At 55.7% G+C, this 57,671-nt stretch carries 51 protein-coding genes (2 of these 51 running past the window's edge); 22 read left to right on the top strand and 29 right to left on the bottom strand.

Annotated elements, in window-relative coordinates; translation table 11 throughout:
- Positions 1 to 1,265, top strand: the 3' portion of a protein-coding gene (locus tag AC2FAK_RS12745) for an MFS transporter (RefSeq protein ID WP_095455262.1). 223 nt of this gene lie to the left of the window's left edge; the window shows 1,265 of its 1,488 coding nt (coding positions 224-1,488); its start codon lies beyond the left edge, outside the window; the stop codon is at positions 1,263 to 1,265.
- 62 nt (positions 1,266 to 1,327) lie between these two features.
- Here the strand turns inward: AC2FAK_RS12745 and AC2FAK_RS12740 are convergent, their stop codons facing one another.
- From AC2FAK_RS12740 to yddG, 3 genes are all read right to left on the bottom strand, one after another.
- Positions 1,328 to 1,864, bottom strand: coding sequence for a dihydrofolate reductase family protein (locus tag AC2FAK_RS12740; RefSeq protein WP_095455261.1), 537 nt, complete (start codon positions 1,862 to 1,864; stop codon positions 1,328 to 1,330).
- A gap of 141 nt (positions 1,865 to 2,005) precedes the next feature.
- Complete coding sequence (gene ompC, locus AC2FAK_RS12735) at positions 2,006 to 3,079, bottom strand: porin OmpC (RefSeq protein WP_095455260.1); 1,074 nt, start codon at positions 3,077 to 3,079, stop codon at positions 2,006 to 2,008.
- Between the two features lie 625 nt (positions 3,080 to 3,704).
- Positions 3,705 to 4,583 (bottom strand): aromatic amino acid DMT transporter YddG, encoded by an 879-nt coding sequence (yddG, locus tag AC2FAK_RS12730; protein ID WP_095455259.1) that lies wholly within the window; start codon positions 4,581 to 4,583, stop codon positions 3,705 to 3,707.
- Between the two features lie 368 nt (positions 4,584 to 4,951).
- Here yddG and fdnG point away from each other — a divergent pair, with 368 nt between their 5' ends.
- From fdnG to fdnI, 3 genes are read left to right on the top strand one after another with little or no spacing between them, the layout of a single operon-like run.
- The gene (gene fdnG, locus AC2FAK_RS12725) at positions 4,952 to 7,999 is read left to right on the top strand and encodes a formate dehydrogenase-N subunit alpha (RefSeq protein ID WP_095455258.1); all 3,048 of its coding nucleotides are present in this window, start codon (positions 4,952 to 4,954) and stop codon (positions 7,997 to 7,999) included.
- An 11-nt stretch (positions 8,000 to 8,010) separates the two neighbouring features.
- Entirely contained in the window at positions 8,011 to 8,895 is an 885-nt protein-coding gene (gene fdxH, locus AC2FAK_RS12720; protein WP_320736873.1) for a formate dehydrogenase subunit beta, read from the top strand.
- Complete coding sequence (gene fdnI / locus AC2FAK_RS12715; RefSeq protein ID WP_013096526.1) at positions 8,888 to 9,544, top strand: formate dehydrogenase-N subunit gamma; 657 nt, start codon at positions 8,888 to 8,890, stop codon at positions 9,542 to 9,544. The genes fdxH and fdnI overlap by 8 nt, the downstream gene beginning before the upstream one ends.
- A gap of 54 nt (positions 9,545 to 9,598) precedes the next feature.
- Here fdnI and AC2FAK_RS12710 read toward each other — a convergent pair whose 3' ends face one another.
- From AC2FAK_RS12710 to ppk2, 3 genes are all read right to left on the bottom strand, one after another.
- Positions 9,599 to 9,922: a CcdB family protein gene (locus tag AC2FAK_RS12710; protein WP_095455257.1), complete on the bottom strand. Its 324-nt coding sequence runs from the start codon at positions 9,920 to 9,922 to the stop codon at positions 9,599 to 9,601.
- On the bottom strand, positions 9,922 to 10,110 hold the full coding sequence (locus AC2FAK_RS12705; RefSeq protein WP_095455256.1) for a type II toxin-antitoxin system CcdA family antitoxin: 189 nt from the start codon (positions 10,108 to 10,110) through the stop codon (positions 9,922 to 9,924). Before AC2FAK_RS12705 ends, AC2FAK_RS12710 begins: the two co-directional genes overlap by 1 nt.
- Before the next feature lie 103 nt (positions 10,111 to 10,213).
- Positions 10,214 to 11,032 carry a polyphosphate kinase 2 gene (gene ppk2, locus AC2FAK_RS12700; protein ID WP_013096528.1) on the bottom strand — a complete coding sequence of 273 codons (819 nt, stop codon included), beginning with the start codon at positions 11,030 to 11,032 and terminating at the stop codon, positions 10,214 to 10,216.
- 167 nt (positions 11,033 to 11,199) lie between these two features.
- Between ppk2 and araJ the strand changes: the two genes are divergently transcribed.
- Positions 11,200 to 12,375 (top strand): MFS transporter AraJ, encoded by a 1,176-nt coding sequence (gene araJ / locus AC2FAK_RS12695; protein ID WP_095455255.1) that lies wholly within the window; start codon positions 11,200 to 11,202, stop codon positions 12,373 to 12,375.
- A gap of 61 nt (positions 12,376 to 12,436) precedes the next feature.
- Here araJ and adhP read toward each other — a convergent pair whose 3' ends face one another.
- The 6 genes from adhP to AC2FAK_RS12665 all read right to left on the bottom strand — a co-directional run bounded on the left by adhP (position 12,437) and on the right by AC2FAK_RS12665 (position 19,085).
- A complete protein-coding gene (gene adhP, locus AC2FAK_RS12690) occupies positions 12,437 to 13,447 on the bottom strand; it encodes an alcohol dehydrogenase AdhP (RefSeq protein WP_013096530.1) in 1,011 nt (336 codons plus the stop codon).
- A gap of 195 nt (positions 13,448 to 13,642) precedes the next feature.
- Positions 13,643 to 15,352 (bottom strand): ABC-F family ATP-binding cassette domain-containing protein, encoded by a 1,710-nt coding sequence (locus AC2FAK_RS12685; protein WP_095455254.1) that lies wholly within the window; start codon positions 15,350 to 15,352, stop codon positions 13,643 to 13,645.
- A 326-nt stretch (positions 15,353 to 15,678) separates the two neighbouring features.
- Positions 15,679 to 17,376 (bottom strand): NAD-dependent malic enzyme, encoded by a 1,698-nt coding sequence (locus AC2FAK_RS12680; protein WP_013096532.1) that lies wholly within the window; start codon positions 17,374 to 17,376, stop codon positions 15,679 to 15,681.
- Positions 17,377 to 17,552: 176 nt separating this feature from the next.
- Positions 17,553 to 17,690 (bottom strand): stationary-phase-induced ribosome-associated protein, encoded by a 138-nt coding sequence (sra, locus tag AC2FAK_RS12675; RefSeq protein ID WP_013096533.1) that lies wholly within the window; start codon positions 17,688 to 17,690, stop codon positions 17,553 to 17,555.
- A 95-nt stretch (positions 17,691 to 17,785) separates the two neighbouring features.
- Positions 17,786 to 18,001 carry a biofilm-dependent modulation protein gene (gene bdm / locus AC2FAK_RS12670; RefSeq protein ID WP_008501713.1) on the bottom strand — a complete coding sequence of 72 codons (216 nt, stop codon included), beginning with the start codon at positions 17,999 to 18,001 and terminating at the stop codon, positions 17,786 to 17,788.
- 232 nt (positions 18,002 to 18,233) lie between these two features.
- Entirely contained in the window at positions 18,234 to 19,085 is an 852-nt protein-coding gene (locus tag AC2FAK_RS12665; RefSeq protein WP_095455253.1) for a Vmh family MBL fold metallo-hydrolase, read from the bottom strand.
- 111 nt (positions 19,086 to 19,196) lie between these two features.
- Between AC2FAK_RS12665 and AC2FAK_RS12660 the strand changes: the two genes are divergently transcribed.
- Positions 19,197 to 20,090, top strand: a complete 894-nt coding sequence (locus AC2FAK_RS12660; protein ID WP_170942752.1) for a LysR family transcriptional regulator — start codon at positions 19,197 to 19,199, stop codon at positions 20,088 to 20,090.
- 81 nt (positions 20,091 to 20,171) lie between these two features.
- Complete coding sequence (locus AC2FAK_RS12655) at positions 20,172 to 20,600, top strand: OsmC family protein (protein WP_020690322.1); 429 nt, start codon at positions 20,172 to 20,174, stop codon at positions 20,598 to 20,600.
- A gap of 23 nt (positions 20,601 to 20,623) precedes the next feature.
- Here the strand turns inward: AC2FAK_RS12655 and AC2FAK_RS12650 are convergent, their stop codons facing one another.
- Positions 20,624 to 21,529: a LysR family transcriptional regulator gene (locus AC2FAK_RS12650; protein ID WP_095455251.1), complete on the bottom strand. Its 906-nt coding sequence runs from the start codon at positions 21,527 to 21,529 to the stop codon at positions 20,624 to 20,626.
- 134 nt (positions 21,530 to 21,663) lie between these two features.
- Here AC2FAK_RS12650 and AC2FAK_RS12645 point away from each other — a divergent pair, with 134 nt between their 5' ends.
- Positions 21,664 to 22,413 (top strand): SDR family NAD(P)-dependent oxidoreductase, encoded by a 750-nt coding sequence (locus AC2FAK_RS12645; protein WP_029883329.1) that lies wholly within the window; start codon positions 21,664 to 21,666, stop codon positions 22,411 to 22,413.
- Here AC2FAK_RS12645 and AC2FAK_RS12640 read toward each other — a convergent pair.
- Genes AC2FAK_RS12640 through AC2FAK_RS12610 form a run of 7 tightly spaced genes read right to left on the bottom strand, consistent with a single transcriptional unit; the run spans position 22,410 to position 29,243 of the window.
- Positions 22,410 to 23,339, bottom strand: a complete 930-nt coding sequence (locus tag AC2FAK_RS12640; RefSeq protein WP_029883328.1) for an ABC transporter ATP-binding protein — start codon at positions 23,337 to 23,339, stop codon at positions 22,410 to 22,412. The two genes, AC2FAK_RS12645 and AC2FAK_RS12640, sit on opposite strands and share 4 nt — an antisense overlap.
- Complete coding sequence (locus AC2FAK_RS12635) at positions 23,332 to 24,318, bottom strand: ABC transporter ATP-binding protein (RefSeq protein ID WP_095455250.1); 987 nt, start codon at positions 24,316 to 24,318, stop codon at positions 23,332 to 23,334. The genes AC2FAK_RS12640 and AC2FAK_RS12635 overlap by 8 nt, the downstream gene beginning before the upstream one ends.
- Complete coding sequence (gene ddpC, locus AC2FAK_RS12630; protein ID WP_095455249.1) at positions 24,315 to 25,211, bottom strand: D,D-dipeptide ABC transporter permease; 897 nt, start codon at positions 25,209 to 25,211, stop codon at positions 24,315 to 24,317. The genes AC2FAK_RS12635 and ddpC overlap by 4 nt, the downstream gene beginning before the upstream one ends.
- Complete coding sequence (locus AC2FAK_RS12625) at positions 25,208 to 26,230, bottom strand: ABC transporter permease (RefSeq protein ID WP_013096543.1); 1,023 nt, start codon at positions 26,228 to 26,230, stop codon at positions 25,208 to 25,210. The genes ddpC and AC2FAK_RS12625 overlap by 4 nt, the downstream gene beginning before the upstream one ends.
- Positions 26,231 to 26,252: 22 nt before the next feature.
- Positions 26,253 to 27,785, bottom strand: a complete 1,533-nt coding sequence (locus AC2FAK_RS12620) for an ABC transporter substrate-binding protein (protein ID WP_023619646.1) — start codon at positions 27,783 to 27,785, stop codon at positions 26,253 to 26,255.
- Between the two features lie 15 nt (positions 27,786 to 27,800).
- Positions 27,801 to 28,376, bottom strand: coding sequence for a D-alanyl-D-alanine dipeptidase (gene ddpX / locus AC2FAK_RS12615; protein WP_095455248.1), 576 nt, complete (start codon positions 28,374 to 28,376; stop codon positions 27,801 to 27,803).
- A gap of 12 nt (positions 28,377 to 28,388) precedes the next feature.
- Positions 28,389 to 29,243, bottom strand: a complete 855-nt coding sequence (locus AC2FAK_RS12610) for a MurR/RpiR family transcriptional regulator (protein WP_013096546.1) — start codon at positions 29,241 to 29,243, stop codon at positions 28,389 to 28,391.
- Between the two features lie 267 nt (positions 29,244 to 29,510).
- Here AC2FAK_RS12610 and AC2FAK_RS12605 point away from each other — a divergent pair, with 267 nt between their 5' ends.
- The 14 genes from AC2FAK_RS12605 (at position 29,511) to dsbG (ending at position 46,217) form a co-directional block, all read left to right on the top strand.
- Complete coding sequence (locus AC2FAK_RS12605) at positions 29,511 to 30,995, top strand: alpha/beta hydrolase (RefSeq protein WP_095455247.1); 1,485 nt, start codon at positions 29,511 to 29,513, stop codon at positions 30,993 to 30,995.
- 91 nt (positions 30,996 to 31,086) lie between these two features.
- The gene (locus AC2FAK_RS12600; RefSeq protein WP_170942753.1) at positions 31,087 to 32,298 is read left to right on the top strand and encodes a diguanylate phosphodiesterase; all 1,212 of its coding nucleotides are present in this window, start codon (positions 31,087 to 31,089) and stop codon (positions 32,296 to 32,298) included.
- 88 nt (positions 32,299 to 32,386) lie between these two features.
- Complete coding sequence (locus AC2FAK_RS12595) at positions 32,387 to 33,280, top strand: aminoimidazole riboside kinase (RefSeq protein ID WP_058650749.1); 894 nt, start codon at positions 32,387 to 32,389, stop codon at positions 33,278 to 33,280.
- 169 nt (positions 33,281 to 33,449) lie between these two features.
- Positions 33,450 to 34,967 (top strand): carbohydrate porin, encoded by a 1,518-nt coding sequence (locus AC2FAK_RS12590; protein WP_095455245.1) that lies wholly within the window; start codon positions 33,450 to 33,452, stop codon positions 34,965 to 34,967.
- A gap of 67 nt (positions 34,968 to 35,034) precedes the next feature.
- Entirely contained in the window at positions 35,035 to 36,405 is a 1,371-nt protein-coding gene (locus AC2FAK_RS12585) for a sucrose-specific PTS transporter subunit IIBC (protein ID WP_029883319.1), read from the top strand.
- Positions 36,405 to 37,811: a sucrose-6-phosphate hydrolase gene (locus AC2FAK_RS12580; protein WP_095455244.1), complete on the top strand. Its 1,407-nt coding sequence runs from the start codon at positions 36,405 to 36,407 to the stop codon at positions 37,809 to 37,811. The genes AC2FAK_RS12585 and AC2FAK_RS12580 overlap by 1 nt, the downstream gene beginning before the upstream one ends.
- A 28-nt stretch (positions 37,812 to 37,839) precedes the next feature.
- Positions 37,840 to 38,856, top strand: a complete 1,017-nt coding sequence (locus AC2FAK_RS12575) for a LacI family DNA-binding transcriptional regulator (protein ID WP_020688679.1) — start codon at positions 37,840 to 37,842, stop codon at positions 38,854 to 38,856.
- A 97-nt stretch (positions 38,857 to 38,953) separates the two neighbouring features.
- Positions 38,954 to 40,504 (top strand): methyl-accepting chemotaxis protein, encoded by a 1,551-nt coding sequence (locus AC2FAK_RS12570; RefSeq protein ID WP_023619630.1) that lies wholly within the window; start codon positions 38,954 to 38,956, stop codon positions 40,502 to 40,504.
- Positions 40,505 to 41,265: 761 nt separating this feature from the next.
- Positions 41,266 to 41,685 carry a hypothetical protein gene (locus AC2FAK_RS12565; protein ID WP_013096556.1) on the top strand — a complete coding sequence of 140 codons (420 nt, stop codon included), beginning with the start codon at positions 41,266 to 41,268 and terminating at the stop codon, positions 41,683 to 41,685.
- A 5-nt stretch (positions 41,686 to 41,690) separates the two neighbouring features.
- Entirely contained in the window at positions 41,691 to 42,257 is a 567-nt protein-coding gene (locus tag AC2FAK_RS12560; protein WP_095455275.1) for an RNA polymerase sigma factor, read from the top strand.
- A 90-nt stretch (positions 42,258 to 42,347) separates the two neighbouring features.
- Positions 42,348 to 42,719 (top strand): hypothetical protein, encoded by a 372-nt coding sequence (locus AC2FAK_RS12555; protein WP_013096558.1) that lies wholly within the window; start codon positions 42,348 to 42,350, stop codon positions 42,717 to 42,719.
- A gap of 47 nt (positions 42,720 to 42,766) precedes the next feature.
- Positions 42,767 to 44,797, top strand: coding sequence for a protein-disulfide reductase DsbD family protein (locus AC2FAK_RS12550; RefSeq protein WP_095455243.1), 2,031 nt, complete (start codon positions 42,767 to 42,769; stop codon positions 44,795 to 44,797).
- 7 nt (positions 44,798 to 44,804) lie between these two features.
- A complete protein-coding gene (locus AC2FAK_RS12545) occupies positions 44,805 to 45,416 on the top strand; it encodes a DsbA family protein (protein WP_023619625.1) in 612 nt (203 codons plus the stop codon).
- Between the two features lie 42 nt (positions 45,417 to 45,458).
- On the top strand, positions 45,459 to 46,217 hold the full coding sequence (gene dsbG / locus AC2FAK_RS12540; RefSeq protein WP_020688674.1) for a thiol:disulfide interchange protein DsbG: 759 nt from the start codon (positions 45,459 to 45,461) through the stop codon (positions 46,215 to 46,217).
- A 39-nt stretch (positions 46,218 to 46,256) separates the two neighbouring features.
- On the opposite strand, the gene AC2FAK_RS12535 is transcribed toward dsbG, so the two are convergent.
- From AC2FAK_RS12535 to AC2FAK_RS12495, 9 genes are all read right to left on the bottom strand, one after another.
- Complete coding sequence (locus AC2FAK_RS12535; RefSeq protein ID WP_095455242.1) at positions 46,257 to 47,549, bottom strand: glycoside hydrolase family 10-like protein; 1,293 nt, start codon at positions 47,547 to 47,549, stop codon at positions 46,257 to 46,259.
- A 7-nt stretch (positions 47,550 to 47,556) separates the two neighbouring features.
- On the bottom strand, positions 47,557 to 47,844 hold the full coding sequence (locus AC2FAK_RS12530) for a VF530 family protein (protein ID WP_094084638.1): 288 nt from the start codon (positions 47,842 to 47,844) through the stop codon (positions 47,557 to 47,559).
- A 93-nt stretch (positions 47,845 to 47,937) separates the two neighbouring features.
- On the bottom strand, positions 47,938 to 50,109 hold the full coding sequence (locus tag AC2FAK_RS12525; RefSeq protein WP_095455241.1) for a glycoside hydrolase family 2 protein: 2,172 nt from the start codon (positions 50,107 to 50,109) through the stop codon (positions 47,938 to 47,940).
- On the bottom strand, positions 50,099 to 52,774 hold the full coding sequence (locus AC2FAK_RS12520) for a response regulator (RefSeq protein WP_095455240.1): 2,676 nt from the start codon (positions 52,772 to 52,774) through the stop codon (positions 50,099 to 50,101). Before AC2FAK_RS12520 ends, AC2FAK_RS12525 begins: the two co-directional genes overlap by 11 nt.
- An 11-nt stretch (positions 52,775 to 52,785) precedes the next feature.
- Positions 52,786 to 53,211, bottom strand: coding sequence for a globin family protein (locus AC2FAK_RS12515; protein WP_045294136.1), 426 nt, complete (start codon positions 53,209 to 53,211; stop codon positions 52,786 to 52,788).
- A complete protein-coding gene (locus tag AC2FAK_RS12510) occupies positions 53,208 to 54,602 on the bottom strand; it encodes a DUF3131 domain-containing protein (protein WP_095455239.1) in 1,395 nt (464 codons plus the stop codon). Before AC2FAK_RS12510 ends, AC2FAK_RS12515 begins: the two co-directional genes overlap by 4 nt.
- Positions 54,587 to 56,089, bottom strand: a complete 1,503-nt coding sequence (locus tag AC2FAK_RS12505) for a DUF3131 domain-containing protein (RefSeq protein WP_058679094.1) — start codon at positions 56,087 to 56,089, stop codon at positions 54,587 to 54,589. Before AC2FAK_RS12505 ends, AC2FAK_RS12510 begins: the two co-directional genes overlap by 16 nt.
- Before the next feature lie 41 nt (positions 56,090 to 56,130).
- Positions 56,131 to 57,462, bottom strand: coding sequence for a DUF3131 domain-containing protein (locus AC2FAK_RS12500; RefSeq protein ID WP_045294132.1), 1,332 nt, complete (start codon positions 57,460 to 57,462; stop codon positions 56,131 to 56,133).
- Positions 57,459 to 57,671 carry the end of a glycosyltransferase family 2 protein gene (locus AC2FAK_RS12495; RefSeq protein WP_095455238.1) on the bottom strand. The gene runs 1,605 nt beyond the window's last position, so 213 of the gene's 1,818 nt are visible here — the last part of the coding sequence; its start codon lies off the right edge, out of view — the gene reads right to left on this strand; it ends in the stop codon at positions 57,459 to 57,461. Before AC2FAK_RS12495 ends, AC2FAK_RS12500 begins: the two co-directional genes overlap by 4 nt.

The raw sequence follows: 57,671 nt of genomic DNA, 5'->3' as shown, positions 1-57,671 counted from the left end.
TGCTTGGCAGCACGCTGTTTGGTCTGTCATCGCTGGCGGCGGCCTTTGCCCCCTCTGCGGGCTGGCTGATTGCCGCGCGCGCCTCGCTGGCAATTGGCGCGGCAATGATCATACCGGCAACCCTTGCGGGTATACGCACCTTGTTTATTAACGCGCGAGATCGCAACATCGCGCTTGGCGTCTGGGCCGCGGTCGGGTCCGGCGGGGCGGCGTTTGGCCCGTTGATTGGCGGTATGCTGCTGGAGCATTTTTACTGGGGATCGGTCTTTTTGATCAACGTGCCGATTGTGCTGGTGGTGGTGTCGCTGGCCGCGGTCTATGTTCCGCGTCAGCAAGGGCGCCCAGAGCAGCCGCTGAATATTAGCCATGCCGTCATGCTGATTGTGGCAATTTTGCTGCTGGTCTATAGCGCCAAAACCGCGCTGAAAGGCGGGCTTTCTCCATGGCTGGTGGCCTGTACACTGCTCACCGGCGCGGTATTGCTGTTTATCTTCGTGCGTATTCAGCTTCGCGCCCGCGTGCCGATGATCGACATGCGCCTGTTTTGCCATCGCATCATTTTAAGCGGGGTGGTGATGGCGATGACCGCCATGATCGCCCTGGTGGGGTATGAATTGTTGATGGCCCAGGAGCTGCAGTTTGTGCATGGCTTTACCCCGTTTGAAGCGGGCATGTTCATGCTGCCGCTGATGGTCGCCAGTGGGTTCAGCGGCCCGATTGCCGGGATACTGGTTGGTCGTCTGGGGCTGCGCATGGTAGCGACAGGCGGAATGGGGCTGAGCGCCGTCAGCTTTATAGGCCTGTCGATGCTCGACTTCAGCACGCAGCAGTGGCAGGCGTGGTGCCTGATGGTGCTGCTTGGCTTCAGCGCCGCGAGTGCGCTGCTGGCCTCCACCTCGGCAATCATGGCGGCGGCACCGAAAGAGAAAGCCGCCGCTGCCGGGGCGATTGAAACCATGTCCTACGAACTGGGCGCAGGGCTGGGGATCGCGATATTTGGTCTGTTGCTGACCCGCAGCTTCTCGGCGTCGATTGAACTACCGCAGGGCTTACCTTCAACGCTGGCTGATAAAGCCTCGTCATCCATTGGCGAAGCGATGAAGGTCGCGCAGGATCTCAGTCCGGCGCTCGGTGAAACCGTCATTGAGGCGGCAAAAACGGCGTTTATCACGTCGCACAGCGTGGCGTTAGGCAGCGCCGGTGGGATGTTATTGCTGCTGGCGATTGGGATTTGGTTTAGCCTGGCGAACGCGCCGCAACAGTAAATGCAAGCCCGAAGGCGCTGCACCTTCGGGCTATTCACTCCTGCTGCAGCGGCGCGGTGTCGTTATCGCGTCAGCCGATAGTGCGATTGCACCAGACCCGACGGGAAGCTGCGGGTGGATAAAAGCGTCAAATCGATATCCCGGGGCAGCGAGCCGAACAGTGGCTTGCCTGAGCCGATCAGGACAGGAACAGTGGTGATAACCATATCGGCCACCAGTCCTTCGCGCAGAAACGACTGGATCACCTGTCCGCCATCTAAATAGACGCGGTGTGCGTTCTGCGCCGCCAGCTCAGCAAGCGCTTCCTTTGGGGTACAGCGGGAGAACTGCACTTTACCTTTCAGCGCCTCGGGCACCTCGGTGTCAGCCAGCTGACTGGAGAGCACCAGCACGGGTCGGTTATAGGGCCATTGGTCAAAGGTCAGCACTTTCTCATAGCTTCCCCGGCCCATCACAATCCAGTCTTTGTCGGCAATGAACGCATCATAGCCATGATCTTCCGTTGGATCATCGCGCTGGAGTAGCCAGCCGATATCGCCATCCTGGCGGGCAATGTAGCCATCAAGACTGACGGCGATAAAAACGTGGGTGGTAATCATCGAAGGCTCCCTGTTCAGGCTGTGACGTTAGGACAGTGACGACAGAGCAGTATACCGGAACCAGGGGATGACGATCAGGAGAGCGAGCAGAGGGGCAAAAAAAAGCCAGCCGCAGGGGCTGGCTTTCTGGTGTGACAAATCTTAGAACTGGTAGGTCAGACCTACAGCAACGATATTGTCGGTAGCGATCTTAGCGTCTTTAGTGAACGCATTGTCGTCCAGCAGGTTGATTTTGTAATCAACATAGGTGGACATGTTTTTGTTGAAGTAGTAGCTCGCGCCAACGTCAATGTATTCCACCAGATCCTGGTCGCCGTAAGAACCGATGTCTTTACCTTTGGATTTCAGGTAAGCGATGGACGGACGCAGACCGAAGTCGAACTGGTACTGAGCCACAACTTCGAAGTTCTGTGCTTTGTTTGCAACGTGACCGTCACCGAAAGCTGTCATGTTACGGGTTTCAGAGTAGGTGGTTGCCAGGTAGATGTTGTTCGCATCGTACTTCAGACCGGCTGCCCACACTTCTGCGTTCTCGCCACCTGCGTTCAGGTCGCTTGCTGCACGAACCTGACGGTCAGTACGGTCAGATTTCGCGTAGGTTGCACCCGCTGCGAAGCCGTCGAATTCATAGGTAGAAGAGAGACCCCAGCCGTCACCGTTAGATTCGGTGATGTCGTTACGGTCGTTTTTACCCTGGTACTGAGCGGCAACGTTCAGACCGTCAACCAGACCGAAGAAGTCGGTGTTACGGTAAGTCGCTACGCCAGTTGTACGGCCAGTCATAAAGCCATCAGTCTGGGTCCAGGTATCGCCACCGAATTCTGGCAGAACGTCAGTCCATGCGCCGATGTCGTACGCCACGCCGTAGTTACGGCCGTAGTCGAAGGAACCGAATTCGTTGAATTTCAGACCTGCGAACGCCAGACGCGTTTTGTTACCGTCAGCACCCTGGGATTCAGAGCGGTTGCCCTTGAACTCATATTCCCACTGACCATAACCGGTCATCTGGTCATTGATCTGAGTTTCGCCTTTGAAGCCCAGACGAACGTAGGTTTTGTCGCCGTCGTTGTCAGTATCATCAGAAAAATAGTGCAGACCTGTGACTTTACCGTACAGATCCAGCTTGTTACCGTCTTTGTTAAAAACTTCAGCCGCGTTTACAACGCCTGCTGCCAACATGGAAGTGACCGCCACTGCAACTAATTTAAGTTTCATCTTAAATATTCCTTATAATTTTCTTGGGTATTTCCTGAACCACTTCGAACGATTTCCAAACGAGGCTGTTCGTCAATGGCAAGCTATTTTTAAAAATCTTGTAGCCTGCTTTCAATAATAAGTTTCAAAATATTAAAGATAATTTCAATTAGTGTGATCGTGATCGGGTAAATTTCAGCTTTAACGAATAAATCGCCTGAAAATTATGCATTTTGTGCGCGTTTTACCGCCATTTTCGTTGCGGGGAATATAATTATTACCATTTTTATTTCATGGTGTTAATTATCGTTTTTTCCGTGCTTTTGCAATCGTTGATGAAATTTGCATGCATAAAAATCAGTGGCTTATAAGATTAACCGCACGCTGATTTCGATGTATGAAGTGAAAGTTTTGCAGTGAATTATATTATTTTATGCTTTTACTGACGTGACTGTTTGCTATGCAGTTATTACGTCGCGGTGTCAGTTTATGTCAATTTTCGCGCCATATCTTTACGAACGAGAGTTAATATAAACAGAAACTAAACCGCTTTCTATTATTTTGCTAAAGAGTGTATGGGCGATCACATTTTAAATTTATGTTAATTATGTGGCCGGGTTGTAATTAACCCGGCATCAGGAAAAGATTATTTTCGTGTGGCGTACCAGCACAGCAAAGAACCCACACAGACCATGATGGCGCCTTGCCAGAAGGAGAAGGAAAGTGGGGCGCTCAACAACAGCGCCGCCAGCGCAGCGGATAAGACCGGGGTAAAATAGGACACGGCTGCCAGCACCGTGACGTTACCGTGAAGGATCCCAATATTCCACGACGCATAGCCCAGCCCCAGTGCGACGCCGCACATGAGTAATTTCACCACCACCGGAACGCTGAACACCATTTCCGGTTGATCGCTTAGGGCATATTTCACCCACAAACTCAGCGCGGTAAGCAACACAAAGAGCGTGATCCCGTTTTGTCCTTTGGCATATTTACTGGTTACCGTGCAGTACGCCGCCCAGATAAACGCGCCGGCAAATGCAAGGGCGTAGCTGAGGGGGCTGGAGACAACATTGCGGATAATCTCATTCACCTGCAACCCCTGTTCGCCGCCCAATACCCAGCACACACCGAGTAAAGAGAGGGCTAATCCGGGGATCACCCACAGGGACGATTTCTGCCCGTTAAACAAAATGGCAAACACAATGGTCAGACTTGGCCAGAGATAATTCACCATGCCGACTTCAATCGCCTGTGAACGCGTAGCCGCATACCCTAACGACAGCGCCAGACAAATTTCGTAGCTCACAAACAGGACGCTACCGGCAATAAGATAGCCGGGAGTGAAGCGCCGGATTTGAGGAAATCCTACCGTCACCAGACAGAGTAAGCCGCTGACGGTATAGATCATGGCGGCGCCCCCCACAGGCCCAAGCCCTTCACTCACGCTGCGAATGAGCCCCACCATGGTGCTCCATAACAAGATTGCTGCCAGCCCAATCAGCGTTGCTCTTTTTCTGTCCATACCCTTGCCATTACTCTCAAAACCAAAGGCAAAACTTATAGCACCGATCGCGCCCCGGTCGCGAATTATTCTCTTAAGCCGTTAATCAAAAAGAGGTATTTAAATGCGAGATGGCTGACTATTAAGGGGGCGAACACCGGCGACCTTGATTTGACGCAAAAAAAACAGGGGCTTTAATGTTAGTTTGCGGCGCGAAGTCTTAGCGCCTATCCCATTAGGCTATTTTATTCGCCATTTTGGTGCCGGGCAGTGCTCGAAATCCTCACGTACTACGTGTACGCTCCGGTTTCTGCGCGCTGTCCGACACCAAACTGGCTTCAACAATTACGCCTACTGGGATAGGCTCTTATCCGTAAATGAGGACAACAATGGACGTCAGCCGCAGACAATTTTTTAAAATCTGCGCGGGCGGTATGGCCGGAACAACAGCCGCGATGCTGGGATTCGCTCCCAAAATGGCGCTGGCTCAGGCGCGCAACTATAAACTGCTGCGTGCCAAAGAGATCCGTAACACCTGCACATACTGCTCCGTGGGTTGTGGGCTTTTAATGTATAGCCTGGGCGATGGCGCGAAGAACGCCAGAGAGGCCATTTATCATATTGAAGGGGATCCGGACCATCCGGTGAGCCGTGGGGCACTCTGCCCGAAAGGGGCGGGACTGCTGGACTACGTTCACAGCGATAGCCGTCTGCGCTATCCGGAATACCGCGCGCCGGGTTCCGACAAATGGCAGCGTATTTCCTGGGATGAAGCCTTCTCCCGGATTGCCAGACTGATGAAAGCCGACCGCGACGCCAACTTCATTGAGAAGAACGCGCAGGGCGTGACGGTGAACCGTTGGCTCTCTACCGGCATGCTGTGCGCCTCGGCGGCCAGCAATGAAACCGGCATGCTAACGCAAAAATTTGTTCGCTCCCTCGGGATGCTGGCGGTTGATAACCAGGCGCGCGTCTGACACGGACCAACGGTAGCAAGTCTTGCTCCAACATTTGGTCGCGGTGCGATGACCAACCACTGGGTTGATATCAAAAACGCCAACGTCGTGATGGTGATGGGTGGCAACGCCGCTGAGGCCCATCCGGTGGGTTTCCGCTGGGCGATGGAAGCGAAAAACAATAACGATGCGACGCTTATCGTCGTCGATCCGCGCTTTACGCGTACGGCATCGGTGGCCGATATTTATGCACCGATCCGCTCCGGTACGGACATTACGTTCCTCTCGGGCGTGCTGCTGTATCTGATTGAAAACAATAAAATCAACGCGGAGTACGTAAAACATTACACCAACGCCAGCCTGCTGGTTCGGGATGATTTTGCCTTCGATGAGGGGCTGTTCAGCGGCTATGACGCGGACAAACGTCAGTACGATAAATCGTCCTGGAACTACCAGTTCGATGAAAACGGCTATGCCAGACGCGATGAAACCCTGAGTCATCCACGCTGCGTGTGGAACTTGCTGAAACAGCACGTTTCCCGCTATACGCCGGACGTAGTAGAAAACATCTGCGGTACGCCAAAAGCCGACTTCCTGAAAGTGTGTGAGGTGCTGGCCTCTACCAGTGCCGCCGACAGAACCACCACGTTCCTGTACGCGCTGGGCTGGACGCAGCACACCGTTGGTGCGCAGAACATCCGTACCATGGCGATGATTCAGCTGCTGCTCGGCAATATGGGCATGGCGGGAGGCGGGGTAAATGCCTTGCGCGGTCACTCCAACATCCAGGGCTTAACCGATCTGGGTTTACTCTCGACCAGCCTGCCGGGTTACCTGACGCTGCCGTCGGAAAAACAGGCCGATCTGCAAACCTATCTCACGGCCAATACGCCAAAAGCGACGCGTGCGGAGCAAGTGAACTACTGGAGCAACTATCCGAAGTTCTACGTCAGCCTGATGAAATCGTTTTATGGCGATGCGGCGCAGAAAGAGAACGACTGGGGCTTTGAGTGGCTGCCGAAATGGGACCAGGCCTACGACGTCATCAAGTATTTCAACATGATGGATAAGGGCAACGTCACGGGCTATATTTGCCAGGGCTTTAACCCGGTAGCGTCCTTCCCGGACAAAAACAAAGTGGTTCGCAGCCTGAGCAAGCTGAAGTACATGGTCGTTATCGATCCGCTGGTGACGGAAACGTCTAACTTCTGGCAGAACCACGGCGAGATGAACGATGTGGATCCCGCATCAATTCAGACCGAGGTCTTCCGCTTGCCGTCTACCTGTTTTGCCGAGGAAGACGGGTCGATCGCCAACTCCGGTCGCTGGTTACAGTGGCACTGGAAGGGGCAGGATGCGCCGGGTGAAGCGCGTAATGACGGTGAAATTCTGGCCGGGATTTACCATCGCCTGCGTGAGATGTACCGCACCGAAGGTGGCAAAGGCGCTGAACCGTTGCTGAAGATGAGCTGGAACTATAAGCAACCGGATCATCCTGAATCCGAAGAGGTGGCCAAAGAGAACAACGGCGTGGCGCTGGCCGATCTCTATGACGCCAACGGCAATCTGGTGGCGAAGAAAGGCCAACTGCTGAACAGCTTTGCGCTCCTGCGCGATGATGGTTCCACCGCGTCGTCCTGCTGGATCTACACCGGCAGCTGGACCGAGCAGGGCAACCAGATGGCCAATCGCGATAACGCTGACCCGTCCGGGTTGGGCAATACGTTGGGCTGGGCCTGGGCGTGGCCGCTAAACCGTCGGGTGCTGTACAACCGTGCGTCGGCGGATATCAACGGTAAACCGTGGGATCCGAAACGGATGCTGATCGCGTGGAACGGCGCGAAATGGGCGGGGAATGATATTCCTGACTTCAACACCGCGCCACCGGGCAGTGAGACCGGGCCGTTTATTATGCAGCCGGAGGGGCTGGGACGCCTGTTTGCCCTCGACAAGCTGGCAGAGGGGCCATTCCCGGAACACTACGAGCCAATGGAAACGCCGCTCGGCACGAACCCGCTACACCCAAATGTTATCTCCAGTCCGGTCGTGCGTATCTACGCTGACGACGTGTTGCGTTTAGGCAAAAAGGACAAATTCCCATATGTGGGAACCACCTATCGCCTGACGGAGCATTTCCACACCTGGACCAAGCACGCGCGGCTTAACGCCATCGCGCAGCCGGAACAGTTTGTGGAGATAAGCGAAACGCTGGCGAAAGCGAAAGGGATTGCCAATGGCGATCGCGTGACGGTGAGCAGCAAACGTGGCTTTATCCGTGCGGTTGCGGTGGTCACCCGTCGTCTGCAGACATTAAACGTGAATGGTCAGCAGGTGGAAACCGTGGGTATCCCGCTGCACTGGGGCTTTGAAGGTGTGACGCAGAAAGGCTATCTCGCCAATACCCTGACGCCAAACGTTGGCGATTCCAACTCGCAAACGCCGGAGTACAAGGCGTTTCTGGTCAACATCGAGAAAGCGTAAGGAGCGAGTAAATGGCGATGGAAACACAAGACATTATTAAACGCTCCGCGACCAACCCGATAACGCCCGCGCCGCGCGCGCGGGATTATAAGGCCGAAGTCGCCAAGCTTATCGATGTCTCTTCCTGCGTGGGCTGCAAAGCCTGCCAGGTGGCTTGTTCGGAGTGGAATGATATCCGCGATGAGGTAGGGCACTGCGTTGGCGTTTACGACAACCCGGCCGATCTGAGCGCCAAATCCTGGACGGTGATGCGTTTTAGCGAAACTGACCAGAACGGCAAGCTGGAGTGGCTGATTCGAAAAGACGGCTGTATGCACTGTGAAGATCCGGGCTGCCTCAAGGCCTGCCCGTCTGCAGGCGCCATCATCCAGTATGCGAACGGAATCGTCGACTTCCAGCAGGATAACTGTATCGGCTGCGGGTATTGCATTGCGGGTTGTCCGTTTAACATCCCGCGCCTCAATAAAGAGGATAACCGGGTATACAAATGCACCCTGTGTGTAGACCGCGTCAGCGTCGGGCAAGAGCCTGCCTGCATCAAGACCTGTCCAACCGGGGCCATTCACTTCGGCACCAAGAAAGAGATGCTGGAGGTGGCGCAGCAGCGCGTGGACAAACTGAAAGCGCGCGGCTACGACAAGGCGGGCATTTACAACCCGCAGGGGGTGGGCGGTACGCACGTGATGTATGTTCTGCATCACAATGATCAGCCGGAGCTGTACCACAATCTGCCGAAAGATCCGGCGATCGATACCTCCATCAACCTGTGGAAAGGGGCGCTAAAACCGCTCTCGGCGGCGGGCTTTATCGCCACCTTTGCCGGGCTGATTTATCACTACATCGGTATCGGGCCGAATAAAGAGGTGGATGACGACGAGGAGGAGCATCATGAGTAAGTCGAAAATGATAGTGCGCACAAAGTTTGTCGATCGCGCCTGTCACTGGACGGTGGTGATCTGCTTCTTCCTGGTGGCCGTATCCGGAATTTCGTTCTTCTTCCCGACGCTGCAATGGCTGACGGAAACGTTCGGCACGCCGCAGATGGGGCGTATTCTGCACCCGTTTTTTGGCGTACTGATTTTTGTGGTGCTGATGTTTATGTTTGTGCGTTTCGTCCACCACAATATCCCGGACAAGCAGGATATTCCCTGGCTGAAGGGCATTATTGAGGTCCTGAAGGGGAACGAACATAAAGTCGCGAAGGTCGGTAAATACAATGCCGGACAGAAGATGATGTTCTGGAGCATCATGAGCATGATTTTCGTCCTGCTGGTGACCGGTGTGATCATCTGGCGTCCTTATTTTGCGCAGTACTTCCCGATGCAGGTCATCCGCTACGCGCTGCTGATCCACGCAACCTCAGCCATCATTCTGATCCATGCCATTTTGATCCATATGTATATGGCATTCTGGGTTAAAGGGTCGATTAAAGGCATGATTGAAGGGAAGGTGAGCCGCCGCTGGGCGCAGAAACACCACCCACGCTGGTACCGGGAAGTGGAGCGACAGGAAGCGAAACAGGAGAGTACGGAAGGGATGAAGTAAAACGTCCTGCGCCGTCGGCTTTGCCCGGCGGCGCTTCGCTTGCGCGGGCCTACGTTATGTGTTCGTCACTAACGCATCTATCGCCGCAATGACGGTACTTCTTGCGCTGCGAAGATTACATACAAAATTTTTATTATTTAATTTCTTTTTCTCCACGTGTGTTATGCCAGCGGTGTTGAGAAAATATCTCTCAAATTCAATGTTTATTAATGGTGTGGCGGCGTTGTAATGCCCATGTAAGTTATTATGATGGCTTAAAGGAACAATCAGTCTTGTTGATAAATCATCATAATAGTCATGTTGTATTATCATAAAATAAGGCTGATATTCGCGCGTTTTGTCTGAGGGGTTACGATAAACATCGAACTGAAAGCACATTAAAGCCCTCCAAAATAAGGGTCATCTGATAATAATCCCGCTTTAGCAGTAAATTCATTCATGGCTTTTATGAATTCCTGATCCTGATAGTGTTGGCGTTTGCGTTCCTCTGGAGTCAAGGCCTGACGCGGTATTCTCTCTGTCCGGGGTGGTCTGCCACTACCGTTTTCTGTTCGGTTTGGTTTCATTTTTTAGCCTCCTTTGTTGGTGCGGTCATTATCAACCGCAGCCAACAAAAAACAATACCGTTTCCCCTGGTAATCTTCATTATGCGAGCCGTCTTCCAGCTTATCAGAATTTCTCCGCAATATATCGGAAAGGATATTTTGTCGGTTTGACTTTGCCAATTTTGCGCTTCGGCAAATCCACTTTTTCAACGTGAAGTTCTTTATACGGGATCTGCGAAAGCAGATGGGAAATAATATTCAACCGCACGCGTTTTTTATCTTCCGAGCGCGCCACAAACCACGGTGCCCAGGCAGTGTCCGTGGAGGCAAACATGGCATCCCGCGCTACGGTGTATTCATCCCATAAATTGAACGATTTAATATCCATAGGCGATAATTTCCAGATCTTGCGGCCATCGTTAATGCGATCGCGTAGCCTGCGTTCCTGTTCTTTCGGCGTCACTTCAAGCCAGTATTTCAGCAAAATGATCCCGGCATCGACCATCGCTTTTTCCATCACCGGTGCGCCATCAAGAAACTTTTCAACCTGTTCCGGCGTGCAGAACCCCATCACCCGTTCAACGCCTGCGCGGTTGTACCAGCTGCGGTCAAAAATAACGATTTCACCGGCAGCGGGCAGGTGCGGAACATAACGCTGGAAATAGAGCTGCGTTTTCTCTTTCTCTGTAGGCGCAGGCAGCGCGACAACCCGGAATACGCGCGGGCTGACGCGTTCGGTTATCGCTTTTATGGTCCCGCCTTTACCGGCCCCGTCGCGTCCCTCAAACACGATGCAGACTTTCAATCCTTTGGCGACAACCCATTGCTGGAGTTTGACCAGTTCAACGTGAAGGCGACGAAGCTCTTTTTCATACTCTTTTGTTTTCAGAGGGGCATTTTTAACGACATCAACAGCGACGCTGGTTTTCTTGTTACTTGCCATGATTGTCATCCTCAGGTTGTCCGGTCGCGGGGAAGAAGCGAGGCCGCATTAAGAAGTGTAATTCACCTGAATTAATGGATTAACGTGTCAGTCTGCTGATTTGAACTGGCTCACCATACAAGATTATTCAATAATGCCCGCTGCGAATTTTCACTCGTGGTTGTGGTATGAAAAAGACAATTTTCTCGTTAGCCCTTAGCACGTTTGGCCTGGGCATGGCTGAATTTGGCATTATGGGTGTCCTGACGGAACTGGCGCATGATACCGGTATTTCCATTCCCTCCGCCGGAAATATGATTTCGTTTTACGCCTTTGGCGTGGTGATTGGCGCGCCGATTGTGGCGCTGTTTTCCAGTAAGTTCTCGTTAAAAACCACGCTGCTGTTTCTGGTTGCCCTGTGTGCGGTGGGCAACGCGATGTTTACCTTTTCCACATCCTATTTTTGGCTGGCGGCAGGGCGCTTAATCTCGGGGTTCCCGCACGGCGCAATTTTCGGCGTGGGGGCGATTATCCTCTCGAAAATAGCGCCACCGGGTAAGGTGACGGTGGCCGTGGCGGGGATGATCGCCGGGATGACCGTGGCGAATCTGGTGGGGGTTCCGTTTGGAACCTGGCTGGGGCATACATTCAACTGGCGTTATACCTTTTTCCTGATTGCCCTGTTTGACGCACTGGTGATCCTCTCGGTGCTGGTGTGGGTACCAAACCTTCATGACGCATCAGAAATAAAACTCACCAAGCAGTTTCACTTCCTGAAAAAACCGGAGCCGTGGCTGATTTTCGCTGCCACCATGTTTGGCAACGCTGGCGTTTTTGCGTGGTTCAGTTTTGTGAAGCCGTTTATGGTCAATGTCTCTGGCTTCTCCGAGGGGTTGATGACGATCATCATGATGTTAATGGGCCTCGGCATGGTGCTGGGTAACCTGCTGAGCGGGAAACTATCGGGTCGTTTCAGCCCGCTGCGTATTGCTGCCACCACCGATATGGTGATTGTCGCCTCACTGTTAGTGCTTTTCGCCTTTGGCGAACAGAAAACCGCGTCGCTGGTGATGGGGTTCATCTGCTGTGCCGGGCTGTTCGCACTCTCTGCACCACTGCAAATTCTGCTGCTGCAAAATGCGAAAGGAGGGGAAATGCTTGGTGCCGCAGGCGGACAGATGGCCTTTAACCTGGGCAGTGCGATTGGCGCGTATTTTGGCGGAATGATGATTACGCTCGGTTTTAGCTGGAGCTATGTCACGCTACCGGCGGCGATATTATCCTTCCTGGCGATGAGCGCGCTGCTGGCGTATGGCTATTTGCGCGCCCGGCGGGCTCAGTCTGGTACTCGTGCGCTGGCCTGAATGCCGGAATGTGGTCATAAAAAACCGCTCCATAAACGGAGCGGTTAGCGGAAACGGACCGTTACGAGCGTAAATCAATCACCATACGGCCGCGGATCTGGCCCTGTTCCATCTCTTTGAAGATGGCGTTGATATCTTCCAATGGGCGCATCGTCACTTTTGGCACCACTTTGCCTTCGGCAGCAAACTGGAACGCTTCCTGCAGATCCTGACGGGTACCAACCAGCGAGCCGACCACCTGGATACCGTCCAGCACCAGACGGGGGATATCAAGGCTCATGGCTTCCGGCGGCAGGCCAACGGCCACCACGCGGCCACCGGCACGCACCGCGTCCACCGCCGAGTTAAACGCTGCTTTCGCGACCGCGGTTACCACAGCCGCATGCGCGCCGCCGGTTTTTTCCTGCACGATTTTAGCGGCATCTTCGCTGCGGGAGTTGATGGTTAAGTCTGCCCCCATGCTCGCTGCCAGCTTCAACTGTTCGTCGTTAACGTCAAGGGCGATGACTTTGGCGTTGAAGACGTTTTTCGCATACTGCAGCGCGAGGTTACCCAGTCCGCCCAGGCCGTAGATCGCAATCCACTGGCCCGGCTTGATATGGGAGACTTTTACCGCTTTGTAAGTGGTGACGCCGGCACAGGTTATGCTGCTGGCCGCAGCCGAATCCAGCCCGTCAGGCACTTTTACCGCGTAATCCGCGGTGACAATGCACTCTTCAGCCATGCCGCCATCAACGGAATAACCGGCGTTTTTCACATCGCGGCACAGGGTTTCGTTGCCGGTATTACAGTATTCACAGTGGCCGCAGCCCTCAAAGAACCACGCGACGCTTGCGCGGTCGCCGACTTTCAATGACGTCACGCCAGGCCCAACTTCTTTCACGATCCCAATCCCTTCGTGGCCCAGGATCACACCGGTTTTATCACCGAAATCGCCATTTTTGACGTGGAGGTCAGTATGGCAAACGCCACAGCACTCCATTTTGAGCAGGGCTTCGCCGTGCTTCAGTGGGCGTAAGGTTTTTTCGGTAACATTGACCTGATGATCCTGTGTAACAACAGCAGCCTTCATAGGTTTCTCCTTGTTTTTGATGGGTATGTGTATCGCAGGGGAATACTACTTAAGGATTAATAGTTTAGAGGAGTTATGCAAGGCGGCGGCAACATAATGTCACCAATTGATGCGATTTCAGATTAAGAATACAGCGATCCTCTAATAATTAGGGGGGAATTCACTGGCCCGGCGAGAAGCTCGCCGGGCACAGATCTACAGTTTTGCTTCTATCACCTCAATCTCTTTGCGCCATTGCGCCTGCAGATGTGGTTTCTGATGCTTAGGCTTACGCGCCAGGTCTTCTGCCAGTAGCGTTTCCAGCGCGATCAGCCTTTCAAGCAGATCGTCCGAGGCTTGCGCTTTAACATCCGCGACTGCGGGTGACGCCGACGACGCCATCAGGCCTGTGCGTTCACGCAGCCGTTCGAATACCGCTTCGGCGTCATGCCATTCGCTAAGCAAACCGTCCTCAATCAGCCAGAAGCGATTGCAGCTTTGGGCGATCAGCTGCCGGTCATGGCTGACCAGCAGCACTCCGCCGTCAAACTGTTGCAGGGTAGTGGCCAGCGCCTCTTTGCCTTCCATGTCCAGGTGGTTGGTAGGCTCATCCAGCATCAGCAGGCTATAACGGGCAAGCGTCAGGCCGACAAACAGCAGGCGCGAACGCTCCCCGCCGCTGAGGGTGCTGACCTTTTGCCCGTGACGCGCCCACGGGAACCCGGCGCTGATAAGCGCCATCTTGCGATCCTGTGGCGCTGGCGCAAAAGGCTCCAGCGCGTCGAAGATCGTTGCCTCATCCGGAAGCTGATTCAGCGTCTGGTCGTAATAGCCTGGCGACACGCGAGGATGGAGTTTTAGCCCAGCCTCTGACGGTTCACCTGAGAAATGCCGCCAGATGAGCTTCATCAGCGATGATTTGCCGCAGCCGTTACGCCCGACGATAGCCACGCGATCGCCACTTTTCAGCCGCGCAATGTCGACGTGAAACAGGTCTGGCAACCCAGGTGCAGGCGGTACGCCGAGGTTTTCCATCTCCAGTAGCCGGTCTGCCCGCAGGGCATCACCACGCAGGGTTAACGTCCACGGACTGCCTGCCGTGAGCTCTGTCTGGCTCTCCTTTAGCCGCTCGACCTGTTTTTCCATCTGTTTGGCTTTGCGGGCCAGATCTTCGTTATCGTAGACCTTGCCCCAGGTGGCCAGCCGTCTGGCACTGGCGGTTACGCGGTCGATCTCCTTTTGCTCCGCCTTATGCCGCAGCGCATCGCTTTCGTCTTTCGCCACCAGCGCCTGGCGCGCGGCGGTGCAGGGAAGGGCGAAGTAGTGCAACATCTTATCGCGCAGGATCCAGCTGCCGTTGGTGATGGCATCCAGCAACTGCCTGTCGTGCGAGACCAGTACAAAGCTGCCGGACCAGTTCTGTAAAAACTGCTCCAGCCAGAGCATGGTAGGCAAATCGAGGTGGTTGCTCGGCTCGTCCAGCAGTAACAGATCCGGCTCGCCGATCAACGCCCGCGCGAGCAGGAGACGCGTGTGTTGCCCGCCGCTCAGCGTCGCCGACGTTAAGGCCATGTCCTGCGGCGTAAAGCCCATACCCGCCAGCAGCGTTTCAGCTTTCCAGCGCAGGCTCTCGCGCTCAGTCGTGGGCAGTTGCGCCAGTACGGCGTCCAACATGGTCAGGGGATAAATGGCTTCTGGCAGATGTTGCTCAACGCGTGCCATCAGACAGTGTCCGGCCAGCGCGACGCTTCCGGCAGCGGGAGAATCTGTGCCGTCCAGCACCTTCAGCAGCGTACTTTTGCCGCAGCCGTTATCGCCCAGCAGGCCAATGCGGTCGCCTTTTTTCAGCGTAAAGGAGAGGGAGTCGAAGAGCGTGCCAAACGCCGTATCAACACGTAAAGATTGTGCAGTGAGTAAAGTGCTCATTGTTGCTTACCCAAGAGTTACAGGCATGTTTATGCCTCGTCAAACATCGCTGACGATAACTCAGTAAGCCCGAGAGAAGGGATTTCAGGGGTTGGTGTCTTCGCTCAAGCAGAAGTTATCGCAGCACGATACCGATAACGCTTGAGCTGGTGCGATCACCAAATGCATGTGAAACATTGAAAATTTCACAGTACAGCATAATTGGCCTCCTTATATATTCAGTGGGTTAATGGATGAAAGGAGTGTAGCGGGGGAAAGGCGGTTTGGCTAGGGGGGCGAATGTAATTCCCTCTCCCGGTGGGAGAGGGAACGGTCGGAACACAGTGTTAGATCGAAGTACGACGGTAGCTGCGGTATTCCGGCATCCAGAAGTTGTCGTCGATGGCCTGCTGCAGCGCGTCGGCAGAGGTTTTCACCGCCACACCCTGCTGCTGGGCCATTTTCCCGACCGCGAACGCGATAGCACGTGACACCTTGTGAATGTCTTTCAACTCTGGCAGCACCAGGCCTTCGCCATCGTTCACCAGCGGCGAGTGGCCCGCCAGGGTTTCGCTTGCCGACATCAGCATCTCATCGGTAATGCGCGACGCGCCGGAGGCGATCACACCCAGACCAATGCCCGGGAAAATATAGGAGTTGTTGCACTGGGCAATAGGATAGGTTTTGTCCTTCCACACCACCGGATCGAACGGGCTGCCGGTTGCGACCAGCGCGTTCCCTTCGGTCCAGGCAATGATGTCCTGCGGCGTTGCTTCCACGCGCGAGGTCGGGTTGGAGAGCGGCATCACGATAGGGCGTTCGCAGTGCTTGTGCATCTCACGAATGATCTCTTCGGTGAACAGCCCCGTCTGACCGGAGACGCCAATCAGGATATCCGGCTTCACGTTGCGCACTACGTCCAGCAGAGAGAGCACTTCGTTGTCGGTGTCCCAGTTCTTCAGATTCTCACGTTTCTGCACCAGCTTGGTCTGGAACGGCAGCAGGTTTGGCATGCCGTCGGTCAGCAGGCCGAAACGGTCGACCATGAACACGCGGGAGCGCGCCAGCTCTTCGCTTAGCCCTTCACGCTGCGTCTGGGCGATAATCTGCTCGGCGATACCACAACCCGCAGAGCCTGCGCCCAGGAAGACAATTTTCTGATAGCTCAGTTGGCTGCCTGCCGCGCGACTGGCGGCAATCAGCGTGCCGACGGTGACCGCGGCGGTGCCCTGAATATCATCGTTAAAAGAGCAGATCTCATCGCGATAGCGGTTCAGCAACGGCATCGCGTTTTTCTGCGCGAAGTCTTCAAACTGCAGCAGCACGTCCGGCCAGCGGTGCTTGACCGCCTGGATGAAATCATCGACAAACTGATAGTACTCATCGTCGGTAATACGCGGATGACGCCAGCCCATATACAGCGGGTCGTTAAGCAACTGCTGGTTGTTGGTGCCCACATCCAGCACCACCGGCAGGGTATACGCCGGGCTGATGCCGCCGCAGGCGGTATACAGAGAGAGCTTACCGATTGGGATCCCCATGCCGCCAATACCCTGGTCACCGAGACCCAGAATACGTTCGCCGTCGGTCACCACGATCACTTTGATATTGTGATTCGGCACGTTCTGCAGAATATCGTCCATGTTGTGGCGGTTCTGATAAGAGATAAAGACGCCACGGGAGCGACGGTAGATCTCTGAGAAGCGTTCGCAGGCGGCACCCACCGTTGGGGTGTAGATCACCGGCATCATCTCTTCGAGATGATTTTGTACCAGACGATAGAAGAGGGTTTCGTTGGTGTCCTGAATGTTGCGCAGGTAAATATGTTTGTCGATTTCGGTTTTGAAACCCTGATACTGGATCCACGCGCGCTCTGCCTGTTCTTCAATGGTTTCCACCACTTCTGGCAGCAAACCGAGCAGGTTGAAGCTGCTGCGCTCTTCCATGCTGAAGGCGCTACCTTTGTTGAGCAGGGGGAATTCGAGTAATACCGGGCCGGCATAAGGGATATATAGGGAACGATGTTTTTTCAGTTTGTTGTCCATGTCACTCACTCTTTTTTTGAAGATCCGTCCCTGACACTGCTGTTTGTCATCTTTCTGGCCTGTGCGATGGGGTGCGGTCAGGCGGTATTATAAAGGAGCTAAATATTAATTACCGCAACACATAAACAAAAACACCATCGGTTTTGCCGATGGTGTTGAGGATCTCTCCTGGGAACTTACTTGCCCGCGTGGCGTTTTCTGCCGGTGGCGTGAGTGACCTGTGTTTCACTGTCGCCTTCAATCACCACTTTACGTTGATTAGAAAGCTTGTAGTTCAGTCCCAGTATATGGCGTGCCTGACGGTTCGATTTCATGTTAACTCCTCAATCCTGTTGATAGTTTTAAGGACCAGTTCGCTTACGCAAACGAAATGTAACCCCTTAGGTTGCAGATCCAGCTTAGCAGGTTTTTACAAAGGTGCGTTTTGCCCGCTGACGACGTAGTTAATGGTCTGCTGGTAGATGTCACTGAGGATGTCATTGTCTGTGGATTCCACCCACCTGGTCAGTTCCATCAAAATGTCATCTTCAGTCACAGCACCATGCTCGGCGTGAAGACCCTGTGCAATCGCGTTAACGAGTTCAGGTTGTGCTGCTGCAGTATTGGCCGGGTAATAAGTAAACATGCTGCCTCCGTGTCGTTGTCTGTTTAATGGTACGGCTCGCAAAAAATTTAATTCACAAACAGAATGGCAAATATTTTGGCCGCTGTGTCTAAGATTCATCTTAGAAATAAAAATGACATAAGTGCATGCTTTTATGTGCTTTTAGAATGGTAGGATATATTGAGGGTTTGCCGCGAGGATATTTTGCAGGTGCTCCTGCTATCACTGAAATATAGCAGGAGCAGATTTTACATTACCACTTCATTTCGCCGGTATTCACTTTGGCGCTTAATTCTAGCGAGCTCTCTTCAGCCAGACCCGGATACTGTTTTTTCATGGCGCTGATCACGCCTGTCGATGTTTTATGTTCTGACAACGCCTGTTCGAAGCGCTGGAGATAATTACGGGTAAAGTCGAGAGCACCGCTCCCTGCCGGTGGTGTTCCCAGATAGTGACCCGGGATCACGCGTTCAGGCTTATGTGCCGCCATGCTTTCCAGCGTCTGTTGCCACTGCTTGCGGTTGGCTGGCGTCTGGGTGTCTGCCGTCCAGACGTGGATACCCCAGGCGACACCGGTACCACCGAGGATAGTTTTTGCCGAAGGGATCCAGACATAGGCGGCGTAGCTTTCTGGCTGCTCGATATCAATCTTCTCGCCGTCCACCATGAAGGTAGTGGATGCCAGCACCTGCGGAACGATAAGTTTGGTTGGTGCACCGTCTTTCATCTGCGGCCCCCAGAAGGCAAGCTTGGCGTCTTTGGTGGCCTTGATATGGTCAACCACCTGCTGTGTGGCCACCACTTTGGCATTCGGGAAGGCTTTCACCAGCGGTTGCAGACCAAAATAGAAATCCGGATCGCCAGAGGTGATAACGATTTTGTTCAGGGTTTTCCCGCTTTTGCGAATTTTGTCGACCAGCGCTTCGCCATCTTTGACGCTGAACTGGGCGTCAAACAGCACGGCCTCTTTTGGACCAGAGACCAGCGTGGAGGAGACCGCAAACATCCCTTTGTCCTGCGGGTTATAGGTATCAATGGTTAATGGCGCAGCCAACACCGCGGGCGTGATAAGTGTGGAGAGCAGAGCAAGGTGAGTGAATTTCATTCTGATGTCTCTGTTGTTCAGGAAAGTCTTTATTGTACGGATATTCGCATTTGCCAGAATTCCTGAAACAAGACATGCTTTGTTTCATAAATCGAGCAAATGGGGTGTGATATGGATCGCGTTATTGCCGCTCAGGTCTATAACCGGATATGCGAGCTGGGAAGCCTGAGTGCAGCGGCCCGGGCGTTGGGGATCTCCCGTCCGATGGTGAGCCGCTATCTTGAGCAAATGGAGAAGTGGGCCGGTACGCGGCTGGTAAACCGCTCGACGCGCAAGCTGACGCTGACGGCGGCCGGAGAGAAGGTGCTGCTAAAAACGCGAACGCTGTCCCAGCTGTCGCAGGAAATTGAGGGTCAGTCGGAGAAAGATCTCCCTTCAGGCACGCTACGGGTGGCCTGCGCCCATTTTACCGCCATGCATCTGATTGCCCCGGTGCTGCCCGGCTTGCTTTCGCGCTACCCGCAGCTGCGCATTGAGCTGGATGTGAACAACCATCCGGTGAGCCTGGTAGGGGAACGCATTGATGTGGCGATCCGCATCACGGATAACCCAGAGCCCGGGATGATCGCCCGCAGGCTCGGGGAGTGTCGTTCCGTGCTGTGCGCGTCGCCGCAGTATCTTGCAACCCACGGCACGCCAGAGCAGGTGGAGGAGTTAGCGCAGCACAACTGTCTGCACTACAGCTTTTTCGCCGGTCAGGCGTGGCACTTCCTGACGCCGGAAGGGGAAAACGTCAGCGTCGCCGTGAGCGGCAACCTCAGCGCCAGCATCTCGTCATTGTTGATGGAGGCGGCGGTGAAGCATTGCGGCATTGCCATGCTGCCGGAGCAGGAAGCACATGCCGCGATTGAACAGGGCATGCTGGTCCCGGTGCTGAGCAGCCTGACGCCCAAAGCGTTAGCCATTCACGGTATTTATCAGTCCCGGGAGTATCAGCCCGCGGCGTTGCGCGTGTTTCTTGATGAGATAGCGCACCATCTGTCAGGCGACGCGCAGCGGGTATAGGTTACAGAATTGTCTGTGTTCCTGGGTGTGCCGGAACCATCGTCTATACTTACCCCTTTGTAAGCCAAAAGGAGAGCAAGAATGACGATTCATAAGCACGGTTCGGCACACTGGTCTGGTGATATCAAAAATGGCAAAGGGACGGTCTCAACGGAAAGTGGCGTCCTGAATCAACAACCTTACGGCTTTAACACCCGCTTCGAAGGCGCTAAAGGCACTAACCCGGAAGAGTTGATTGGCGCAGCTCACGCCGCCTGTTTCTCAATGGCGCTGTCGCTGATGATTGGTGAAGCGGGCTATACCGCAGATTCCATCGATACCACAGCGGATGTCTCGCTGGATAAAACCGATGGCGGCTTCGCGATCAGCAAAATTGCGCTAAACAGCAAGGTCACCGTACCGGGTATCGACCCGCAGAAATTCGACGGCATCATCCAGAAAGCGAAAGCAGGATGCCCGGTGTCGCAGGTACTGAAAGCGGAAATCACGCTGGACTATAAACTTAATTAAGCCTGAGCCGGGCGAAGGCCCGGCTATCCCTTCAGCGCAGCAGGAAAAACCGCTGCCAGCCATGCAATAAACGCCTTAAGCCGATGCGTCAGATGCCGGTTTTGCGGGTAAACCACGTGAAACGGATACGCCGCCGGGTGCCAGTCGCTTAAAATTTCTTGTAACGTACCCGCCTGAAGATATGCCTTTGCTGAATATGTAAACGTCTGAATGATGCCCAATCCTGCCACCGCCGCTGCCAGGTGCGCATTGCTTTCATTAACGCCGAGATAGTGCGAAATGCCGATCTCCTGCACCTCACCGCCTTTCCTGAAGCGAAACGGAAAGGGTCGCCCGGTGACCGGGGAGAGATAGCTTATAAGTTTATGTCCGTTGCGCAACTCTTGCGGATTAGCCGGAACGCCGTGCTTTTTCAGATAGCCCGGCGTTGCGCAGGTCACCATGTCGGCGTCGCCCAGATGACGGGCGATAAGGGTGGAATCGTTCAGCGGACCGCCTCTGATCACACAATCCACGTTGCCGCTGATCAAATCAACAGGACGATCCGCCACGCCAAGATCGATGCGAATATCCGGGTAGCGCTGCATGAAATCCGGGAGCAGGGGGATGAGCACGTCGCGGGCAGTCGAACCGCCAATATCCACCCGCAGATGTCCTTTCGGTGTGGCGTGAGAGACGCGAAACGAGGTATCGATATCTTCGATATCAATGAGCACCCTGACCGCTTTTTCATAATACTCCGCGCCTTCCGGCGTCGTGACCACCCGGCGGGTGGTACGGTGCAGCAGCCGTATTTCAAGATGCGCCTCAAGCGCTTTCACAAGCTTGCTCAGTGTGGCAATGGGCATGTTTAGCGAATCAGCCGCTCGGGTAAAGCTCCCGGTTTCCACAACCCGCGTGAAGGCGCGCATCGCCATGAGCTGGTCCATCTTTTTCTCTCGATTATTTCTGTCTGTGAATAGTCATTTTCATTTTTGCTGGTTTTTCACTAATCCGGCAAGGGCTAATGTGTCTCCAGCGCAAGCAAAAACGCGCACCGCAAACCCAACAAAAGGTAAATGACATGAACACAACGCTCTTCGAAAAAATCGCACTGGTCACTGGCGGCAGCACCGGTATTGGTCTTGCCACGGCGCAGGAGCTGGCGGCTCAAGGCGCCAAAGTTTATATCACCGGTCGTCGACAGGCCGAGCTGGATGCCGCCGTCGCACAAATTGATTCCCGTGCGGTGGGTATTCGTGCCGACGTCTCACAACTCGCCGATCTGGATCGAGTCTATGCGCAGATAGCAAAAGAAGAAGGGCGTCTCGATATTTTGTTCGCCAATGCGGGTGGCGGAGATATGCTGCCGCTGGGAGCAATCACCGAGGAGCAGTTTGACCGTATTTTCGGCACAAACGTGCGCGGAGTGCTGTTTACAGTACAAAAAGCGCTGCCGCTGTTATCTGCCGGGTCGTCCATTATTCTGACCGGTTCAACGGTGTCGATAAAGGGAACGGCAAACTTTAGCGTCTACAGCGCCAGCAAAGCCGCCGTGCGCAACTTTGCCCGCTCCTGGGCGCTGGATCTGCAGGGCCGTGGGATCCGTATCAACGTGGTCAGTCCTGGCCCCGTCAAAACCCCGGGACTCGGCGAACTGGTGCCAGAAGAACATCGTCAGGGGCTGTACGATGCGCTGGCTGCACAGGTTCCTTTAGGACGTTTAGGTGCGCCGGGCGAGGTGGGGAAAGTGGTGGCGTTTCTGGCCTCTGACGCGGCCAGCTTTATTAACGCCACCGAGCTGTTTGTTGATGGTGGGATGGCGCAAATTTAATCCACATTACGCCAGCAGCGCACGCTACGGCCCTCGTGTGAAGGCTGTAGCGGCTGCGGGCGTTCACACCCCTGCGTGGCCTGCGGACAACGGTCGCGGAAATAGCACCCCTCGGGCAGATGGCGGTTACCCGGGAGATCCGTTTTACGCAGCGCCAGGTTTTCATCCAGCGGCTCACCGGTTCTGGGAACGGAATCGAGCAGCAGCCTGGTGTAGGGATGACGCGGCGTAACCAGCACCTGTGCCGCCGTGCCCAGTTCGACAATCTGCCCCAGATACATCACCGCCACGCGATCGCTCATGTGCCTGACAACCGAGACGTTATGGGATATCAGCACATAGGTCAGGTTGCGTTCCTGCTGTAGCTTCACCAGTAAATTGAGGATCTGCGCCTGTACGGAAATATCCAGCGCGCTGGTGGGCTCATCCAGCACGATGATGTCCGGGTCAGAGGAAAGAGCGCGGGCGATAGCAATACGCTGGCGCTGCCCGCCGGAAAAGGCGTGCGGCAGGCGGTCGAGATATTCCGGGCGGATACCGACCTGCTGCGCCAGGTTTTCAGCAAGCTGGCGTCGTTCCCGTTCGCTGCTGCGTTTTTGCACCCACACCGGCTCGGTGATAATGCGCCAGACCGGCAGGCGCGGGTCAAGCGACGAGAGCGGATCCTGGAACACCATCTGCATACCGCCCGCGTGGTTTGTCCGTGCACACAGGCCGGCACTGGGTTTGAGCATCCCCATTAAAAGCTGCGCCAGCGTGCTTTTACCACAGCCGGATTCGCCAACAATCCCCAGCGTTTCGCCGCGATGGATCTGAAGATCCAGCCCGTTAAGAGCGTGCACCTGTTCCGTGACCCGCCCCAGCCAGTTTTTGCGTGCGGGAAAGTTAACGTGCACGCGATCCAGTTCCAGCAGTACGTCAGACATGGGTTTTCTCCTGTTGCGGATACCAGCAGGCCGCCCGCTGGCCTTCGGCCCCCTGAGGCAGTAAGCGCGGCGTTTCAGTGCATTTTACGCCCGCAGCAAAACAGCGCTCCCGAAAAGCACACCCGCGCGGAAGCTGGCTAAGATTGGGCACCGTACCGGGGATGGCAGGCAGCATCTCGCGCGGCTCGCCGTTTTCAGGCGCACACTGCAGCAGGCCGATGGAATAGGGATGAACGGGATGGTGGATCAGCGTTTGCGTGGTGCCGCTTTCAATCACGCTCCCGGCGTACATGACATACATCCGATCGCAGAGCTGTGAAACCACCGCCATATCGTGACTGATAAACAGTACCGAGGTTCCGCTGGCCCGCGCTTTATGCTTCAGCAATCGCAGTACCTGTAGCTGGACGGTGACGTCCAGTGCGGTGGTCGGCTCATCGGCAATAATCAGTTCAGGTTCGCAGGAGAAGGCCAGCGCAATCATCACCCGCTGGCGCATGCCGCCGGACAGCTCGAACGGATAACGTTCCATGACCTCCGCCGCATCCGGGATCTGCATCTCTTCCAGCAGGGTGATCGCTTTTTTCCCGGCATCACGCCGTGAAAGGGGCTGATGCTGGCGGATCACCTCCACCATCTGTTTGCCAATTCGTCGCGTTGGGTTCAGCGCTGTCATCGGCTCCTGAAAAATCATCGCCACTTTGGCACCGCGCCACTGGCGGAGCTGTTTCTCGGATGCATTCAGGACATCTTCACCCAACAGTTTTACCTGCCCGCGATGGATCCGGTAACTGCCCTCCGGCAGCAGACGCATGGTCAGCATCGCCGTTACCGATTTTCCGGAGCCGGATTCGCCCACTACGCCAACAATCTCGCCGCGTTTGATCTCCAGCGATACGTGGTTCAGGGCGTGAACTTCACCGCGAAATATCGGGAAGCTCAGGTGTAAATCGTCAATGGTTAATACTGCTTCGCTCATGCCTGTTTTCCTCCCGATTTCGGATCCAGCAGGTCGCGAATGCCGTCACCAAACAGATTAAACCCGACGGCAGTGATCAGAATTGCCGCACCAGGAAAGGCGCAGTACCACCACTGGTCGAGCACATAGTTGCGACCCACGGCCACCATCGCTCCCCATTCTGCGGTGGGCTGCTGTGCCCCAAGGCCGATAAAGCCCAGCGTGGCAGCCATCAGAATGGCGCTGCCAATATCCAGCGAGGCCTGCACGATCAGCGGTGGCAGGGCGTTACGCAGAATGTGCCAGCTGATCAAATGCCAGCGCGATGCGCCAAATGTGCGGGCGGCCTGCACATAGGTAAACTGGCGCACCACCAGGGTTTGCCCGCGTGCCAGGCGAACGTAAAACGGGATACGCACAATCGCAATCGCCAGCATGGCGTTAAACAGACTCGGTCCCAGCGCCGCCGCCAGCGCCATGGTCAGTACCAGGGAGGGAATGGAGAGCATAATGTCCATCACCCGCATAATGATGGCATCGCCGCGCCCGCCCAGCACGCCGGACAAACAGCCCAGCAGCGAGCCGATACTCCCGGCAATCACCACCACCGCCAGCCCGGCGGTAATGGATTGCTGGCTACCGACCAGCACGCGGCTGAACAGATCGCGTCCGACTTCATCGGTACCAAACCAGTGTTGCGCAGACGGGGCCTGCAACCGGGCAGTGAGATCCAGCGCGTTCGGATCATGGGGGACGATCCACGGTGAAGTTACCATCAGCAACAGCATCACCAGCATAATCACCCCGCCGATCAGCGTGAGCGGGCTTTGACGCAGCATCCAGAACAGCCTTGGCCAGTCGATGCCCGGTTTCGTTGTGTTTACGGGGACGGGCGTTTCCTCAGTCAACATCATTCGGCACCTCCGCGCCCGATACGAGGGTCAATCCACAGATAGAGCAGATCAACCACCAGATTGACGACCACATAGGCCAGTGAAACCACCACGGCGAAGCCCATGACGGCAGGGAAATCCAGCGCCTGAATGGAGGTCACCACCCAGGCGCCCATGCCTGGCCAGGCAAAGACGGTTTCGGTCAGTACCGCACCATAAAGCAGATCGCCCAGCGCCAGCCCGAGTACGGTAATGGATGGGATCATCGCATTCGGCAGGGCATACCGCAGGACGATATACCAGCCCGGCAAGCCGCTGGCGCGGGCGGTGCGAATATAATCTTCGCTGAGCTGCTCCAGCATGGCGGAACGTACCTGACGCGCCACGATGCCAAGATGAACAAACGCCAGCGTCAGTGACGGTAAAATCAGGTGTTGCAGGGCGTTGAAAAAGACCTCGCCGTTACCCTCCAGCAGGGCATCCAGCAGATAAAAGCCCGTCACGTGGGCCGGCGGGTCGAGCCAGTCGTCCAGCCTGCCGCCGCCGGGCAGAAGCTGCAGATGGCCGTAGAACAAGACGATGACGCCCAGACCCAGCCAGAAGGCCGGTGTGGAGATCCCGGTCATCGCCATCAGCCGTACCAGATGATCCAGCCAGCGGTTACGGTAGACCGCCGATAAAATCCCCAGCGGAACGCCGATCACCAGCGCCAGCAGCAGGGAACAGAACGCCAGCTCCAGCGTGGCAGGGAAGAAGGCTTTTAAATCTTCCGCCACCGGCCGCCCGGTACGGATAGAGGTCCCTAAATCGCCGTGCGCCAGGGCGTCCACATAGCGGCCAAACTGGATATAGAGCGGCTGATCCAGTCCCAGTTGCTGGCGAATGTTCTGCACAATCTCGTCGCTGGCACGGTCACCGGCCAGCAGGCGGGCCGGATCGCCGGGGATCAGGTGTGAAATGATAAAGGTGATGATACAGACACCGGCTACTACCAGGATTAACCCCCAGCAGCGCTGGCGCACAATGCTCCAGAATGTCATACACTTTCCCCCGGCGAAACCGTTACTTGCTCATGGTGGCGATGTTGAATACCTGCTCGAGCATTGGATTAAAGGTGAAGCCTTTGACCTCTTTGTTCATTGCCAGCTGGTAGTTCTTCTGGAACAGATAAACGTAGGCCGCTTCGTCAATTACAATCTTCTGCGCCTGCTGGTAATCGCGGGTGCGCTCCGCCTGGTCCGTGGTTTTCAGCGCCGCCTGCAGCAGGGAATCAACCTCTTTGTTCTCATAGAACGAGCGGTTGCCCGGCAGACCTTTTTTGTCCGACTCAAACCAGTAGTTCATGAACATGTACGGGTCGGCAAAGTCCGGGCTCCAGTTGCCAATGGCAATGTCATAGTCGCCTTTACCCACGCGGTCGCGCATGGTGGCGTTAGCCAGTTTTTCCAGCTTGACGTTGATACCGAGCTTGCCCAGGCTGGCCTGAGTGGAGAGGGCGATAGGCTCCCAGTTCGGGTCGTTGTCCGAGTAGAGGAACGTCAGGCTGGCCGGTTTATCTTTGACTTTCTCCAGCGCCGCTTTCGCTTTGGCCTCGTCAAAGCTGTACTGCATGGCGGTGGCGTCAAAGCCCCACATGCCATCCGGGATCGGGCCGCGCATCTGCTTGCCGTTACCGCTGAGAATGCCTTTCACCATTCCCTGATAATCGGTTGCCCAGGAGACGGCCCGGCGCAAATCCACCTGATTCAACGGTGCTTTGCTGTTGTTGAGATAGAGATAGGTCACGCGCAGGGACGGATACTCCGCCACGGCGACTTTGCCCTCCTGCTTGAGCGCAGAAAGCTGATCGACAGGCAGGGAGTCGGCAATATCCAGATCGCCACGGGAAAGCTGCAGGCGACGCGACGCGCTTTCACCGATAATTTTCACCGAGACGCGCTTAAAGTGGGGCTTATCTCCCGCCCAGTGCGGGTTAGGCACCAGCACCAGCTGCTGACCTTTTTGCCAGCTCTTCAGCATAAATGGTCCGGAACCGGCGGTATTCTGCGCCAGATAAGCCCGCGCGTCATCGGCGGCATTGGCCTTCAGTACGGCCGGGTTAATAATCGATGCACCGTCATTCGCCAGGGTATAGAGGAAGGGAGCAAACGGCTGGCTGAGGGTGAATTTCACCGTGTGGTCATCAACGGCGTCAATTTTGAGATCTTTCGGGAACGCTTCAGACGGCCCCTGGCTGAGTTTCAGCAGGCGCTCAAACGACAGTTTTACCGCTTCGGCGGTGACCGGCGTGCCGTCAGAGAATTTAGCATTGTCCGTCAGGGTGAAGGTCCACTCTTTCTGATCCTCAGATGCCTTCCAGCCCGTGGACAGATCGCCTTCGACCTCCGTGGTGCCAGGCTTGTACTTCACCAGACGCTGATAGGACGGATAGGTGACGGTCCAGTCGTTGTTATCGATGGTGATTGCCGGATCGAGGGTTTGCGGGTCGGCGGCTTTACCTATCACCAGCATGTCTTTCGGAACGGCGGCCTGCGCAGCAGGCATGCTCAGGGCCAGCGTGGCGGCGATAAGCGTCGTGAGAAGCGTTGTTTTCATGGCAGTGCTCCAGGTTTAAAGAGGGGGGTGCGTTAACGGAAAACAGGCGAAACGATCGTCAAGAAGGGGATAACTGGCGGCGTTTGGCAACTCGAAGTGCCACCATTCGCTGCCGATCCCCACAAAGCCGCCGCCAAACATGATGGCGTTAAGCAGCAGGCGGTTGCGCTGGGCGTGCGGCGGCACGGAGGGATGATACGGATGAGAACGGTCATCCATCTCATCAAACCCGGCCCCCATATCCAGCACGTTGTTATGTTCATCCATCAGGGTGACGTCGATGGCCGTGCCGCGGCTGTGATTGGAGCCAATGGCCACATCCACCACATATTCCGGGTTCGGGCACGCATCCCACAGCTGCGCCTGGGCCTGCTGTGGGCGATAGGCGTCGTAGACCACCAGTTTCAGTCCGGCGAGCGTGGCGATGCCAATCGATTTCGCCAGCGCGGTGGCGGCATCGGTATGTAGCAAACACAGCGCCTCCTGATAAATGGGACGGCCAGTCAGGTTATCGGCGGTGGCGTATTTCAGATCGATATGCAACTCAGGAAACATTCTGGCGACATCGATCAGTTCACTCTCTTCGGGCATAGCTCCGCTCCTTTAGCGTTCGAATTGTCCAAACTCTTGTTGTAATTCACGGTTTATCGTCAGACGGTCTGCAAGCGCATCACCCAGCGCCTGGACCACGCCTGACAGCAGCAGGTTGAAAAGACAGCTCACAGGGGCCAGCGAATCCCAGAAGTGGCCGGTATCGGTTTTAACCTGCAATAAATCAATAGGGTAATCCCGCGCCCACGGACACCAGATATCGGTGATCAGGGCCATCGGAATACTTTTCTCACTTGCGACACGACAGTACTGCCGGGCAATGGCGGAATAGGCGCGGGTATCGGTCAGCACCACATAAGGGTGGTCAAAACCGGAGTTGAGCGATTCAACCCAACTGCCGGATAACCCCTCGGAGTAGCTCACGCGCGGGCGCAGGTATTCCAGGTGGCTGAAGAAGGCGTTGGCAATCCCGCGCGTTGACTGAATACCCAGCACAAACACCGCCTCAGCATGGGTGAGCTGATGGACGATTTGCTTAAAGACATCGGTTTGTGCCAGCTGATAAACATGGGTGATTGCGTCCACCTCCAGCGAAAGGGAGTGCTGGAGGCGATCCGAGAGCGGACGCTGCTGTTGCCAGGAGTCCAGGCGTTCGTTCATACCCCAGGGCTGATAAGGATCGCGCAGGCTTTTTTTGGCATCGTCCAGGTTGCGATACCCCAGCTTGCGCAGGAAGCGCCCGACGGTGATCCCGCTGGTGCCGGTAGTCAGCGCCACGCTCTCTGCCGTCTCAAACGGTATCAGCGCGGCGTGCGCCAGCATCCAGCTTGCCACACGCTTTTCGCTGGGCGTCAGCTGGCTGAAGGTGGCTTCGATACGGTTCAGCATTTCAGGTTTGGTGGTCATTACCGCCTCGCTGTTAACCGGCTGTCAATGGCCGGAATTCTGTTACCTGGTTAACAATGCATGACGCGTGCCATGTTCACATGACGGCGAAAAGCCGCTGTGCTGTAAATTTAATGCAATATTTGATTAACCAATGATCAACATTTGTGCAGCGTAGTTCACTTTTGGTGCATTGTCGGATTCGACAGAGATGAATTTGGTGAATACGTCAGCCCCTTCACATTTTTGATAAGATACAAACACAGTGACTAAGAGAAGGAACCCGGCATGGCGAATCTGCCCTGGCGTGTCAGCGTGCGCCTGATGGCTCTCGCAAAGAAAGTGGCGATGGTCATAGGGATTATCGTGGTTGTGCTGCTGGCAGTGCGGGTATATCTCTCGCAGCAGGGGCCGGCGTTACATCTCTGGCATACCTGGCGTGCGGATGAAATGAGCGTAAGCGAGCTGGATAAGGCGAACTTTGCTGACTATCTCGACCGGGAAAAGGCCATCTTCACCGACCTGGATAACGCGGTCACGGCAAAAACGAAGGGGGAGGAGCGTACCGCCTTAAACCGCTACTACCGTCAGAGCCTGGTGTGGCCCGGAAAATTTACTCCGGATGCAAATCGCTCGTTTGTGCTGATGCCTGCCGGTAAACCGCGTGGTGCGGTGGTTTTACTGCACGGACTCACCGATTCGCCCTATAGCGTTAAGCACCTTGCCGTTGATTATCAGCAGCGCGGATTTGTGGCCGTGGTGCCGCGTCTGCCCGGGCACGGGACGGCACCAGGGGCGCTGACAAACGTTGACTGGGAGATGTGGCTGGCGGCGACGCGTCTTGCCGTGCGCGAAGCCTCCCGTCTGGCGGGGGATAACGTTCCTTTGCATCTGGCGGGCTATTCCAACGGCGGGGCGCTGGCGATGAAATACACCCTGGACGCGCTGGAGTCGCCTTCGCTGCGAAAACCTCAGCAACTGGTGTTGTTGTCACCGATGATTGGCGTCACGGCGTTTGCCCGCTTTGCCGGATTCGCAGGCTTACCGGCACTGTTACCGGCGTTTGCGAAAGCGGCGTGGCTGAATATCGCGCCGGAGTATAACCCTTACAAATACAATTCTTTCCCGGTAAACGCGGCGCGTCAGTCGTGGCTGTTGACGAAGGCGCTGCAGGAGCAGATTGGCCGCGATGCACAAAACCACACGCTGGATCGGTTGCCGCCGGTACTGGCCTTTCAGTCGGTGATGGATTCCACCGTCAGTACCCGTGCGGTTGTCACGGGGTTATTCGACCAGCTTCCGGCCAACGGCAGCGAACTGGTGGTGTTTGATATCAACCAGGCGGCGAGTTTCCGCCCGTTATTCCGGCCGTCGTCGTGGACGGCCCTCTCTGAGCTGTTGCCGTCTGCGCAAAGACGTTACAGTGTCACGATTGTTACCAACGCCAGTGCCGAGCGTTTCGCCACGGTCGCGAAGCACATCCCCGCAGGCAGCACTGAGGAGACCGTGGAGCCGCTGGCGCAGCAGTATCCGCCGGAGGTCTATTCGCTTTCGCATGTCGCCGTACCTTTCCCGCCTGATGACGATCTGTATGGCCGGCATCCTGCCGTGAAAAACCGCTATGGCATCAGCCTGGGCACCATTGCGTTGTGGGGAGAGACCTCCGTACTGAGCGTGGGTAAAGATGCCCTGATGCGGGTGACCTCAAATCCGTTTTACGACTACATGAAGATGCGGATCGACAACCGCATCGGGGCTGAGGAAAAAGGGTGATCCCTTAAGCCGTTAATTTATTAGGTAGCGCTGGTGAAGTATGTTAAACAGTAACTTCCCCGGCGCCTCCCTTATTCTGGAACCCATTCCTGTGCTCACCACCCTGATTTATCGAAGCCAGTTACATTTATCCTGCCGGTCCGCGGAATTAAGCGCGCTGGTAGAACGAGCACGAAGCCGCAATGCCAAACTGAACATCACGGGTGTCCTGCTCTCGAACGGCTGTGACGTCTTGCAAATCCTTGAGGGCGCGGAAGAGAGCGTCGTGAAGCTGTTCCACAAAATTCGCGATGATGAGCGCCACAGTGGCGTCGTCGAACTGATGCGGGACTACGGCCCCCGCAGACGGTTTGACAATGTCGGCATGCTGCTGTTTGACCTGCAGGTCCAGTCCCCAAAAGAGGTGCTTGAGTCGGTTTTGCATTACAGCCAGCTGGAAAGCTATCTCATATCCGATGATCGGGTGTTCAAATTCATTCAGACCTTTATCACCGGAAAACATACCGGCCAGACGAGGAACCCGGTGGATGCGGGAAAATGGACGCTCGCATGTGAAAAAGCGCCCTTCGGTGAGGCCATGGGGTTGATTGCCGGTCAAATCTGTCAGTTTGCGCTGCAGCCGATAGTCGAGCCCTCGGAAGGGAAAATCAGTTCACTAGAAGCGCTTATTCGTGGCAACGATGGCGGGTGCCCGGAACATTTCTTCAAAACGCTCGATCAGGACAAGCTCTACGAAGTGGATCTGCAAACCAAAGCGTATGCCTTTGCGCTTGCGGAGAAACTGGGTATCGGCAGCCATAAAATTGCGGTGAATTTGCTTCCCATGTCGCTGGTCAAGGTGCCCGGGGCGGTCGAGTTTCTGGTGGAGCAAATCAGACAACACGGGCTTCAGCCGGAGCAGGTGGTCATAGAAGTAACTGAAAACGAGATGATTTCCGGCTTTAACAAGTTCAACAGCGCGATCAAACAGCTTCGGGGTGAAGGTATTGGCCTGGCGATCGATGATTTCGGCTCCGGGTATGCGGGGCTTTCACTGCTTACCCGCTTCCAGCCGGATAAAATCAAGATCGATCGGGAAATTGTCAGCAATATTCATCTCAGCGGCCCAAAACAGGCGATTGTCCGATCGATAGTGAGCTGCTGCACCGACCTTGAGATCACGCTGGTGGCGGAAGGCATTGAGAAGCTGGAGGAGTGGTGCTGGCTGGAATCCGCCGGTATTCGCCGTTTCCAGGGGTTTCTGTTTGCCCGGCCGCAGCTTAACGGGGTGGGCGATATTCACTGGCCGCACCTGGTACGATAACGCTTTTTCCTTCCTGATTATTTCCCCTTTAGTCAGCCTGTGTTTAAATAGCTAAAACGGTTTAACATAGTTTAGCTGCGAGGATGACATGGATAAAATCTGGGTACTCGGTGATGCAGTGGTGGATTTACTGCCAGAGGGGGACGGCAAATTGCTGCAATGTCCCGGCGGCGCACCGGCAAATGTGGCGGTCGGCATCGCCCGACTGGGCGGAAAAAGTGCCTTTATTGGCAGGGTTGGCGACGATCCGTTTGGCCGCTTTATGCAGAAAACGCTGGCGGATGAGCAGGTTGATGTGCAGTGGATGCGCCTCGATCCGGCTCACCGCACCTCAACGGTGGTGGTTGATCTGGACGAACAGGGCGAACGCTCGTTTACGTTTATGGTTCGGCCGAGCGCCGATCTGTTTCTCGATTCCACCGATCTGCCGCCTTTCAGGGCCAAAGAGTGGCTGCACGTCTGCTCCATTGCGCTCAGCGCGGAGCCGAGTCGCTCTGCCACTTTTCAGGCGATGGATGCAATTAAAAAAGCCGGTGGTTTTGTCAGCTTCGACCCCAACATTCGCCCCGACCTCTGGCAGGATGAGGGCGATCTTCGCCGTTGCCTCGAACTGGCGCTACAGCGCGCGGACGTGGTGAAGCTCTCCGTTGAAGAGCTGACGTTTTTGACCGGCGAATCCCATATCGAAACCGGTCTGGCGGCGCTGATGCGCCATTGTCCGGCCCGACTGGTGCTGGTGACGCTGGGTAAAGAGGGGGTAATGGCCTGGCATGAGGGCATCACGACACACTATCCGGCCACACCGGTAGCGTGTGTTGATACCACCGGCGCAGGCGATGCGTTCGTCGCAGGGTTGCTGTTCGGCCTGGCCTCGTCAGGCCAGGATCTGGCAACAACCCTTGCACTGGCCCAGCGCTGTGGTGCACTGGCCACGACGGCCAAAGGGGCAATGACCGCGCTGCCGTACCGTCACAACCTGTAATTCCTTCCTGGCCGCCGACCGGCGGCCTGAATTGTCGCCTCGATCACACTTACTAAAACGGTTTAGCAAAAAGTATTGCCGATCCAAAATTCACGGGTTTAGTATCAGCAACCTAAACCGGTTTAGCAATTTAGCATTATCAAAACACTTTTTTTAGGGATGCGACAAAATGTATAAAAAACGCAGATTTGCCGTGATGATTGGCATGCTGGCCGGTAGTACCTCTGTTTTTGCCCAGACCGATATGACAAGCATTGAATCGCGCCTGGCGGCGCTGGAACAGCGTCTTCAGGATGCGGAAATGCGCGCCCAGAATGCGGAGAAACGCGCGACGGCAGCAGAACAAAAAACGCAGCAGCTGGTTGCCGCGCAGCAGCAGACACAGACCACCACCCAGGAGGTGGCCCAGCGTACCACGGTGCTGGAAAAGAAAGCCGATCAGAGTAGTGGTTTTGAATTTCACGGTTATGCCCGCTCAGGCCTGCTGATGAATGATGCGGCGTCCAGCAGCAAAAGCGGTCCGTATCTGACGCCTGCCGGGGAAACCGGGGGCGCGGTCGGTCGTCTGGGTAACGAAGCGGATACCTACGTTGAGCTAAATGTGGAACACAAACAGACGCTGGAGAGTGGGGCGACCACGCGCTTTAAGGCCATGTTAGCCGACGGGCAGAAGACCTATAACGACTGGTCAGCCGATACCAGCGATCTTAACATTCGTCAGGCCTTTGCCGAGCTGGGCAATCTGCCTGATTTCACTGGCGCGCTGAAAGGGAGTACCTTCTGGGCCGGTAAACGCTTTGACCGCGATAACTTTGATATTCACTGGCTGGATTCTGACGTCGTGTTCCTCGCCGGTACCGGCGGCGGTGTCTACGACGTGAAGTGGAATGATACGCTGCGCAGCAACTTCTCGATTTACGGGCGCAACTTCGGCAGCGAAGAGCAGATCGACAACAACGTTCAGAACTATATCCTCAGCATGAATCACTTTGCCGGGCCATTCCAGCTGATGGTGAGCGGCCTGCGGGCGAAGGATAACGACGAACGCAAGGACAGCAATGGCGATCTGATTAAAACCGATGCGGCGAACACCGGCGTGCATGCCCTGGTGGGTCTGCACAATGACAGCTTCTACGGCCTGCGAGAAGGCTCAGCGAAAACGGCGCTGCTGTATGGTCACGGCCTGGGGGCAGAAGTTAAAAGCATCGGCTCTGATGGCGCGCTGCTGTCAGAAGCCGATACCTGGCGCTTCGCAAGTTACGGTGTCACGCCGCTCGGCGGTGGCTGGCATATCGCGCCTGCTGTACTGGCCCAGAGCAGTAAAGACCGCTACGTCAAAGGCGACAGTTACGAGTGGGTTACGCTCAATACCCGCCTGATCAAAGAGGTTACGCAGAATATCGCCCTGGCGTTTGAGGGCAGCTATCAGTACATGGATTTGAACCCGGAAGGCTACAAAGATCGCAACGCCGTTAACGGCAGCTTCTACAAGCTGACCTTCGCACCGACCTTAAAGGCGGGCAAAATTGGCGATTTCTTCAGCCGTCCTGAACTGCGCCTGTTTGCCACCTGGATGGACTGGAGCAGCAAACTGGATAACTACGCCAGCGATGACGCCTTTGGCAGCAGCGGCTTTAACGCTGGCGGGGAATGGAACTTTGGGGTCCAGATGGAAACCTGGTTTTAACCCTTCACGCTCCCGCCAGGCGGGAGCGTATCAAACATCATAAAAATGAAGTCAGGCAGAGGTAACTATGGATTTTGATAATATTTCCCGTGCGCTCATTCCGCTGCTCGGTGGCAAAGAGAACATCGCCAGTGCCGCGCACTGCGCAACGCGCCTTCGTCTGGTGCTGGTCGACGATGCGCTTGCTGACCAGCAGGCCATCGGCAAGGTCGAGGGGGTGAAAGGCTGTTTTCGTAACGCGGGCCAGATGCAGGTGATTTTTGGCACCGGCGTGGTGAATAAGGTTTACGCGGCTTTTATTCAGGCGGCAGGGATAGGTGAATCCAGCAAGTCAGAAGCGGCAGATCTCGCGGCGCGTAAGCTCAACCCGTTCCAGCGCATTGCCCGCCTGCTTTCCAATATTTTCGTACCGATCATTCCCGCCATTGTTGCGTCCGGTTTGCTGATGGGCCTGCTCGGAATGGTGAAAACCTACGGCTGGGTGAATGCCGATAACGCCATCTACATCATGCTGGATATGTGCAGCTCGGCGGCGTTTATTATTTTACCGATCCTGATTGGTTTTACCGCCGCGCGTGAGTTTGGCGGTAATCCCTATTTAGGCGCCACGCTAGGTGGCATTTTGACCCACCCGGCGCTGACCAACGCCTGGGGCGTGGCGTCCGGCTTCCACACCATGAACTTTTTCGGCCTTGAGATTGCCATGATTGGCTATCAGGGAACGGTGTTCCCGGTGCTGCTGGCCGTCTGGTTTATGAGCATTGTGGAGAAAAACCTGCGCAAGGTCATCCCGGATGCGTTAGACCTGATCCTGACGCCGTTCCTGACCGTCATTCTCTCCGGTTTTATCGCGCTGCTGATTATCGGCCCGGCGGGACGCGCGTTAGGCGATGGCATCTCCTTTATTCTGAGCACGCTGATTACCCACGCGGGCTGGCTGGCCGGTTTGCTGTTCGGCGGGCTCTATTCGGTGATTGTTATTACCGGCATTCACCACAGCTTCCACGCGATTGAAGCCGGGCTGCTGGGGAATCCGTCGATTGGCGTTAATTTCCTGCTGCCCATCTGGGCCATGGCGAACGTGGCGCAGGGTGGTGCGTGCCTGGCGGTGTGGTTTAAAACCAAAGACGCAAAAATCAAAGCCATTACCTTACCGTCGGCGTTCTCGGCCATGCTCGGCATTACCGAAGCCGCTATCTTTGGTATCAACCTGCGTTTCGTGAAACCGTTTGTGGCCGCGCTGATTGGCGGTGCGGTGGGCGGCGCATGGGTGGTGTCGGTGCATGTCTACATGACGGCGGTAGGGCTGACGGCGCTACCGGGGATGGCCATCGTACAGGCCAGTTCGCTGCTCAACTATATTATCGGCATGGTGATTGCCTTTGGCGTGGCGTTTACCGTCTCGCTGCTGCTGAAATATAAAACGGACTCTGAATAATGACATTACCTTCCCGCTGGCCTGCCGTGCTGCAGGCCGTGATGAAAGGCCAACCGCACGCCCGTGCCGACCGCCACTACCCGCAGTGGCACCCGGCACCGGTGACGGGGCTGATGAACGATCCGAACGGTTTTATCTGGTTTGCCGGGCGCTACCATCTGTTTTATCAGTGGAACCCGCTGGGCTGCGATCACCGGTATAAATGCTGGGGGCACTGGAGTTCGCACGATCTGCTGCACTGGCAGCACGAGCCGATGGCGCTGATGCCAGATGAAGAGTACGACCGCAGCGGTTGCTATTCCGGCAGCGCCGTGGACAACAACGGGATGCTGACGCTGTGCTATACCGGCAACGTTAAGTTCGATGACGGCAGCCGCACCGCCTGGCAGTGCCTGGCGGTGGAACAACCGGACGGGACCTTTAAAAAACTGGGGCCGGTGCTGGCGCTGCCGGATGGCTACACCGGCCACGTGCGCGACCCGAAAGTGTGGCAGCACGACGGGCAGTGGTACATGGTGCTGGGCGCGCAGGATGTGCAAAAGCGGGGCAAAGTGCTGCTGTTCAGGTCTGCCGATTTGCACACGTGGGAATCGTGCGGAGAAATCGCCGGTCACGGCGTCAACGGACTCACGGATGCGGGATACATGTGGGAGTGCCCGGACCTGTTTGCCCTCGACGGGACGCACGTTCTGATCTGCTGCCCGCAGGGGCTGGCGCGTGAGCCGCATCGTTATCTCAACACCTATCCGGCAGCCTGGATGAGCGGGGCGTTTGACTATCAGCGCGGCGCATTTGAGCACGGTGCGTTACACGAACTGGATGCCGGTTTTGAATTCTACGCCCCGCAAACGACGCTGGCGGAAGATGGCCGGCGGATCCTGATTGGCTGGATGGGCGTGCCTGACGGGGAAGAGATGCTGCAGCCCACCCGGGCACAGGGCTGGATCCATCAGATGACCTGTCCGCGAGAGCTGCGCTACCGCGACGGCAAGCTCTGGCAGACTCCGGTGCGTGAGCTGGAAATGCTGCGTGAAGAGGAACTGCACTGGCAGGGCAACGCCTGCGATGCGCCGGAGCTTGATGCCTCGCGCCTTGAGTTCGAGCTGAGCGCTGCCTGCGCGAAACTGGATTTTGCCGGTGCGCTGCACCTCACGGTCGATGGCAATGGCCTGCGTCTGGAACGTGCCAGCCTGCAAACGGGTGAGACGTTAACCCGCTACTGGCTGGGTGAGGTTTACCATCTGCGCGTTCTGTGCGACCGCTCCAGCGTCGAAATTTTCATCAACCACGGCGAAGGGGTGATGAGCAGTCGCTATTTTCCTGACCAACCGGCCCGGGTGCGATTCGAAGGTGCGTCCGACATCACATTACGCTACTGGTCGCTGCGCGGCTGCATGGTAGAATAGCGGTTTTGGCAGCCGGATCTAAGTCGTTGTGAGAAAAACAAAACGCGTCACCATTAAAGACATCGCGGAGCTGGCGGGGGTGTCAAAAGCCACCGCCAGCCTGGTACTGAACGGACGCAGCAAAGAGCTTCGCGTGGCGGAAGAGACCCGTGAGCGCGTGCTGGCCATTGCGAAAGAGCATCACTACCAGCCCAGCATTCACGCCCGCTCGCTGCGCGATAACCGCAGCCACACCATTGGTCTGGTGGTCCCGGAGATCACCAACTACGGGTTTGCCGTGTTTTCTCACGAACTGGAGACGTTGTGCCGCGAGGCGGGCGTTCAGCTGCTCATCTCCTGTAGCGATGAAAACCCGGGGCAGGAGACCGTGGTGGTCAACAACATGGTGGCGCGTCAGGTCGACGGGCTGATTGTTGCCTCCAGCATGCTCAACGATGCGGATTACCAGAAACTGAGTGAACAGCTGCCCGTGGTGCTCTTTGACCGCCACATGAATGACAGCTCGCTGCCGTTGGTGATCACCGATTCCATTACCCCGACAGCCAAACTGGTGGCCGACATTGCCCGCCAGCACCCTGATGAGTTTTACTTCCTCGGTGGGCAACCACGGCTTTCCCCCACGCGCGACCGCCTTGAAGGGTTTAAGCAGGGTTTGCGCGACGCGAACGTTACGCTGCGCCCGGAGTGGATCATACACGGAAATTATCACCCGAGTTCCGGTTACGAGATGTTCGCCGAACTCTGTGCTCGCCTGGGGCGTCCGCCAAAAGCCCTGTTTACCGCCGCCTGCGGCCTGCTGGAAGGGGTGCTGCGCTACATGGGGCAGCACAATCTGTTGCAAAGTGACATCAGGTTAGCGAGCTTTGACGATCACTATCTTTACGATTCGCTCACGATCCCGGTGGATACCGTGCGCCAGGATAACCGTCAGCTTGCATGGCACTGCTTTGATCTGATTGGGAAATTGATCGACGGTGAAACGCCAGAGCCCGTGCAGCGGAAACTGGATGCCACCCTGCAGCGGCGCTATAAAGCGGCAGAATAGCCCTGCCGGACGACGGGATACATCAATAACTTTAATTAATTTAAGTTTTGGTTTAGCCGATAACCATAAGGAATAATTTTCTTTGAGGTATCGGTTCATGTCGTTAAAAAAATCATCCCTGATTGTCTTTTTCTCGCTGCTTTTCTTCTTTATCGCCAGCACCCTCACCAGCGTTGGCCTCATCATCAAAAGTAATAACTCCCTGGATAACGTGAACAAAGAGATCCAGGTGGTGCTGTCAATTATTGATCCCATCAACCATAGCCGCACGCTGCGCGTCCGGGTGATGGAGTATGTGAAGATGGTAGAGGCGGGCGCATCAGCGGATGAATCTGCGAAGCTTGCCGCAGTAAAAGAGGCACTGACCAAAGCCGATCGCGCCTTTGCTGCCTTTATGGCGTCTCCCCGTCTGACCGATGAAGCGCCGCTGGTAAGCGCTTATCAGGATGCCTGGCAGAATTACCGTAACCAGGGGCTGGCACCGCTCATTGATGCTGCCGCCGCGCACGATATTGCCAAATTCAATGCCCTGATACCGGAAGTCTCGCGCCTCGATCGTCAGTATGAGATTGTCCTCGACCAGGTTCTGGCCGTACATCAGGCCTATGCAAAAAGCCTGAACGAAGATGCGAGCAGTAACTTTGTTTCTGGCCTGGCGATTATCGCTGCTATCGCGCTGCTGTTTGTGCTGGTGATCGTCGCCGTCAGCCTGCTTATGAAACGCCTTGTTCTGGCACCGGTTAATCTGGCACGTGAACATTGCAGCCAGATTGCCGCAGGCAAACTCGATATTCCGGTGCCTGTGAAGGGGAATTCCGGCAATGAAATTGATCACCTGATGGGCTCTATGGAGCAGATGCGCCAGGCGCTGCTGGCAACCATCGCCCAGGTGCGTGACGCGAGTCATACCGTGACCCATGCCGCACAGGAGATTGCCTCCGGGAATATCGACCTGGCTTCGCGCACCGAACAGCAGGCTTCTGCGCTAACCCAGACGGCGGCCAGCATGGAAGAACTGAGCGCGACCGTCGCCAATAACACCGATAACGTCTATCAGGCCGGAAAACTGGTGCAGGACGCGGTGAAAAATGCCCACACCGGGGAGGCCGTCACGCGTGAAGTGATTGAAACGATGAATACCATCGCCGCGAACTCGAAGCGCATCGAGGACATCACCAGCGTGATCAACAGCATCGCTTTCCAGACCAACATTCTGGCGCTTAACGCGGCGGTAGAAGCGGCGCGCGCCGGTACCCAGGGGCGTGGTTTCGCCGTGGTAGCCAGCGAAGTTCGCACGCTGGCGCAGAAAAGCGCGGTGGCGGCCAAGGATATCGAAAGCCTGATTGCCCAGTCGGTTTCCAGCGTCAAAAACGGTGCCGAACTGGTGGGGCGCTCAGGGGAGGTGATTGACTCGATTATCAGTTCCGTCAATAAAGTGAACACGCTGATGGAGCAGATCTCTGTGGCCTCTGAAGAGCAGAGTCGCGGGATTAGTCAGGTCGGGCAGGCAGTGACGGAGATGGACGGCGTGACCCAACAGAACGCCGCGTTGGTGCAACAGTCCGCCGCGGCAGCCGCGTCGCTGGAAGAGCAGGCCCAGCAGCTCACGCGGAGTATTTCGAGTTTTAGTTTGCCAGTGCAGGCTTGATATTATTGTGGATTGTAAGCCGGGTAAGCGTAGCGCCACCCGGCAATAAACGCGGCTAAATTGTTGGTTTCAGCTTAATTTTGCAAATTGTTTTGATTCAACAACCGGTGCGACGGGCATTATCTTTGGCGATGTTTCGCTGATAGCCGATGTAGCCGAAGGCATACCAGTAGCGCCGGGAATAAAAAGAAAATTAATCCTGTCAGGAATGCGTCATCCCCATGAAAATGCAGTATGGCATTAAAAAATACGCCAGCAGCCACGCCGACCACTAATAAAAATATAAACACCCAGACAGTGTGGTACCAGAGGATATAATTCGTCAGTCTGCCTATCATTACCGGATTGCTCCTTTTTAATGTGTCTGTTTCTATTTCCTGCTGCAGGGCATGACGCTATGAATAATAGACAGAGATGTAATGATTACAAACTTTTAACTAAAAATAGTTAATTAAGCCTCGCTTTAGAGTATTGTTAAATAGAAGGTTTTTTGGATGATTATAGGAATAGTCTCAACAACAGGAGTAGGGCATTTAAAAAGCATCAATATCAAACCTGCTGAATAAATAACCTGATTTAAAAGCGCGAACAGAACGGCATTATTACGGGTTTTAATTTTTATGCTGTTTCCGTTCGTCAGTCGCGAAAAGCGTAAACCACATTGACTACGATGTTTTTAAAAATTTTTAGCAATATTTTTGTTCCTCATCCGTCTACCTCATCACAAGCCATAATCAGTTACTGTAAACGAGGTCAACACCATGAGAGAGTTTGATATGCACGGCAGAGGTCACGGGCGCGGATTCGGTCGCCACCGTATGGGCAAGGGCTTAGTCATCGGCGCGGTCATTTTTATCGTGCTCGGTCTGCTGGTGATGTCCCTGTGGAACGCCTTACTCCCGGCGATCCTCGGCGTGAAAGCCATTGGCTTCTGGCAGGCGCTGGGCATTTTGATATTGAGCCGGATCCTGTTTGGTGGTCTGGGTTTCCGTCCGGGTATGTTTGGTGCGCACCGCCGGATGCACGAACGCTGGATGAACATGACGCCCGAACAGCGTGAAGCGTTCATGCAGCAGCGCCGGGAAGGATTTGGTCGCCATGGTCGCGGGCACTGTGGCTGGCACGGCCACCGTGATGACAAGCGTGAAGACAACGCGCCAAAAGCGCCGGACGCAGAGTGAGCGAGATGAAAACCGGGGAGGCGGGCGGATCCTTGCTGATGTCGGCGGTTAATGCCTGCCGCGCCCGGCTGAGAGCCTTTATTAGCGGAAGAACGCCGGTACGTGACGACGCCGACGATATTTTGCAGGAGATCACGTATCAGCTGATGAAGGTGGAACAGCCGGTCGAAAACGTTGCCGCGTGGCTGTTTCGCGCGGCGCGAAATGAGATGACCGACCGGGCGCGGAAAAAGCGTGAAGTATCGCTCTCCGGTTATTTCAGTTTCACAGGCGAGGAGGATGACGATTTTCCGGAAGATGAGATCGCTGAAACCCTGTTCGGCGTTCCGCATACCCCGGAAGAGGAGTACCTCAAAACGCTGCTGTGGGAAGAGCTGGGGCAGGCGCTGGCTGAACTGCCCGCAGCGCAGCGCGAGGTCTTTGAGAAGACGGAGCTACAAGGCTACAGCATCAAATTGCTGGCCGGGGAAACCGCGGTTAGCGAGCAGGCATTATTATCGCGTAAGCATAAGGCCGTGTTGTTCCTGCGCACGCGATTGCGGGATGTGTATGACGCGCTGACAGGGGGATAATGTTCCCGGCAGACAAAACCTTACACTGTCGGGACTTGTAGATTCATCACTATCGTTTATGATCGGGGCGTCTTGTTATTTTGGAACGTTATGCGCAACCGTCAGCTTCTCGGTAAATGGCTTCTGATAATCACGTGTCTGGCAATGGCAATTTGCCTGGTTCAGCGTGCGGTTTATCTCAACCATTTTTTACAGGGGCTGGATCCTCAGGTGCAAACGCTCATGATGGCTGACGCCCCGGGTCAGGAAGCTGAACAGCCCGGCCCGTCGCCGTGTCAACTTGGCGCACAGTCTTTGCTTTGCGCCCAGCCGCTGTTTTTTGACGGTGCGCTACCGGCGATTATTATCTTCTTCGCTCTGCTGCAGTTGTTTACCCAACGGCGCACATTTCTCTCCAGGGAGCAGCCTGTCCAGGCACCGCCTCCCCGAATACACCTCAAAAACTGCGTTTTCCGTGAATGAAAAACATCGTCACCACACGATAATTTTCACTATTCACGGAGTAAAACATGGTTAACCTTTTCAGGGGACTCGTCCTCCTGTGGCTGTCCTGCATGGGTATTGCTCATGCGGCAGATACGGGCTGGCTGGTGTCACCGCAAAACGATCACGCCCGCATCCGCTTTCAGGCTGAGCGGGATCACGACCGCATCATCGGCCTGCTCAGCGTGGAGCTGCAGCCCGGCTGGAAAACCTACTGGCGTTCGCCGGGCGAGGGCGGCGTGGCCCCGAAAATCAGCTGGCCACAGGGCGTTAAGGATACCTGGTACTGGCCGGTTCCTTCCCGCTTTGATATCTCGGGCCTGACGACCCAAGGCTACCACGATAGCGTCACGATCCCCATTACGATCGCCGGGACGGACGCGGATGTGCTCGATGCCACGCTTACGCTCTCAACCTGCAGCAACGTCTGTCTGTTGACGGACTATAAGCTGCATCTGGATTTCCGCACGCCAGCGGATGCGGGCTTTCGTACGGCATTCGAAGACGCGATGCGTTCAGTACCCGGTGCGTCAGGCGTGTCGTCAGACTTCAGCGCCTGGTTATCAGACGGCAAGCTGATGATGACGGGCACGACGGAAGGCGAATGGGTCAATCCCGGGATCTATTTTGACCCGCTGGAGGGTGACATTCTGCCCGGCGAACCGGTGATTAAGCACACCGGAAACCGGCTTCAGGTCGCGGTTCCGGTCACTGATGAGTGGGGCGATAAACCCGCGACGCTTGCGGGGAAAACGCTGTCGTTTGTCGTCACCAATGGCGATAAAGCCCAGCAAACGCAACTGACCGTAGGCGCAGCCCCCGCAGACGTGGTGCAGAGTGCGCCAGCGGGAACAGTCAAAATGTTGGCCTTTGCACTGCTGGGCGGTCTGATCCTGAACCTGATGCCCTGCGTATTGCCGGTAATGGGCATGAAGCTCAGCAGCGTCCTGCAGGCGGGTACGGACACGCGGAAAATCCGGCTGCGTTTTCTGGCGACCAGTGCGGGTATTCTGACCTCCTTTATGCTGCTGGCCACGATGGTAACCGTTCTGAAACTCACCGGTGCGTCGCTGGGCTGGGGCATCCAGTTCCAGAACCCGTGGTTTATTGGGCTGATGGTTGCCGTGACCTTTATCTTCGCGCTGAACCTGTTTGGTGCGTTTGAGCTGTTTCTGCCTTCCGCCGCCACCGGACGGCTCGCCACAACGGGCGGAACCGGACTGACGGGCAGCTTCTGCGAAGGCGTGTTTGCCACGCTGCTTGCCACGCCGTGTTCCGCGCCGTTCCTCGGTACGGCCGTGGCCTTTGCGCTGGGCGCACCGCTGCATTCCCTGTGGCTTATCTTCCTGATACTCGGGGTGGGCATGAGCTTGCCGTGGCTGTTCGTGGCGCTGATCCCCAAAACCGCCTTGTTGCTGCCAAAACCTGGCCGCTGGATGAATACCCTGAAGGTGATTCTGGGGGGGATGATGCTGGCCTCCAGCCTGTGGCTGGTGACGTTGCTGAGTCTGCATCTGGGCGAGATGTTCAGCCACATCCTCATGCTGCTTCTGATTGTGGTCGCCATTGTGGTCTATGCCCTTCGCGGTCAGACATCATCGCCGCTGTTCTGGGTGGTGGTGATTGCGCTGGCCGTATTCGGGGGATATCAGCTGCGCGGGATAATGAACGCAACGCCGGTAACCACGGCTGAGAATAGCGAACAGACGATCCCGTGGCAGCCGCTCAGTGAGGAGGCAATCAGCGATGCGCTTGCGCAGGGGAAACGGGTGTTTGTGGATATCTCGGCGGACTGGTGTGTCACCTGCAAGGTGAATGAGCATCGGGTGCTGAATCAGCCGGAGGTTATCGCCGCGCTGCGCCAGCCGGATGTGGTGGCGCTACGCGGAGACTGGAGCCAGCCATCAGAGACGATTGCGGCGTTTCTGAATTCACGTAATCGCTACGCCATCCCGTTTAACCAAGTGTATGGCCCTGGAACGCCGGAGGGCGACATCCTCTCGCCATTGCTGGACAAACGCACCCTGATGACCACCCTGAACAAAGCAAAAGGCTAACGCTGTTATGAAAAAAATCCTTATTACGTTTCTGCTGTTTTTCGCGTCAGCCCAGGTGATGGCGGCGGACCCGATCACCCCGGATCAGGAGCAACGCGCTCAGAAGCTGATCTACGATTTTCTGTTTAACGACCCGGATTCGCCGCGTATCGGTGCCAAAAATCCAACGCTGACGCTGGTGGTGTTTACGGACTACAACTGTCCATACTGCAAAAAATTCGATCCGTATCTGGAGAAGATCGTTGAGAAACATCCGCAGGTGGCCGTGGTGTTTAAGTTTTTGCCGTTCCGTTCGGAAAGCTCGCTAACCGCCGCGCGCGACGCGTTAACCGTCTGGCGTTCACACCCTGAGCAGTTTATGAAGTTCAACGAAACCCTGATGGCGAAAAAAGGGTATCACGATGATGCCAGCATTCAGGAGGCGCAAAAGCGCGCGGGCGTGAATGTTGCAACGCCGGATGATACGAGCCTGGTCACGGTAAAACGCAGCCTGATCATCGCCGAAAAACTGGGTATTCAGGGGACACCGGCCACGCTGATTGGCGAAGGGCTGTTACCCGGCTGGGTGCCTTTCGAACAGTTTGATGAAATGGTCACCGATGCACTGAAAAACCGCTAACCTGAAGGGGGCCTCAGGCCCCCGAACAAACCGGAGAGGGACATGAAAAAATTACTGTTACTTTCGCTGCTGACCGCGTCAGGGCTGGCGCAGGCTGCGGATGCTATACCTGATGTCGTGAAGACCTTTAGCGAGCAGCAGGAGATTAAGATCCTCAAGAAGATCGACGTGCCCGGTGGCGCACCCGCCTGGCTGGGACAATATCAGGACATGGGGGTGACGCTCTTTCTCACGCCTGACGGAAAGCACGTTATTTCGGGTTATCTCTATGACGAGAAGGGTAAAAACCTCAGCGAGGGTATTTTCCAGAAAGAGATCTACGCCCCGATGGGACGCGAAATGTGGAAACAGCTTAACGCTGCGCACCCCCTGAAAGAGGGGGCGGATAACGCGCCACGCAAAGTCTTTGTCTTCGCCGACCCGTTCTGCCCGTACTGCAAGGCATTCTGGTCAGAAGCACAGCCGTGGGTGACGGCGGGTAAGGTGCAGCTCAATACGCTGCTGGTGGCGTTTCTCAACCCAAACAGCGGCCGTAACGCATCTGCGATCCTGAATGCAAAAGATCCGGTTACGGCGTGGAAGGAGTATGAACTGTCCGGCGGTAAAAAACTGCCTAAACCGGAAGGCACCGCCTCGCGTGAAACCGTGGCGATACTGCAAAAACACCAGGCGTTAATGGACAGTCTGGGGGCGAATGCCACACCGGCCATTTATTATCTCAATGACCAGAATGAGCTCCAGCAGGTTGTCGGTATGCCGGACGCGAAGCAGCTTGAGGCGATGTTCGGGCCGAAGCCGTAAAAAATCAGGCAGAAACAGGGCGTTTCTGCCTGACTGTACTTAGCTTCCCCAGCGTCCTTTCAGGTAGTTTACCGCCTGCTGCGTCTGCGGCTGGTTGAGGTAATCTTCGCGGAACAGGATCGTGCCATTCACGTTCGGCAGGGAGTCGTTGAGATCGAGCTGTTTTTTCAGCTCCGGCACGCCGCCCTGAACCGTCCAGTCCGGCTCATTTCTCGACGGCTCGCCCACTTTATAGAACGCAATGCCGATGTACAGACGGGTATGGGTCGGTTTCACCACGTCGGCCCACCATTTGGTCAGCACGTCATAGCGTGCCGCATCGCGGGAGAAAGGCCAGTAGATTTGCGGGGCAATGTAGTCCAGCAGCCCCTGTTGCACCCACTGACGGGTGTCAGCGTAGGATTCATCATACGCCGCCGCGCCACGGGTGTCGGATCCTGCCGGGTCAAAGGAGCGGTTACGCCAGACACCCGCCGGGCTGACACCAAATTCAACCTGCGGTTTTGTCTGTTTGATCGCCCGAGAGACCTGCACAATCAGCTGCTGCGTATTGTGGCGACGCCAGTCGGCTTTGGAGCTAAACCCCTGGCCGTATTGTCTGTAGGTCTGCGCATCATTCAGCGTTGAGCGGGGCGATTCGGCATAAAAATAGTCATCAAACTGCACGCCGTCTATCGGGTAGTTCGCCACCACCTCGGTCACCACCCGGGTTATCCAGTCACGCACCTCCGGGATGCCCGGGTCGAGCACAAACCGATCGCCTGCGATGCGAACCCACTCAGGGTGCTGCACATAGACGCTGGACGGTTGTTGGTATGAGGTGCGGTTCAGCGCGGCGATGGTTGACGGTTTGGTATTGGTTGAAACGCGATAGGGGTTGAACCAGGCATGAACTTTCATCCCACGCTTGTGGGCTTCATCGAGCATAAACTGCAGCGGATCGTAGCCCGGATACTCGCCAATATTGCCGGTAAGCATATCTGACCACGGCAGGATTTTGGACGACCAGAGCGCGGTGCTGTCCGGTTTTACCTGGAAAAACACCGTGTTAATTCCCAGGCGTTTCAGATTGTCGAGTTTGTCGATCAGCGCCTGTTTTTGCATCGCAATACGCTGGTCAGCACTGCGGCCATTCACCGACGCGACCGGCGGCCAGTCGAGACGGGAGACAGTTGCCAGCCAGATCCCACGCATCGGCTCGTTTGCCTGCTGCGTCGGTTTGCCTGGGGTCGGGAGCGGTGTGACCAGCGACTTTGGGGGTTTTGAGGAGCAACTAACAAGTAAAAGCGCGCAGCCAAGCAGCGCACCAGTCCGTTTTACATGTCGCATCATTTGCGTATTAGCTCTTGGTTATCCGACTATTGGCCCAGGGGTTAAAGGCGGGCGCCTCGCGTTCAGCGGTCCCGTTATCATTGAGGGAATCAAGATACAGGGCCTCGACCTCCGCGCGTGCCCAGGGGGTACGGCGCAGGAATTTCAGGCTCGACTTCACGCTTGGGTCATTTCTGAAACAGTTAATTTTGATTCGATCGCCCAACTCGCGCCAGCCATATCGCGCCACCAGGGCGTTGACCATCATCTCCAGCGTAATGCCATGCAAAGGATCTTTGGAAATATGTGCAGTCATAGGCGTCCGGTGTCTCGATTTTCAGGGGATTGGGGTAAACGCTGAAAGGGTACAAGAAAGCAGGGGAAGCGGCAATTTTCCTTTTCCCCTCGCTCACTTTATGACGGATTCTGTTCTCTGATTATCTCCGACGGTTTTCCCCGCTTTGTTTTTGATCGTGAATCTGATCAACACCGCGTCCTGACCCACGGGTGTGACCGTAAGCGCTTTTACAATTTTTCCGGAGTCTGCGGCGATCGTCATTGTCATCGTGCCCTCTGCCAGCACCTTATCGCGCTGGGTAACACGCCATATCAGACGGCATTCATTGCACGGTTTCCAGGTGTCATTGATTGCCCAAAGACGCAGGGTCGCCGCTGCGCCGGACATCCACTGCGCAGTGACCGGCTCAATGGAGGGCAGGATGGGCTGATACGCGCGTTTTAATGCGAAATACCCGGCTTTAGGTTTGCGCAAATAGTCCACCACCCCCCAGTTGATAGAGGGCCAGGTTTCTACAAACATGAAATGGAACAGTGCCGTTACCGGCTGGTATCGCTGCCTACGATAGCTCTCTGCCGCCGTGGCCACCAGTTGTGACTGATAGGCCTGCGTATTGTGGATCATCTGTTTAATGTTATTGCCGCGCGCGATGCCGGCAAACTTAAAGGTCTGGAACGGCTGAAAATTATGGTATTTCCAGAGCGTCCAGCCGGGGTCGTCGGCGGCGGTCGTTTTAGGCCACAGATGTGATGCCGGGATAATGGTTTTTAGCGTGGACAGGCGGGGAAGGGCCTGTGCACCGAACTCGGTAATGATACCCGTTTTGGCCGGGGCAAGCAGATCGCGTACGGTACCGAAATACCATCCCGCCCAGTAATGCTCCTCCACGGCGGAAAAACGATGCACAATGCGGGAGGTATCTTCGGCAAGCGTATCCGCGACTTTTTGCGTGAGGTCGCGATTAAGGTTTTTGTTCCAGTCCGGGAAGCGTTTTTCCATCCAGGGTGAATTCCAGGGCGGTTCGTTATGACCGCCCCAGACGATGATGGCGGGGGAATTACCGAACTGTTCGATCATCTCGCGAGTCTGGCGAACCGCATTTTTCGTAAAGGCCTCACTGTTGTCGTAGCCCCACTGCAGCGGAACATCCTGCCAGATTAGCATTCCCATCTCATCGGCAACCTCATAAAGCGCGCGACCCGCCACGTGTCCGTGTACGCGTATGGCGTTGGCGTTCATGGCCTTAACCAGACGAAGATCGCGACGGTATTTCTCGCGCGTCATGGTGCTGAGCCACGGGGAGCCGATGTAATTGCTGCCCTTAATAAACAGGCGTTTATCGTTAATAAGCCAGCCTGTGTTACCCGGCTGTTCTACTATCTTGCGCAGTCCGGTGCGGGTGACAGCCGTATCCATTAACCCGGTTTTATCGCGTAATGAGGCGCGAACCGTATACAGGTGTGGCTTCCCTGTGCCGACCGGCCACCAGAGTTTTGCCCCCGTCATGGGCAGCGTAACCTGCACGGAATGGGCGTTGCTTTTGAGGGTGACCGGAAAGTCAGCCTCAAAGCGTTTGCCGTTGAAGTTGGCGGGGGTTGCGGTAAGCCGCACGGTAGCGCGTTCCGACTGGAGGGCGCGATAGCGTATCTCAGCCTTTAACGCCGGATGCGTCAGTCCCTGCGTCCAGTCGGGGCGCAGAATAATGTCATCAATGGTGGCTCCCCGGCTAAGATGCAGTCTGACCGGTGCCCAGATGCCGCCAGAGTTCGCATCCTGACCTTCAGGTGACCACGCGCCGCCTGGACGAGTGTCATGCTGATTAAGAATCCCCTTCATGGCGGTTTTATGCAGAGGCCAGACCGTCTGCGGATCTTCGAAGGGGCTATCAACCCTAATTATAAGCTGGTTGTGACGTTGTAACGCTCCGGTGGCATCCAGCGAAAAGCGCTGGAAATAACCCTCATGCTGGCCCAGTGACTGGCCGTTTAATGTGACATCGGCCAGGTAGTCGACACCGTCAAACACCAGGGTGGTCATGATATCGGGCGGTTGAGCGGGGAGGGTAAAAGCGTGGCGATACCACAACGCCCCCTGATGATCGTACCCGGCGCTATACCAGTTGGCAGGTACGTTCAGTTTACGCCAGCCTGCCCCGGCAGACCGGGGGTTATCGTTGGCGTCCTGAACCTGCCATACACCCGCAAGAGACCAGCTTATCGGTACTGAAGTTGCCATCACCGAGGGGGTCAACAATGCAAAAAGCAGCGTGCAGTTACGAATCATGAATAACATTTACCCCACGATTGGCGAGCCAGGCCATCAGGCGCCGTGATTCCTTATGAAGTTTGGCATTCAGCATCGCAAGCTGTTGCGTCTCCAGCGTATGCGCTTCGCTCTCCAGCACCTGCAGTTGCTGTGCGAGACCCCGGAAGTCCAGCGTGACGGCTTCGCCGCGCAGTTTATGGGCCGCACGGCGCAGCGTTTCACGGTCATCACGGTTGATAGCCCGGGAGATGGCTTTCACGGCCCCATCCAGTTCTTCACCAAACAGGGTCAGAAGTTCCTGGACCAGGGCGGGATCGTCAGCGCACTGGTTCAGCAGGCGAGCTTCATCGGGAAAGTCCAGTGAATCTTCGCGCTGAAGAACGCGGGCAATCTCTTCAGCAAGACGTTCCTGGCTGATGGGTTTGGCAATATAGCCATCGAATCCCATATTGAGACAACGCTCTTTATCCCCCTGCATAGCGTGTGCGGTCATGGCGACGGTTGGCTGAGCAGGGCCGGGTAGGGTCTGTTCCTCTTCCCGAAGCCGTCGAATGGCGGTTTCACCGTCCATTTCGGGCATCTGAAGGTCGATCAACAAAACGTCCCATTCTCCCGAACGCCAGCGTTCAAGCAGAGTGAGTCCATTGTCGACGATCTGACAGCTATGGCCGAGGCGTTCAAGCAGCCGTGCTGCCACCTTCTGATTGACCAGATTATCTTCAGCCAGCAGGATGCGTAGCCCCTTACGACCCGATGACGCGACTGGCACGGGGAGGGCTTCACTCATTAGCTTCGGCAACCGCTCAAAGGCTGCGGCAATGGCCTGATGCAACTCGTCCTGCGCGATGGGTTTATGCAGATAGTGTTTGATACCAATCCGTTTCAGCATATTGCTGTCAAAATGTCGGCTCATGGAGCTCAACATGATGATATGACTCTCCGCCGTCTGCGGCAGAACTGAAAGCTCCAGCGCCAGAGAAACCCCGTCCATTTCAGGCATTTGCGCGTCCAGCAGTATTAACGGCCAGGCGGGCCCCGCTTTAACCCGATGTATCGCCTCGCTGGCTTTATTGACGCAGGTGGGTTTCAGCCCCATCTGGCTGAGCATTGCGGCCAACAATCGCAGATTCGTTTGGTTATCATCGACCACAAGCACCGGCTCCCCGCTAAACCGTTTGCTGTACGGCCGTTCTTCCGGGGCCAGAGGCTGCGTCGCCAGCGGTAGCACGAATGTAAACTCGCTGCCTTTACCCGGTTCGCTGGTCACGGTTAACTCCCCCCCCATCGCCGCAACCAGCCGCGCAGAGATAGTCAATCCAAGCCCCGTACCTCCATAGCGACGAGTTGTTGAATTGTCCGCCTGGCTGAAGGCTTCGAAAATGGCATTCTGTTTATCCGCCGGTATACCAATACCGCTGTCACGCACCCGAAAACGCCAGCGATGCTCGCCATCTTCCGGCTCAATAATCAGCATGACTTCCCCCTGGTGGGTAAATTTGAGCGCATTTCCCAGCAGATTGGTGAGGATCTGACGTAGCCGTGCGCCATCCACCAGCAGTACGTCGGGAACGTCAGGCGCTATATCAACCAGAAGCTCAATCCCTTTTTCACTGGCACCCGGCATGTGCGGACGAATAAGCGACTGAATAAAGGGGCGCACGGAAACCGGCTCTGTCTCCAGTTCCACTTTGCCGGCTTCGATACGCGAGAAATCAAGAATGTCGTTAATGATGTGCAGCAAAGACTGGGCAGAACTCATCACCAGCGTAAGGTAATCACGCTGATCGGCATCAAGAGGGGTATCAAGGCACAGTTGCGTCATGCCAATAATACCGTTCATAGGCGTGCGAATTTCATGACTCATATTGGCTAAAAATGCACTTTTCGCCTCATTCGCCTTTCTGGCCTCCCGGGCGGCATTGATCGCCAGTATTTCGGCCTCTTTACGCCGGGTAATATCCTGTAGTGTACCAATGACCCGCTCAGCGTTGCCCTCGATGGAGAGCGTCACCACCTGGCCGGACAACAGCATCCAGCGTAACCCTTCTGTGGGGTGATGAACGCGGATTTCACATTCGAAGACCGGACGGTGGTCCTGTTTTGAGGCCTGCAGTGCCTTGCGCAGCGCAGCGCGATCGTCCTCATGAACCTGATTGAGCAAAAAACGCACCGGATAATGCCACCGCATGCGTGACTGACCGAGCATGGACAGCAGCGTGTCGTTCACCTGTAAAGTGTCACCAGAAACCTGCCAGTCCCAAATTCCGATATGAATGGATTCCGCCGTCAGCAGAAAATCGTCATGTAGCCGGTGGCGCGACCGCTGCGCTTCGTCAAGCTCCGTGATATCACTATGCAGACTGACGATACTGCCGTCCGCAAGCCGCTGATGTTGAACAAAAATGCGTCGTTGACCAGCCTGTCTGACTTCACAATGTTTATCCTGCCGACAGTTGCGAACGATGGATTCACGCAGCGTTTGACGAAGGCCTGGATCGACGTTGTAAACAGCGTCAATGAAACGTTCTGCCAACTCTTCAAGAGGCGTACCTGCTTTCAGCCACGGAGTGATGACCGGATAAAACAGGGCAACGCTGTGATTCCAGGCCACCAGGTGTTCATTGCGGTCATAAATCATGACCGCAGCCGGGAGCGCGTTAAGATCATAGTTAAATGAAGGCATTGTCATGCTCCTTACGCCCGGTAATGCAGTTCTGCCTGTCGGCGCAGGTATTCCAGCCCAGGCGCAATAGCCATCGCCCATGCCGTCAGGATCTCATCGTCGCATTGCGGATCGCGCAGGCTCACCGTGTTGAGCATCGCTTCCCGCCAGAGGGCAAAAAAACGCGGCGGAAGGTGCAAGCCGTCATCGCTTTGCTCCCGCGCCAGGCGCTCAAGAAAATCCGGCACAATCAGGGCGCCATCTACCGCCAGCATGGCGAAGAAACTTTTAAACAGGGTTTGCTGGCCTTCCTGATCCGGCAGACGGGCAAAATGTGCTTCCGTCTCAGGTGACATATGCACGAAAGCGTCGTAGAACGTCTCGAAAAACGCCGTTTTTTCATTATCCGGGAAGACGCGGTTCAGGCTGGATTCAAATAGATCGCGGTAGAATTTCACGGCGTCCTCCTTATAGCGTTTTCACCCGGCAGACAACGTCCCGGGGGGGCATATTGATCTGCCAGACGGTGGGTAAAGTAGCTCTCTTTCCTTGACTGGCGGGTATCAAAGAGAGGCCCGGCGTTATGTTTAAAGAAAAGGGCTTCCAGCACCATGGCATTGGTGGAGAGGGTGAGGGCAGCATTGGTATCGCCCGTGGCTTCAAGGCGGCCTTCATACCAACCTCTTTGCGGATCGTTAAGGTGTTTTGTGACTGACATCAGCTCGTCGGTGTAAGGGGTATCCCACAAGGCCCACAGCGTAAAGACCGCTTTGGTCGACACCTGCGCGAACCGGGTGTAGTCCCGGCCATCATCGCCTATTGAGTTCCAGGCATAACCATTTCCCCAGACGGTATCCTGTATATGCCAGGGGGCCTGTGAGAGCGCGAAATCAGCACGCGCTGTCAGGATTTTATCGATCTCCCAGCGGGTCTTCTGACTCAGCCAGACGTTTTCTGCTTGCTTACGCAGACGCTTTTGTCGTTCGGCCGTCACGCCATCGGGTTCCCAGCCAAACTCCAGACCTGGCAACATGTAGGGAAGAGTGGTAATCAGGGAGGGCTGCCACGTGGTGCGCGGATCGCGGGCATCCACGGCCAGCCGCCGCTGCGCGATGATGACGTGATGTACCGGCGGCGTAAACGCCTTCTCCGCTGAAAATCCCCACAGATGAAACGCCGTCGCGGCATATTCGCTTTCGCCCAGACGCAGCTCCTCACGCACCACCGGCTGGCCATTCTGCAGGGAAGATGACCACAGTTCGCCCTCGTTATCGATGACCGGACAGAAATTCCACCGCAGAATGATTTTGTCCAGATACTCACCATATTGCGGCTCACGCTCTGCAGTGAGGCGCAGAGCGAGCATCAGGCGAGCCATGTCCCGGGCAGACCAACCCTGTCTGACCGGGTTGCCGCTAAAATCGATAAGCGTTGCTGTCTGGCTGGAATAGAGCCGCCCTGGTGTACGGGTATCGGTCAGCATCAGACGGTTGAGTGTCCCCATCAGTCGGGTTAAGCGGGCGTCATACTCGGCATCCTGAATCAACCCCAGCTCTTTTGCTGAGAGCAGCGCGATAAGTGTATCGCCCATTTGCCAGAGCGTGACGCGCGGCTGTTTGTCGCTTCCGTTGACCAGCCCGGTTTGTGGCTGGGTATTGTTGACGAAATAGCGCCAGGCAATTGCCGCCCATTTCTGCTCTTCCGGCGTCAGGGTGGCGAGGCGAGCAGTGGAGTGCCAGCCACCGTTTATCAGCCAGCGCCAGCCAGCCCCCTGATGGCCAAACAGGGCAAAAACCGCTACGCCTGCGAGGAGTAATCCCGCGAGCCCTCTGGCTAAGGTTTTAAGCATTGCGCAGTCACCGGAGGCAGTTTAACAGGCTCGTCCGCGCTGCAGGATGCGCACTGACAAGCCTGACAGGCGGGTTTGGTGCGCAGCGTGACGCCGGTCCGGTCGCACCAGCTTTTTACTGCCGGTGTGCTGGTAAGGAACGGTCGGCTACGCAGCGCGTTGTTCTCTTCAAACTGATCCAGCAGCTTTTGATCCCACAGTGACGGGGCAAAATCCTTGCTCTTCGGGTTGTCGGTATTGAAGGCCAACAGTTTTCCCTCTTTTTTGAATAACAACGCCTCCAGCATGATGCCGTTATTGTTCGCGGTGAACTCTTTGATCGGCCCGTCACCATTTTCATACAGGCCTTCGTAGTAGCCTTTTCCCTCTTCGTTTGCATTCTCAATGGTATTCAGCAGGCGGTCCGTGTAGGGCGAGTTCCACAATACCCACATCCCCAGCGCCGCTTTCAGTGAAATCGCGGCAGCGCCAGGGACGAACTGGCCTTTATCGGTGATGGTGTTCCAGTTAAAACCATCGCTGAATACGGTGTCATAGACGAAATATGGGGGTTTATCGAGCTGGTGTTCAGAGCGGGCAGTGAGGACGCCGGTGATGGTATAGCGGTTCTCCTGTGCCTGGTAAACGCGGTCGGCAAAGTTCTTCATCCATGTCAGGGAGTAGTCGCGGGGCGCGTTATCGCGGTCGGTCGGTTTATCGAAGCCGAACTCCAGCCCGTAAAGCAGGTAAGACTCCGTCACAACATAGTTATGTTGAGATGTGTTACGCGGGTCGCGTGTATCATAGGGAACGAGTACGCAGTAAATTTCGGCCAGCTCATAAGGCTGCGGGCGACTGGCTTTACAGGTATTAAAACCCCACAGCTGGAAACCCGCCGCGCCGTACTCTTCATAGCCCAGTCGACCTTCCTGAACATATTTGGGCTGGCCATTTTCCAGATAGGCACCATACAGGGTACCGCAGGGATCAATCACATGGCTGAAATCCCATCCCAGTACCACGTTATCTATGCTGTTGCCATATTCCGGGTAACGCTCTTTGATAATTTTCAGCCAGACCAGCATCCGTCCGATATCCAGGGCCGAGAAGCCAATTTCACCGGGCTTGTTGGTATAGTCCACTTTCTGGCCGCTGATGGTGTTATACGCTTTGTTTGGCAGCTCGTTGCGGAACAGCACCAGCGTGTTTAGCGTGGCGAGAAACTTCAGCATTCTGCGATCGAATTCTGCTTTATCAATGATCCCCAGTTCACGCGCCGCCGTCATGGCAGCCAGATAGGATGCGCTGTCCCACATCGTGGTAGAGGGATATTTATTGACCGCATTCACCAGGCCCGTCGTGGGCTGATAATTCGCCACAAAATACTGCCAGGCATTTTTCGCAATGGTCATCTCTCTGACCGTCAGCTCTCCACTGCGCGGGGCGTAATTCGATGCTGGCAGCCCGGTTTCCGCACGCACGGTCGATAATGCCAGCCAGCAGATCATTATTCCCGTCAGCAGGTGAAAGAAGATCAGGGATCGTGGCTTCATGGCGTTGCTCCTGCAGAAGTGGATGGCCGTGGGGCCGTGTAGAGACAGGCCAGACAGAGCATCTGGCCATGCGCGATATAAGACAGGCTTTCCAGCACAATGGCATTGGTATCCGCATCTACGACGGAATTAACGCTATTGTTGAGATTTAATCCTCTTTGCCAGCCTTTGCCCGGCACCTGAAGCGACTCTACCTGCTGGCGCAGCGCTTCACTCCAGCTATTACGAAACAGGGCATACCAGGCAAACGCAGAACGGGTTGAGGTAATGGCTACCTTCTCCGGTGCTTCGTCGCGCAAGGCGCGTGCCTGTACTGGCTGTCTGTCTGGCAGGTCGGTAACATAATCCGGTGCCGGTTCGGCATAATCCGTGCTGACAGGCGGTTTTGGTGTACGGAGGTGGTGGCGACGCTGCTGAATTTGCATAATTCGCCACGCGATTTCCGCGCTCTGGGCATCAAAACCCAGCTCAAGACCGGTTAACAGATAGGGCAGGCTGATCAGAGAGGTCTGCTTGCCCCAGGGCGTACGTAACCCTTCATCGGGGACCATGATGCCATCCAGGTCGATCATCTTTTGCCCTTCAGGCGGGTTGGTGACCGCGAGGCCCGCTGCACTGTCAATCAAACGCAGGGTATGGCTGGCATAGAGTCGATAGCCAAAGCTGTCCCGCTGTTCATCGGCAGTCAGCGTCCAGTGATGAAGCGGCACGGCCGCCTGGCTTTGAGTGTTATTTTCAATCAGCGAGCCGGTACGCCAGTGGCTAAACACATCACCAACCGCCGCGGCGTGCTGAGGGTAGCGCCACAGGAGAGTCTGAAGTGCCGTCAGCAGGCGGCTGAGCCCTATGGGCGAGGCGTCTGATTTGCCGAGGATCTTCAGCGTGTCCGCATGATAATAGGCGGCCGGGAGCCCTTTATCATTGAGCGGTAGCGCCCCCAGCGTGAACAGGGCGGCGCCGATCCGCTCGTCAAACTCATCGGTGGTAATAATATTGAGTTGCTGTGCAGCGATGGTCGCAAAGAGATAGCTTCCCACGCTCCAGAGGCTTAGCCATGGCTCACCGTCGCTGGCGTTCGCCAGCCCGTTTGGCTGGGTATTATTCACGTAATACTGCCATGCCACCCGCGCCCAGATGGCTTCGTTATAGGTCAGTTCGCGTGTCGCAGGCAGTGGAGGGAAATCTTTACTGAGCGCAATGCCGCCGCTGCTTTCCACACGCGAAGGCATTTGTTTCTCAACCCACACCACAATGGCAAAACCGAGCAGGAACCCCAGCAAAATTGTCAAATAACTGCGCGCAGAAAGCAGGGCATCGCGTCGTCTCATTGGCTGACCTCTCCCTCTTCAGTTGGCGTCCACATGGCCGCAAAAATCAGAGGGAGCATGGCGGCGATATTGACCGCCCCCCAGAAAATATTGATGACGTAACCAGATGGATCGTCAACCTGGCCGCGAGCGACCTGGATTCCTCCCCAGAGAAGCCCCGCCAGGGTCAGTACCACGATGGCAATCTGCGGCTTCACCAGATAGAGAAA

Source organism: Enterobacter cloacae complex sp. 394F7, from assembly GCF_057320385.1.
The sequence above is the reverse complement of the archived record's forward strand: the minus strand, read 5'-3'. Positions and strand labels throughout refer to the sequence as shown.

What these genes read in the sequence shown, in the direction of transcription:
- AC2FAK_RS12605 (WP_095455247.1), top strand. Translation starts at nt 29,511, where the DNA reads ATGGCGAATCTGCCCTGGCGTGTCAGCGTGCGCCTGATGGCTCTCGCA.
- AC2FAK_RS12580 (WP_095455244.1), top strand. Translation starts at nt 36,405, where the DNA reads ATGACATTACCTTCCCGCTGGCCTGCCGTGCTGCAGGCCGTGATGAAA.
- araJ (WP_095455255.1), top strand. Translation starts at nt 11,200, where the DNA reads ATGAAAAAGACAATTTTCTCGTTAGCCCTTAGCACGTTTGGCCTGGGC.
- AC2FAK_RS12560 (WP_095455275.1), top strand. Translation starts at nt 41,691, where the DNA reads ATGAAAACCGGGGAGGCGGGCGGATCCTTGCTGATGTCGGCGGTTAAT.
- AC2FAK_RS12620 (WP_023619646.1), bottom strand. Translation starts at nt 27,785, where the DNA reads ATGAAAACAACGCTTCTCACGACGCTTATCGCCGCCACGCTGGCCCTG.
- yddG (WP_095455259.1), bottom strand. Translation starts at nt 4,583, where the DNA reads ATGGACAGAAAAAGAGCAACGCTGATTGGGCTGGCAGCAATCTTGTTA.
- AC2FAK_RS12585 (WP_029883319.1), top strand. Translation starts at nt 35,035, where the DNA reads ATGGATTTTGATAATATTTCCCGTGCGCTCATTCCGCTGCTCGGTGGC.
- AC2FAK_RS12640 (WP_029883328.1), bottom strand. Translation starts at nt 23,339, where the DNA reads ATGTCTGACGTACTGCTGGAACTGGATCGCGTGCACGTTAACTTTCCC.
- AC2FAK_RS12530 (WP_094084638.1), bottom strand. Translation starts at nt 47,844, where the DNA reads ATGACTGCACATATTTCCAAAGATCCTTTGCATGGCATTACGCTGGAG.
- AC2FAK_RS12645 (WP_029883329.1), top strand. Translation starts at nt 21,664, where the DNA reads ATGAACACAACGCTCTTCGAAAAAATCGCACTGGTCACTGGCGGCAGC.
- AC2FAK_RS12680 (WP_013096532.1), bottom strand. Translation starts at nt 17,376, where the DNA reads ATGGACAACAAACTGAAAAAACATCGTTCCCTATATATCCCTTATGCC.
- AC2FAK_RS12525 (WP_095455241.1), bottom strand. Translation starts at nt 50,109, where the DNA reads ATGATTCGTAACTGCACGCTGCTTTTTGCATTGTTGACCCCCTCGGTG.
- adhP (WP_013096530.1), bottom strand. Translation starts at nt 13,447, where the DNA reads ATGAAGGCTGCTGTTGTTACACAGGATCATCAGGTCAATGTTACCGAA.
- AC2FAK_RS12625 (WP_013096543.1), bottom strand. Translation starts at nt 26,230, where the DNA reads ATGACATTCTGGAGCATTGTGCGCCAGCGCTGCTGGGGGTTAATCCTG.
- dsbG (WP_020688674.1), top strand. Translation starts at nt 45,459, where the DNA reads ATGAAAAAATTACTGTTACTTTCGCTGCTGACCGCGTCAGGGCTGGCG.
- AC2FAK_RS12665 (WP_095455253.1), bottom strand. Translation starts at nt 19,085, where the DNA reads ATGAAATTCACTCACCTTGCTCTGCTCTCCACACTTATCACGCCCGCG.
- AC2FAK_RS12710 (WP_095455257.1), bottom strand. Translation starts at nt 9,922, where the DNA reads ATGTGCTTTCAGTTCGATGTTTATCGTAACCCCTCAGACAAAACGCGC.
- AC2FAK_RS12500 (WP_045294132.1), bottom strand. Translation starts at nt 57,462, where the DNA reads ATGAGACGACGCGATGCCCTGCTTTCTGCGCGCAGTTATTTGACAATT.
- AC2FAK_RS12505 (WP_058679094.1), bottom strand. Translation starts at nt 56,089, where the DNA reads ATGATCTGCTGGCTGGCATTATCGACCGTGCGTGCGGAAACCGGGCTG.
- AC2FAK_RS12660 (WP_170942752.1), top strand. Translation starts at nt 19,197, where the DNA reads ATGGATCGCGTTATTGCCGCTCAGGTCTATAACCGGATATGCGAGCTG.
- ppk2 (WP_013096528.1), bottom strand. Translation starts at nt 11,032, where the DNA reads ATGGCAAGTAACAAGAAAACCAGCGTCGCTGTTGATGTCGTTAAAAAT.
- AC2FAK_RS12655 (WP_020690322.1), top strand. Translation starts at nt 20,172, where the DNA reads ATGACGATTCATAAGCACGGTTCGGCACACTGGTCTGGTGATATCAAA.
- bdm (WP_008501713.1), bottom strand. Translation starts at nt 18,001, where the DNA reads ATGTTTACTTATTACCCGGCCAATACTGCAGCAGCACAACCTGAACTC.
- ompC (WP_095455260.1), bottom strand. Translation starts at nt 3,079, where the DNA reads ATGAAACTTAAATTAGTTGCAGTGGCGGTCACTTCCATGTTGGCAGCA.
- ddpC (WP_095455249.1), bottom strand. Translation starts at nt 25,211, where the DNA reads ATGATGTTGACTGAGGAAACGCCCGTCCCCGTAAACACAACGAAACCG.
- fdxH (WP_320736873.1), top strand. Translation starts at nt 8,011, where the DNA reads ATGGCGATGGAAACACAAGACATTATTAAACGCTCCGCGACCAACCCG.
- AC2FAK_RS12535 (WP_095455242.1), bottom strand. Translation starts at nt 47,549, where the DNA reads ATGATGCGACATGTAAAACGGACTGGTGCGCTGCTTGGCTGCGCGCTT.
- AC2FAK_RS12565 (WP_013096556.1), top strand. Translation starts at nt 41,266, where the DNA reads ATGAGAGAGTTTGATATGCACGGCAGAGGTCACGGGCGCGGATTCGGT.
- AC2FAK_RS12550 (WP_095455243.1), top strand. Translation starts at nt 42,767, where the DNA reads ATGGTTAACCTTTTCAGGGGACTCGTCCTCCTGTGGCTGTCCTGCATG.
- AC2FAK_RS12510 (WP_095455239.1), bottom strand. Translation starts at nt 54,602, where the DNA reads ATGCTTAAAACCTTAGCCAGAGGGCTCGCGGGATTACTCCTCGCAGGC.
- AC2FAK_RS12595 (WP_058650749.1), top strand. Translation starts at nt 32,387, where the DNA reads ATGGATAAAATCTGGGTACTCGGTGATGCAGTGGTGGATTTACTGCCA.
- fdnI (WP_013096526.1), top strand. Translation starts at nt 8,888, where the DNA reads ATGAGTAAGTCGAAAATGATAGTGCGCACAAAGTTTGTCGATCGCGCC.
- sra (WP_013096533.1), bottom strand. Translation starts at nt 17,690, where the DNA reads ATGAAATCGAACCGTCAGGCACGCCATATACTGGGACTGAACTACAAG.
- AC2FAK_RS12650 (WP_095455251.1), bottom strand. Translation starts at nt 21,529, where the DNA reads ATGGACCAGCTCATGGCGATGCGCGCCTTCACGCGGGTTGTGGAAACC.
- AC2FAK_RS12570 (WP_023619630.1), top strand. Translation starts at nt 38,954, where the DNA reads ATGTCGTTAAAAAAATCATCCCTGATTGTCTTTTTCTCGCTGCTTTTC.
- AC2FAK_RS12555 (WP_013096558.1), top strand. Translation starts at nt 42,348, where the DNA reads ATGCGCAACCGTCAGCTTCTCGGTAAATGGCTTCTGATAATCACGTGT.
- AC2FAK_RS12590 (WP_095455245.1), top strand. Translation starts at nt 33,450, where the DNA reads ATGTATAAAAAACGCAGATTTGCCGTGATGATTGGCATGCTGGCCGGT.
- ddpX (WP_095455248.1), bottom strand. Translation starts at nt 28,376, where the DNA reads ATGCCCGAAGAGAGTGAACTGATCGATGTCGCCAGAATGTTTCCTGAG.
- AC2FAK_RS12740 (WP_095455261.1), bottom strand. Translation starts at nt 1,864, where the DNA reads ATGATTACCACCCACGTTTTTATCGCCGTCAGTCTTGATGGCTACATT.
- AC2FAK_RS12610 (WP_013096546.1), bottom strand. Translation starts at nt 29,243, where the DNA reads ATGACCACCAAACCTGAAATGCTGAACCGTATCGAAGCCACCTTCAGC.
- AC2FAK_RS12705 (WP_095455256.1), bottom strand. Translation starts at nt 10,110, where the DNA reads ATGAAACCAAACCGAACAGAAAACGGTAGTGGCAGACCACCCCGGACA.
- AC2FAK_RS12545 (WP_023619625.1), top strand. Translation starts at nt 44,805, where the DNA reads ATGAAAAAAATCCTTATTACGTTTCTGCTGTTTTTCGCGTCAGCCCAG.
- AC2FAK_RS12685 (WP_095455254.1), bottom strand. Translation starts at nt 15,352, where the DNA reads ATGAGCACTTTACTCACTGCACAATCTTTACGTGTTGATACGGCGTTT.
- AC2FAK_RS12635 (WP_095455250.1), bottom strand. Translation starts at nt 24,318, where the DNA reads ATGAGCGAAGCAGTATTAACCATTGACGATTTACACCTGAGCTTCCCG.
- AC2FAK_RS12520 (WP_095455240.1), bottom strand. Translation starts at nt 52,774, where the DNA reads ATGCCTTCATTTAACTATGATCTTAACGCGCTCCCGGCTGCGGTCATG.